General features: G+C 71.4%; 46 protein-coding genes (1 of these 46 running past the window's edge). 23 read left to right on the plus strand and 23 right to left on the minus strand.

Annotation, left to right across the window (positions count from 1 at the left end):
- Positions 1 to 84 precede the first annotated feature (84 nt).
- The 4 genes from BGO15_RS00115 to BGO15_RS00130 form a co-directional block, all read right to left on the minus strand.
- Positions 85 to 1497, minus strand: coding sequence for an FGGY-family carbohydrate kinase (locus BGO15_RS00115; protein ID WP_082483229.1), 1413 nt, complete (start codon positions 1495 to 1497; stop codon positions 85 to 87).
- On the minus strand, positions 1494 to 2540 hold the full coding sequence (locus tag BGO15_RS00120; protein WP_056209854.1) for a class I mannose-6-phosphate isomerase: 1047 nt from the start codon (positions 2538 to 2540) through the stop codon (positions 1494 to 1496). Before BGO15_RS00120 ends, BGO15_RS00115 begins: the two co-directional genes overlap by 4 nt.
- On the minus strand, positions 2537 to 3634 hold the full coding sequence (locus BGO15_RS00125) for a LacI family DNA-binding transcriptional regulator (protein WP_056209852.1): 1098 nt from the start codon (positions 3632 to 3634) through the stop codon (positions 2537 to 2539). The genes BGO15_RS00120 and BGO15_RS00125 overlap by 4 nt, the downstream gene beginning before the upstream one ends.
- A 127-nt stretch (positions 3635 to 3761) precedes the next feature.
- Positions 3762 to 4781, minus strand: a complete 1020-nt coding sequence (locus tag BGO15_RS00130; RefSeq protein ID WP_056209850.1) for an aldose 1-epimerase family protein — start codon at positions 4779 to 4781, stop codon at positions 3762 to 3764.
- Positions 4782 to 4953: 172 nt separating this feature from the next.
- On the opposite strand from BGO15_RS00130, the gene BGO15_RS00135 reads away from it, so the two are divergent.
- The 3 genes from BGO15_RS00135 (at position 4954) to BGO15_RS00145 (ending at position 8051) form a co-directional block, all read left to right on the plus strand.
- Positions 4954 to 5793 carry a class I fructose-bisphosphate aldolase gene (locus BGO15_RS00135; protein ID WP_056209848.1) on the plus strand — a complete coding sequence of 280 codons (840 nt, stop codon included), beginning with the start codon at positions 4954 to 4956 and terminating at the stop codon, positions 5791 to 5793.
- Positions 5790 to 6944 carry a Gfo/Idh/MocA family protein gene (locus tag BGO15_RS00140; RefSeq protein WP_056519730.1) on the plus strand — a complete coding sequence of 385 codons (1155 nt, stop codon included), beginning with the start codon at positions 5790 to 5792 and terminating at the stop codon, positions 6942 to 6944. Before BGO15_RS00135 ends, BGO15_RS00140 begins: the two co-directional genes overlap by 4 nt.
- A gap of 99 nt (positions 6945 to 7043) precedes the next feature.
- Positions 7044 to 8051, plus strand: a complete 1008-nt coding sequence (locus BGO15_RS00145) for a LacI family DNA-binding transcriptional regulator (RefSeq protein WP_200934410.1) — start codon at positions 7044 to 7046, stop codon at positions 8049 to 8051.
- 15 nt (positions 8052 to 8066) lie between these two features.
- On the opposite strand, the gene BGO15_RS00150 is transcribed toward BGO15_RS00145, so the two are convergent.
- On the minus strand, positions 8067 to 9071 hold the full coding sequence (locus BGO15_RS00150; RefSeq protein ID WP_171006198.1) for a LacI family DNA-binding transcriptional regulator: 1005 nt from the start codon (positions 9069 to 9071) through the stop codon (positions 8067 to 8069).
- A 161-nt stretch (positions 9072 to 9232) separates the two neighbouring features.
- Between BGO15_RS00150 and BGO15_RS00155 the strand changes: the two genes are divergently transcribed.
- The 10 genes from BGO15_RS00155 to BGO15_RS00200 all read left to right on the plus strand — a co-directional run bounded on the left by BGO15_RS00155 (position 9233) and on the right by BGO15_RS00200 (position 21146).
- Positions 9233 to 10738 (plus strand): sugar ABC transporter ATP-binding protein, encoded by a 1506-nt coding sequence (locus BGO15_RS00155; RefSeq protein WP_056519733.1) that lies wholly within the window; start codon positions 9233 to 9235, stop codon positions 10736 to 10738.
- Complete coding sequence (locus BGO15_RS00160) at positions 10735 to 11757, plus strand: ABC transporter permease (protein ID WP_056209844.1); 1023 nt, start codon at positions 10735 to 10737, stop codon at positions 11755 to 11757. Before BGO15_RS00155 ends, BGO15_RS00160 begins: the two co-directional genes overlap by 4 nt.
- Positions 11754 to 12806: an ABC transporter permease gene (locus tag BGO15_RS00165; RefSeq protein ID WP_045246459.1), complete on the plus strand. Its 1053-nt coding sequence runs from the start codon at positions 11754 to 11756 to the stop codon at positions 12804 to 12806. The genes BGO15_RS00160 and BGO15_RS00165 overlap by 4 nt, the downstream gene beginning before the upstream one ends.
- 59 nt (positions 12807 to 12865) lie before the next feature.
- Positions 12866 to 13903, plus strand: a complete 1038-nt coding sequence (gene rhaS / locus BGO15_RS00170) for a rhamnose ABC transporter substrate-binding protein (RefSeq protein WP_045246458.1) — start codon at positions 12866 to 12868, stop codon at positions 13901 to 13903.
- A gap of 64 nt (positions 13904 to 13967) precedes the next feature.
- Positions 13968 to 14345, plus strand: coding sequence for an L-rhamnose mutarotase (locus BGO15_RS00175; RefSeq protein ID WP_045246457.1), 378 nt, complete (start codon positions 13968 to 13970; stop codon positions 14343 to 14345).
- Positions 14342 to 15508 carry an L-rhamnose isomerase gene (gene rhaI / locus BGO15_RS00180; RefSeq protein ID WP_045246456.1) on the plus strand — a complete coding sequence of 389 codons (1167 nt, stop codon included), beginning with the start codon at positions 14342 to 14344 and terminating at the stop codon, positions 15506 to 15508. The genes BGO15_RS00175 and rhaI overlap by 4 nt, the downstream gene beginning before the upstream one ends.
- A gap of 82 nt (positions 15509 to 15590) precedes the next feature.
- Complete coding sequence (locus BGO15_RS00185; protein WP_056519736.1) at positions 15591 to 16340, plus strand: DeoR/GlpR family DNA-binding transcription regulator; 750 nt, start codon at positions 15591 to 15593, stop codon at positions 16338 to 16340.
- Positions 16341 to 16393: 53 nt separating this feature from the next.
- Entirely contained in the window at positions 16394 to 18430 is a 2037-nt protein-coding gene (locus BGO15_RS00190; RefSeq protein ID WP_056209838.1) for a bifunctional rhamnulose-1-phosphate aldolase/short-chain dehydrogenase, read from the plus strand.
- Positions 18427 to 19872, plus strand: a complete 1446-nt coding sequence (locus tag BGO15_RS00195) for a rhamnulokinase (protein WP_056209836.1) — start codon at positions 18427 to 18429, stop codon at positions 19870 to 19872. The genes BGO15_RS00190 and BGO15_RS00195 overlap by 4 nt, the downstream gene beginning before the upstream one ends.
- 8 nt (positions 19873 to 19880) lie before the next feature.
- Entirely contained in the window at positions 19881 to 21146 is a 1266-nt protein-coding gene (locus BGO15_RS00200) for an alpha-hydroxy acid oxidase (protein ID WP_056519739.1), read from the plus strand.
- On the opposite strand, the gene BGO15_RS00205 is transcribed toward BGO15_RS00200, so the two are convergent.
- From BGO15_RS00205 to BGO15_RS00215, 3 genes are read right to left on the minus strand one after another with little or no spacing between them, the layout of a single operon-like run.
- The gene (locus tag BGO15_RS00205; protein ID WP_056209833.1) at positions 21130 to 21975 is read right to left on the minus strand and encodes a transglutaminase family protein; all 846 of its coding nucleotides are present in this window, start codon (positions 21973 to 21975) and stop codon (positions 21130 to 21132) included. The genes BGO15_RS00200 and BGO15_RS00205 overlap by 17 nt on opposite strands.
- Complete coding sequence (locus BGO15_RS00210; protein ID WP_045246489.1) at positions 21972 to 22904, minus strand: alpha-E domain-containing protein; 933 nt, start codon at positions 22902 to 22904, stop codon at positions 21972 to 21974. Before BGO15_RS00210 ends, BGO15_RS00205 begins: the two co-directional genes overlap by 4 nt.
- The gene (locus tag BGO15_RS00215) at positions 22898 to 24664 is read right to left on the minus strand and encodes a circularly permuted type 2 ATP-grasp protein (protein WP_056519742.1); all 1767 of its coding nucleotides are present in this window, start codon (positions 24662 to 24664) and stop codon (positions 22898 to 22900) included. Before BGO15_RS00215 ends, BGO15_RS00210 begins: the two co-directional genes overlap by 7 nt.
- A 149-nt stretch (positions 24665 to 24813) precedes the next feature.
- Between BGO15_RS00215 and BGO15_RS00220 the strand changes: the two genes are divergently transcribed.
- Positions 24814 to 26361, plus strand: a complete 1548-nt coding sequence (locus BGO15_RS00220; RefSeq protein ID WP_056209831.1) for a molybdopterin-dependent oxidoreductase — start codon at positions 24814 to 24816, stop codon at positions 26359 to 26361.
- A 242-nt stretch (positions 26362 to 26603) separates the two neighbouring features.
- On the opposite strand, the gene BGO15_RS00225 is transcribed toward BGO15_RS00220, so the two are convergent.
- The 3 genes from BGO15_RS00225 to ddaH form a co-directional block, all read right to left on the minus strand.
- A complete protein-coding gene (locus BGO15_RS00225) occupies positions 26604 to 29459 on the minus strand; it encodes an aminotransferase (RefSeq protein ID WP_056209828.1) in 2856 nt (951 codons plus the stop codon).
- A 185-nt stretch (positions 29460 to 29644) separates the two neighbouring features.
- Positions 29645 to 30865 carry an ornithine--oxo-acid transaminase gene (rocD, locus tag BGO15_RS00230; protein ID WP_045246035.1) on the minus strand — a complete coding sequence of 407 codons (1221 nt, stop codon included), beginning with the start codon at positions 30863 to 30865 and terminating at the stop codon, positions 29645 to 29647.
- Complete coding sequence (gene ddaH, locus BGO15_RS00235) at positions 30862 to 31719, minus strand: dimethylargininase (RefSeq protein ID WP_056209824.1); 858 nt, start codon at positions 31717 to 31719, stop codon at positions 30862 to 30864. Before ddaH ends, rocD begins: the two co-directional genes overlap by 4 nt.
- A 354-nt stretch (positions 31720 to 32073) precedes the next feature.
- Between ddaH and BGO15_RS00240 the strand changes: the two genes are divergently transcribed.
- Entirely contained in the window at positions 32074 to 34179 is a 2106-nt protein-coding gene (locus BGO15_RS00240; protein WP_082483231.1) for an MDR family MFS transporter, read from the plus strand.
- 289 nt (positions 34180 to 34468) lie between these two features.
- On the opposite strand, the gene BGO15_RS00245 is transcribed toward BGO15_RS00240, so the two are convergent.
- Positions 34469 to 38113, minus strand: coding sequence for a proline dehydrogenase family protein (locus BGO15_RS00245; protein WP_056519832.1), 3645 nt, complete (start codon positions 38111 to 38113; stop codon positions 34469 to 34471).
- 129 nt (positions 38114 to 38242) lie between these two features.
- Here BGO15_RS00245 and BGO15_RS00250 point away from each other — a divergent pair, with 129 nt between their 5' ends.
- Positions 38243 to 39166 (plus strand): LysR family transcriptional regulator, encoded by a 924-nt coding sequence (locus BGO15_RS00250; RefSeq protein WP_056519747.1) that lies wholly within the window; start codon positions 38243 to 38245, stop codon positions 39164 to 39166.
- On the opposite strand, the gene BGO15_RS00255 is transcribed toward BGO15_RS00250, so the two are convergent.
- A complete protein-coding gene (locus BGO15_RS00255; protein ID WP_045246038.1) occupies positions 39167 to 39733 on the minus strand; it encodes an acyl-CoA thioesterase in 567 nt (188 codons plus the stop codon).
- A 118-nt stretch (positions 39734 to 39851) separates the two neighbouring features.
- Here BGO15_RS00255 and BGO15_RS00260 point away from each other — a divergent pair, with 118 nt between their 5' ends.
- Both BGO15_RS00260 and cofE read left to right on the plus strand, forming a co-directional pair.
- Positions 39852 to 40358, plus strand: a complete 507-nt coding sequence (locus tag BGO15_RS00260) for a GNAT family N-acetyltransferase (RefSeq protein ID WP_056209822.1) — start codon at positions 39852 to 39854, stop codon at positions 40356 to 40358.
- Positions 40359 to 40364: 6 nt separating this feature from the next.
- Positions 40365 to 41126 (plus strand): coenzyme F420-0:L-glutamate ligase, encoded by a 762-nt coding sequence (cofE, locus tag BGO15_RS00265; RefSeq protein WP_056209819.1) that lies wholly within the window; start codon positions 40365 to 40367, stop codon positions 41124 to 41126.
- Between the two features lie 6 nt (positions 41127 to 41132).
- Here cofE and BGO15_RS00270 read toward each other — a convergent pair whose 3' ends face one another.
- The 4 genes from BGO15_RS00270 to BGO15_RS00285 form a co-directional block, all read right to left on the minus strand.
- Positions 41133 to 42926, minus strand: a complete 1794-nt coding sequence (locus BGO15_RS00270) for a cytochrome b/b6 domain-containing protein (RefSeq protein ID WP_056209816.1) — start codon at positions 42924 to 42926, stop codon at positions 41133 to 41135.
- Positions 42927 to 42928: 2 nt separating this feature from the next.
- Positions 42929 to 43900, minus strand: a complete 972-nt coding sequence (locus BGO15_RS00275) for an electron transfer flavoprotein subunit alpha/FixB family protein (RefSeq protein ID WP_056519750.1) — start codon at positions 43898 to 43900, stop codon at positions 42929 to 42931.
- Between the two features lie 11 nt (positions 43901 to 43911).
- Positions 43912 to 44688 (minus strand): electron transfer flavoprotein subunit beta/FixA family protein, encoded by a 777-nt coding sequence (locus BGO15_RS00280; RefSeq protein WP_056519752.1) that lies wholly within the window; start codon positions 44686 to 44688, stop codon positions 43912 to 43914.
- 61 nt (positions 44689 to 44749) lie between these two features.
- The gene (locus BGO15_RS00285; protein ID WP_056209868.1) at positions 44750 to 45526 is read right to left on the minus strand and encodes an enoyl-CoA hydratase-related protein; all 777 of its coding nucleotides are present in this window, start codon (positions 45524 to 45526) and stop codon (positions 44750 to 44752) included.
- A gap of 257 nt (positions 45527 to 45783) precedes the next feature.
- On the opposite strand from BGO15_RS00285, the gene BGO15_RS00290 reads away from it, so the two are divergent.
- Positions 45784 to 48384 (plus strand): fibronectin type III domain-containing protein, encoded by a 2601-nt coding sequence (locus BGO15_RS00290; protein WP_162237864.1) that lies wholly within the window; start codon positions 45784 to 45786, stop codon positions 48382 to 48384.
- 53 nt (positions 48385 to 48437) lie between these two features.
- Here the strand turns inward: BGO15_RS00290 and BGO15_RS00295 are convergent, their stop codons facing one another.
- From BGO15_RS00295 to BGO15_RS00310, 4 genes are read right to left on the minus strand one after another with little or no spacing between them, the layout of a single operon-like run.
- Positions 48438 to 49610, minus strand: a complete 1173-nt coding sequence (locus tag BGO15_RS00295; RefSeq protein WP_056519757.1) for a bifunctional 2-methylcitrate synthase/citrate synthase — start codon at positions 49608 to 49610, stop codon at positions 48438 to 48440.
- A gap of 19 nt (positions 49611 to 49629) precedes the next feature.
- Positions 49630 to 50529: a methylisocitrate lyase gene (gene prpB, locus BGO15_RS00300; protein ID WP_056209803.1), complete on the minus strand. Its 900-nt coding sequence runs from the start codon at positions 50527 to 50529 to the stop codon at positions 49630 to 49632.
- Positions 50529 to 52055 carry an MmgE/PrpD family protein gene (locus BGO15_RS00305; RefSeq protein WP_056209800.1) on the minus strand — a complete coding sequence of 509 codons (1527 nt, stop codon included), beginning with the start codon at positions 52053 to 52055 and terminating at the stop codon, positions 50529 to 50531. The genes prpB and BGO15_RS00305 overlap by 1 nt, the downstream gene beginning before the upstream one ends.
- On the minus strand, positions 52052 to 52744 hold the full coding sequence (locus tag BGO15_RS00310; RefSeq protein WP_056209797.1) for a GntR family transcriptional regulator: 693 nt from the start codon (positions 52742 to 52744) through the stop codon (positions 52052 to 52054). Before BGO15_RS00310 ends, BGO15_RS00305 begins: the two co-directional genes overlap by 4 nt.
- A gap of 164 nt (positions 52745 to 52908) precedes the next feature.
- Here BGO15_RS00310 and BGO15_RS00315 point away from each other — a divergent pair, with 164 nt between their 5' ends.
- Genes BGO15_RS00315 through BGO15_RS00330 form a run of 4 tightly spaced genes read left to right on the plus strand, consistent with a single transcriptional unit; the run spans position 52909 to position 57144 of the window.
- Entirely contained in the window at positions 52909 to 54105 is a 1197-nt protein-coding gene (locus tag BGO15_RS00315; RefSeq protein WP_056519761.1) for a thiolase family protein, read from the plus strand.
- Between the two features lie 50 nt (positions 54106 to 54155).
- Positions 54156 to 55070: an ABC transporter ATP-binding protein gene (locus BGO15_RS00320; RefSeq protein ID WP_056209794.1), complete on the plus strand. Its 915-nt coding sequence runs from the start codon at positions 54156 to 54158 to the stop codon at positions 55068 to 55070.
- On the plus strand, positions 55067 to 56680 hold the full coding sequence (locus BGO15_RS00325; RefSeq protein WP_056209792.1) for an ABC transporter permease: 1614 nt from the start codon (positions 55067 to 55069) through the stop codon (positions 56678 to 56680). Before BGO15_RS00320 ends, BGO15_RS00325 begins: the two co-directional genes overlap by 4 nt.
- Positions 56677 to 57144: a GbsR/MarR family transcriptional regulator gene (locus BGO15_RS00330; RefSeq protein ID WP_045246089.1), complete on the plus strand. Its 468-nt coding sequence runs from the start codon at positions 56677 to 56679 to the stop codon at positions 57142 to 57144. The genes BGO15_RS00325 and BGO15_RS00330 overlap by 4 nt, the downstream gene beginning before the upstream one ends.
- Before the next feature lie 9 nt (positions 57145 to 57153).
- Here BGO15_RS00330 and BGO15_RS00335 read toward each other — a convergent pair whose 3' ends face one another.
- Both BGO15_RS00335 and BGO15_RS00340 read right to left on the minus strand, forming a co-directional pair.
- Positions 57154 to 57630 (minus strand): NUDIX hydrolase, encoded by a 477-nt coding sequence (locus BGO15_RS00335; protein ID WP_056209788.1) that lies wholly within the window; start codon positions 57628 to 57630, stop codon positions 57154 to 57156.
- Between the two features lie 32 nt (positions 57631 to 57662).
- Positions 57663 to 57671 carry the end of a flavin-containing monooxygenase gene (locus BGO15_RS00340; protein WP_056209787.1) on the minus strand. It continues 1287 nt past the right edge of the window, so only the last 9 of its 1296 coding nucleotides appear in the window; the start codon falls outside the window, past its right edge; the stop codon is at positions 57663 to 57665.

Here is a 57671-nt window from a genome sequence, read left to right on the forward strand (position 1 = left end):
CCTCGAAATCGACCTCGTTCAACGCCCGCACATGACCAAACTGACGAGACAACCCCCGCGCCTCCAACACCGGAACCGCCATGGTCAACTCCTCTCCTTCGTAAGTGAGGCGGGACCGGCATGGCCCGCCAAGAATGCCGCCGCGGCGGCGTCGAAACCGATCGAGTCGTCGCCGGCCGCGTAGGCCGCGAAGAGGGCCGCGCCGTAGGCCGTGCCCTCGTCATGGGACGAGACGGTGAGCGGCGGCAGCACGAGGGCCCGCGCGCGGACGACGCTCTCCATCCGTGACCATCCACCCGTGAGCAGCGTCGAGGTGGGCGCGGGAACCTCGCGATCCATGACCGTCATCAGCTCTGCGCACATGTCGTTGCCGTGCAGCAGCGCCGCGGTGAACAGCTCGGCGGGCGAGAGGCCGTCGCTGTCGGCCACGACCTTCAGCACGCCGTCGTCGTTGCGCGCGCCGTCGACGGTCAGGCCGCCGTGGGAGAGCGTGCCCGCCACGGGAATCGCCATGACCGCCGCATCGAGCTGCGCGCGGCCCCGCTCGTCGGCGATGCCGAGAAGCTGCAGCACCCGGCGCATCAGTAGGCCTGACTTCGTTCCGGCCAGCAGCACGAACTTGCCGGGGAGCACGTGGCGAACCGTGTTGATGCCCGCCCGGGCGAGGCGCTCGCGCGCATCGAACGGCAGGGTGTGGTCGAGCACGCGCACGAGCGCCTCCGCTGTGCCCATCGAGTCGTAGATCTGACCGCTGTCGGTCGCGCCGGCGGCGACGGCCGACACCAGGTGATCGTGTCCGGCGACCGTCAGCAGCGCGCCGCGGAAGCCCTGCGGCATCCGATCGTCCGTGATCGGACCGAGCGCCGTGCCCGCGTCGACCCGTTCGGCGAGGATCGTGTCGTCGGTGCCGAGCACGTCGAGGGCGGCCTGCCACGGCGTGCTGTCGTCCTGGTCGATGAGGCCGGTGCGCGAGACGAGCGAGTGCTCGGCGACGCGGGGGCCGCCGAGGGCCCGCACGATCGACTCGGGCACGTTGAGGAACGTGGTGCCGGCGAGGTCGATCCCCCCCTCGTCGCGCAGGTGCAGCAGCTTCGAGATCGACGCGAGGGGACCGACGGGCAAGCCGGTGCGCCCGAGGAACTCGTCGCGGAACGCGGCGGGCGTGGACAGAATCTGCGCCTCGCCGCGCGGGTCGAACCAGGCCATGATCGGCGCGGCGGGACGGTCCTCGGCATCGAGAAGAGCTCCGGCCTCGGCCATGCCCGAGATGCCGAGGGACAGGATGCGGTACCCGGCGGGCAGCATCGCATCGGCTTCGGCGGCGAGTTCGCGCACCACATCGACGGCGAGCTCGAGGGGCATCTCGGCGCGTCCGCCCTCAAGATTGGTCCACGGCGAACGGCGGCTCACGACGGCGGCCTCGCGCCCGTCGGGAGTGGCGACGAGCAGCTTGATGCTCGTCGAGCCCATGTCGAGCCCCGCGACGTACGCGGTCATCGCACACCGCCCTCGTGGAGGGTGCGCGGCCACCCGGCTCCGGGCGCTCCGACGACGACGGTGACGTCGCCCTCGACGTGCCAGGCGCCGAACGCGTGCGGCAGGGCGTACACCTCACCGCGCTGCAGGGCGACGCGGCCGGTGTCGGAGACGAGTGCTCCGGAGCCCGCGGTGACCAGCACGACCGCGAAGCCCGCCTCACGCGCGTCGGTGCGGTCGCCGTGGGCCGCGGCATCCCAGAGACGGAAGTACGGGTCGGCGGCCGCCGGCAGCAGCGACCGGAATCGGGATGCCGCGGGCTCCGCGCCCGCCAGGCTGATGAGCCCCGAGAGCTCGGCCTCGGTGAGCTGCGCGGTGGAGACCGCGGGCATGACGACGTCGAAGCCGAGATCGAGGTGGGACTCGTCGCGCGTGGCCGTCGTCACCGACCACTCGAGCAGGATCGAGAAGTCGGTGGGTTCCTGCACCTCGGCGACGAAGATGCCGCCGTCGATCGCGTGCACGGTGCCGGACGGCACGAGCACGGCCATGCCCTCCCGCGCCACGACCCGGTTCATGTGCGAGAGCATCCACTCGCTGTCCTGCGCGTCGCGGCGACGATCGAGCTCGTCTCGATCCACCGGTGCGCTCCACCCGACGTAGAACGCGCTGTCGGGTTCGGCGTCGAGCACGTACCAGGCTTCGGTCTTGCCGTAGGGGCAGTCGAGGTGCCTGGCGGCGAAGCCGCGCTCGGGGTGCACGTGAACGGGGAGGCGCTGACGCGCGTCGAGGAGCTTCACGAGGATGCCGACGTCCGCGGCATCCCGTCCCTGCTCGGGTCCGACCCACGAACGCGGGTCCGCCGCGACGAGGTCGCGGAGCACGTGGCCGTCCGCGGTGATCGCGAGGCCGATCGGCTCCTCGCCGAACCGGGACACGGTGGAGGCGAGCCACTCCTCCGGCTGCCGGTCGGTCTCGGGGACGATGCCGCGCAACGCGGCGATGCGGTCACCGCCGCGGTAGAAGTGCTGCACCGGGTTGGGGGGCAGGAGGACGGGGATCATCGATCGGCTCCGGTCGAGTGCTGCGGGGCGGCGGACGGGTCCGCGGCGGCGCGCGGCGGCATCTCGCCGGATCCGCGGTGGATGAGGCGGGTGGGGACGACGATGTGCTCGGGGGCGGCGTCCGGGTGGTCGACGAGCTGCATGAGCCGGCGGAAGGTGGCCTCGCCGATGAGCAGCGGGTCCTGGTCGACGCACGTGATGCCCGGGGTCATGGCCCCGGCGAGCTCGAAGTCGCCGAAGCAGATGAGGGCCGGCATCGACAGCTCGCCCGAGCGGATGCCGCGGATCGTCGCGATCGCGGCGGGGCTCGACGCGCAGAACAGCGCGGTGGGCGCATCGGGGCGCTGCAACAGGGTCTTTGCCGCCGTCGCGCCGCTCTCGCGCGTGCGCTCGTGCTCGGCGACCAGCGTCGGGTCGAACGGGATGCCCGCCTCGTCGAGGGCCGCGCGGAATCCGGCGAAGCGTGCGGCGACGGTCGGGTAGGCGGTGGCCTCGCCGATGAATCCGATACGTCGGTGACCGTGGTCGATGAAGGAGCGGGTGGCCTGGTAGGTCGCGCCGAAGTCGTCGACGACGATCGAGTCGATGCCGTCCCGCGAGCGGTCGACGCAGACGACGGGCACCCGGGTGTGCAGGGCGGCGAGCTCCTCGGAGGACACGGCGACGGGGGCGACGATCAGCCCGCGCAGGCGGTGCCCGGTGAGCCGGGCGAGCTGCTCCCGCTCGCGCGCGGCGTCGTAGCCGGTGCTCGCGAACAGCACGCTCAGGCCCTGGGCGAGGGCGAGCTCCTCGATCACGCTCACGATCGCCGAGACGAACGGGTCGGAGATCGCGTCGATGACGATGCCGATCGTGTCGGTGTCACCGCGCTTGAGCGCACGGGCCCGCACATCGGGAACGAAGCCGAGTTCGCGCACGACCGCGAGCACCCGTTCGCGGGTCTCCGGGAGCACGCCCTTCTCGTCGTTCACGACGCGGGAGACCGTCTTGATGCTCACCCCGGCGCGCTCCGCGACATCGGTGATGCGCGCCCGCGGGCGGGGCGCGGGGCCCTCACCGACCGCACCGGCGGTCTGCAGCTCATCGTGCGTCATCGCAACCTCGACATCGTTGTCATTCGGAACTTTCCGGGCCTTGCGATCCCGGCGGACATCATCTTGGGGCCGCATCGACAACGTTGTCAAGCCCTGTTATCGAAACGACTCCCGAGCGCCCTCGGCGTCAGCCGCCCGAGGGATCGACCGCGATGCTGATGCCGAGGAGCCGTTCCTCGCCCAAGGCGAGCGGCGTCGCGAGCCCCCGGGCGAGGGCGTCGGCACGACCCAGGATCGTCGGCGCCGTCGCGGGTTCGATGCCCAGCACCACCTGGCCCGGCTCCGCCACCCGCCACTGGAAGAGCCCGGGCAGAACGGCCGGATCGAAGCCGACACGCACCCCGATCCCGGACGCCGACTCGACGCGAACCTCGGTGCGCGACCCCGGCTCGGCTACCGCGTCGAGCACGTGCCGGAACACCTGCTCGGGGTACTCGGCCGCCAGCTCAGGGAACACGTCCCAGCTGTCCAGGCCCGCCCGGGCCGCAGCATCCCGCGGCACGATCTCCACCGCCGGCGAGACGATGCGTGTGCCGGCGTCGACCAACGGCCAGCCGAGGTTCACGTGGTAGAGCACCATCGGGAACGCCTCCCGCCGGCCGCGGTTCACGAGCCGATCGTCGACGCGGATCACCCGCTCGCCCACCGGCAGCACGATGCGGCGGTGCAGCTCGAGATCGTCGCCGAACACCGTCGCCTCCCGCACGATGCCCTCGACGACCACGGTGTCGCGCGTCGCCTCGGCCCGGGTCACCGTCGCGCGCAGCGACGAGTACCGGCCGTGCATCGGATGCTGCTCCTCGCCCGACTGCGCCGGTCCGACGTTGAGCAGCCCGCAGGTCGTGAGCAGGCCGCCGCCGAAGCCGCGCAGCCAGCCGCGCCCGTCGGCGTCGCCCGACGACAGCGGCGGGAACCCCGTGCTCGAGAGCCACGCGAGCGGCACCCCGTCGGCCCGCACCTGGGCGAGATCGAGGCCGCGGTCCGGCAGCAGCTCGACCTCGAGCGGCCCGTTCACGAGACGTATGCGGCGGGCACCGGCATCCGGCCCGTCGGTACGCGTCGACGATTCGACGGCGACCGCCTGGGTCAGTGAACCGAGCCGGTCCACGGCCTGATCGAGCGGCCGACCGTACAGCTCCGGAGGCATTCGGATCCTCTTCCTCGCAAGGGCACGGCATCGGCGCCGCGCGCGCAGCGTCACGGTAGCAGGTCGTCGACCCGCTCCCAGCGACCAATTGACAACGTTGTCTCGAAGTCCCCATACTGTCTCCGGACGCACCGATGCGTCCCCCGAACCGACACCTCACGGAGATCACTCGATGTCGACGTATCGCCTCAATCGGCTCTTCAACGCGCGCTCCGGACGCGCCCTCGACGTCGCCGTCGACCACGGCGCCTTCCACGAGCACTCGTTCATCACCGGCATCGAGGACATGGCCGCGACCGTCGCCACCCTCGTCGCCGCCGGTCCCGACGCGATCCAGCTGACGCTCGGCCAGGCCCCGCTGCTGCAGGCCACGCCGGGCAAGCAGAAGCCGGGTCTCGTGCTGCGCACCGACATCGCGAACGTCTACGGCGACCCGCTCGAGTCGCCGCTGCACTCGATCCACGTGCCCGACGCGATCGAGGTCGCCGTGCGGCTCGACGCCGTCGCCGTCTGCGTCAACCTGCTCGACCTGCCCGGGCACCCCGAGGTGCGCGAGCAGTGCATCCGCTCGATCCTGGCGCTGCGCACCGATGCCGCCCGCTACGGCATGCCGCTCATGATCGAGCCGCTGGTCATGCAGACCCGACCCGGCGCCGGTGGATACGCCGTCGACGGCGACACGGCCAAGATCGTCACCCTCGTGCGCCAGGCGCGAGAACTCGGCGCCGATCTCATCAAAGCCGACCCGACCGACGACATCGACGACTACCACAAGGTCATCCAGGCGGCGGGGCCGACCCCGGTGCTCGTCCGCGGCGGCGGGCGCGTCGACGATCGCACGCTGCTCGATCGCACCCGGGCCGTGCTCGCGCAGGGCGCGCGGGGCATCGTCTACGGCCGCAACGTCATCCAGCATGACGACCCCGCGGGCATCACCGCCGCGCTCATGGCCGTCGTGCACGACGACGCCACGACCGACCAGGCCCTCTCCCTCATCGGCGGTGCCGCATGAGCGCCCGCATCGTCAACGTCGGCATCATCGGCGGCGGACTCATGGGCCGCGAGATCGCCGCGGCCCTGCGGCGGTGGCCCGCCCTCGTCGACCACCCCGTCGAGCCGCGGCTCGTCGCGGTGTGCGACATCAACCCGGCCGCGATGGAGTGGTTCGACGGCATCGACACCGTGCGCCTCAAGACGACGGATCACCGCGAGCTGCTCGCCGACCCCGAGATCGACGTCGTCTATATCGCCGTGCGCCACGACCTGCACGAGCAGCTCTACGTCGACACGATCCGCGCGGGCAAGGCCCTGCTCGCCGAGAAGCCGTTCGGCATCGACCGTGCCGCCGCCGACGCGGTCGTGGCGGCGATCGATGAGACCCCCGACTCGTTCGTGCGGGTCTCGAGCGAGATGCCGTTCTTCCCCGGCGCCCAGTGGGCCATCGACTACGTGCGCTCGGGCGCGCTCGGGCGCATCGTCGAAGCGACCTGCGGCTTCCTCCACGCGAGCGACCTCGACGTGAACAAGCCGCTCAACTGGAAGCGGCAGCAGAAGTTCTGCGGTGTCGCGGGCGTGATGAACGACCTCGGCATGCACACGTGGCACGTGCCGCTGCGACTCGGGTGGGCGCCCGAGGGGGTGTTCGGCGTGCTGCAGGACATCGTCACCGAGCGGCCCGGACCGGGCGGCGACCTGGTGCCCTGCGACACCTGGGACAACGCGATCATCCACTCGCGGGCACGTCACGATGGCGCCGAGTTCCCGCTCACGACCGTCACCAAGCGCATCGCTCCGGGCGAGAAGAACACCTGGGAGTTCGAGGCGATCGGGATGTCGGGCGGCGTGCGCTTCAGCACGAAGAACCCCAAGCAGGTCGAGGTGTTCGCGCTGATCGACGTGCCCGGGGTCGGCCGCGAGCAGTCGTGGCAGCGCATCGACGCGGGCAGCCAGTCGGTGTGGCCGACGGTGACGGGGCCGAACTTCGAATCGGGATTCTCCGACGCGATCCTGCAGATGTGGGCGGCGTTCCTCGCCGAGTACGTGGGCGAGCTCGGCGACCGGTTCGGCACCGTGCGACCCGCGGAGGCGGCGCTCACCCACCGCATCTTCGCCGCAGCGATCGCGTCGCACGAGGACGGCCGCCTGACCGCCCCCGCAGACTGAACGAGCGGGGTCCGATAGTCCGAGGCGGCTGAGCGGGCGCGGCAGAATGGATCCCGCTCGCGCCGCGCGCGTCGGTTCGCGGTGAGCAGGAGGAACAGCATGCGCAACCCCCGCGGCGGCGGCCACCCCACGATGGTGGACGTCGCGGCCGACGCGGGGGTCAGCCTGAAGACCGTCTCCCGCGTCGTCAACGGTGCGCCCAACGTCGACCCCGCGATGGCGGAGCGGGTCGCGGCATCCATCGACAGACTCGGGTACCAGCGCAATGCCCTCGCGGCCTCGCTGCGATCGGGGGCACGGGACACCATCGGATTCGTGTCCGCCGACCTCTCCAACACCTTCTACATGCGGGTCGCGGCCGCCGCGGCCGCCGCCGCGCTCGAGCGCGGCATCCGCCTGATCGTCGCATCGAGCGAAGAGGATGCCGCGGCCGAACGCACGCTCACGCTCGACCTCTGCCAGCGCCAGGTGGGCGGACTCCTCGTCGTGCCGACGGCGAGCGATCACCGCTACCTCGCCCCGGAGGCGGCGCGCGGCACGCCCGTGGTGTTCCTGGACCGTCCGGGTCGCGGCATCGTCGCCGACGAGTTCCTCATCGACAACCGAGGGGGCGCACGGGCCGCGGTCGCCGAGTTGCTGGCCGCGGGCCACGAACGAGTCGCCGTGCTCCTGGACGCGCCCACGATCTTCACGATGAGCGAGCGGAGGGCCGGCGCCCTCGACGCGTTCGCCGCGCTCGGCCGTGCGGCGGATCCGCGGCTGATCGTCGAGGACCTGCACACTCCGGCGGCGGCGCGCGCGGCGCTCGAGCGCCTGCTCGACGCCGAACGGCCGCCGACGGCGGTGTTCTGCGCGAACAACCGCTCGACCGTGGGCGCTCTCGAGGCGATCCTCGCGGCGGATGCGCCGGTGGCGCTCACGGGCTTCGACGACTTCGAGCTGTCCGGTCTCGTGCCGCGCCCGATCCGCGTGGTCGACTACGACGTCGCCGAGCTGGGTGCCCGCGCCGCCCGCACCCTGCTCGATCGCATCAGCGGAGCGGATGAGACCGAACCGCGGACCCGTCTGCAGCCGACCCGCCTGGTCGATCGCGGCCTGCGCCGCTGAGGGCGCGAGGCGCGGTCAGGTCGCGGTGGAGGAGCGGACGACGAGCTCAGGCCCGAACACGACCCGCTCCGTGGGTCCGCCGGGCGACTCCGCCGCCGCGAGAAGCAGCTCGACGGCCGTCGTGCCCATGAGGACGGCGGGCTGACGCACCGAGGTGAGCGGGATGACAGCGGCTGCCGCGAAGTCGATGTCGTCGTAGCCGATGAGTGCGATGTCCTCGGGCACGCGCACGCTCGCGGTCATCACGAGGGATTGCAGCAGACCGAGGGCGAGCAGGTCGTTCGCCGCGAAGATCGCGTCCGGCCGCGCGCTGACGGGGCGCGCGAGGATCTGCGCACCGGCCACCCGCCCCTCCTCGACGGTGAGCGCCCGCGTGCCGACGAACTCGAGCGACGCTCCGCCGTGTGCGGCGACGGCGCCCTGAGCGCCCTCGAGACGATCGGCGACCTGACGGATCGAGACCGGTCCGCCCACGAACATCAGTCGACGGCGCCCCACGTCCAGCAGATGGGATGCCGCGAGGGTGCCGCCTGCGAGGTCGTCGACGGCGACGGACGCGAACGAGCCGTCGCGCGATTCGCGGTCGACGAGCACGGTCGGCGTGCCGCGGTCGCGCACGGCACGGAGCTTGGGAACGCTGTCGTACACGGGGGTCACCAGCATGCCGAACACCCGCTGTTCCTCGAACAGCTCGACGTGCCGGTCCTCGCGATCCTGCTTCTCATCGCTGTTGGCCATGAGCACGGTGAGGTCGTCGGTGGATGCGCGCTCCTCCGCACCGCGGGCGACCTCGGTGAAGAACGGGTTGCGCATGTCGAGCACGACCAGGCCGATGCTGCGGCTGCGACCCGCGCGCAGTTGGCGGGCGGCGTCGTTGCGCACGAACCCGAGGAGGTCGATGGCGCGGTGCACGCGGGCCACCGTCTCCGCCGACACCTTGTCGGGGCGGTTGAGCACGTTGGAGACGGTGCCGACGGACACCCCGGCGGCTTCGGCGACGTCGCGCACGCTGACGGCCACAGCTCTCCTCCTCACGTCCTCGGGCGGTGAGAGTGAAACGAATCAATAACGCCGGAAGACTACGGGCAAATTCGCCTTGACACCATCCTGACGAGGCCCTAACGTCGTTCCGGCAGGGATTGAAACGATTCACTCCCTCAATGGAGAGGGTGAGTTATCTCATGACCGACAGCCCCGTGCTGGAACTGCGGGACGTGCAGAAGTCCTTCGGCTCCGTCGTCGCACTGCGCTCCGGGACGATCTCCGTCGACGGCGGATCGATCCACGCCCTCGTGGGTGAGAACGGTGCCGGCAAGTCGACGCTCGTCAAGATCGTCGCCGGCCTCTACCAGCGCGACGCCGGCGTGTTCCGCCTCCGCGGCGAGGCGGTCGACTTCTCGTCGACCGCCCAGTCGAAGGCGGCGGGCGTCGCGGTCATCTACCAGGAGCCCACGCTCTTCCCCGATCTCTCGGTGACCGAGAACATCTTCATGGGGCGCCAGCCGACCAGCCGATTCGGCCGCATCGACCGCAAGGCGATGCGCCACGAGGTGGAGCGCCTCTTCACCCGACTCGGCGTGCTGATCGATCCCGATCGGCCGGCCGAGGGTCTCTCCATCGCCGACCAGCAGGTCATCGAGATCGCCAAGGCCGTCTCCCTCGACGCGTCGCTGCTGATCATGGACGAGCCGACGGCCGCCCTGTCGGGCATCGAGGTCGAGCGCCTGTTCACGATCGCGCGCAGCCTGCGCGACGAGGGGCGCGCGCTCATCTTCATCTCCCACCGATTCGACGAGGTCTTCGCACTCTGCGACACCGTCACCGTCATGCGCGACGGCGCCTACATCGCGACCAGCGCGATCGCCGACACCACCGTCGACGCGATCGTTCGTCAGATGGTGGGACGTGAGATCACCGAGCTGTTCCCCAAGCAGCCCGCCGAGATCGGCGAGCCGCTGCTCGAGGTGGAGCATCTCACCAGCCCCGGCGTCTTCCAGGACATCTCGTTCACAGTGCGCGCCGGCGAGATCGTCGGCCTCGCCGGCCTCGTGGGTGCCGGGCGCAGCGAAGTCGCCCGTGCCGTGTTCGGCGTGGACCCGTACTCCGCCGGCACCGTGAAGCTCAAGGGCAAGATCGTGCCCTCGGGCCGCCCGACGGCGGCCATGCGTGCCGGCCTCGCCCTCGTCCCCGAAGACCGCCGCAAGCAGGGACTCGTCGTCGAGTCGGGCGTCGGACAGAACATCACGCTCGCCATCCGCCGCCGGCTCACGAAGTTCGGACTGCTCACTCAGCGTGCCGAGAACCGTGCCGCACGCGAATGGGCGTCGCGCCTCGAGGTGAAGACCCACGCCCTCGACACCGTCGCCGCGACCTTGTCGGGCGGCAACCAGCAGAAGGTCGTGCTCGCGAAGTGGCTCGCCACCGAGCCCACCGTGCTCATCATCGACGAGCCCACGCGCGGCATCGACGTCGGCACGAAGTCCGAAGTGCACCGCCTTCTCTCCGAGCTCGCCGGCCGCGGCATGGGCATCCTCATGATCTCGTCCGAGCTTCCCGAGGTGCTCGGCATGGCCGACCGCGTGCTTGTCATGCGCGAGGGTCGCCTCACCGCCGACATCGCCCGCGCCGAGGCCACCTCGGAGAACGTCATGCACGCCGCCACCCACGCTCCGGAGCACGCCCGATGACCACCACCAACATCCCCGTCTCGGCCGTGTCGAGGACGATCGGTCGCCTCGGTCGCGCACGTGAGTTCGGCATCCTGCTCGCCATCGTGCTCGTGGTCGCCGCCGGCACGGTGAAGAACCCCAGCTTCCTGTTCAGCTCCGACGGCTGGCGCGACCTGCTCCTCACCCCGTCGATCCTGCTGCTCGTCGCCGTCGGACAGGCGATCGTGATCATCACGCGCAACGTCGACCTCTCGGTGGGCTCCGTGATCGGTCTCACCGCGTATCTCACCGGCCGGCTGTTCAGCGACATCCCCGGAATCCCGATTCCGCTCGTCGTGCTGATCGCCGTCGCGGCGGGCGCGGTTCTCGGACTCGTCAACGGAGCTCTCGTCGCCTTCGGCAAGGTTCCCGCGATGGTGATCACGCTGGGCACGCTCTACGCCTACCGCGGCATCGGCGTCGTCTGGGCGGGCAGCAACCGCGTGAACGCCTCCGACATGCCAAGCTCGTTCCTCGGGCTCGGCACCGGGCAGATCCTCACGATCCCGATCCTCACGATCGTCGCGGTCGTCGTCCTCGGGATCGCCGCGTGGTACCTGCGCAACACCCGGGGCGGGCGCGAGTTCTACGCCATCGGCTCCGACCCCGCAGCCGCGCACCTGTACGGACTCCGGGTGACCCGTCGCATCCTCACCGCCTTCATCCTCTCGGGAGCACTCGCGGGCCTCGCGGGCGTCTTCTACGCCGCGCGCTACGGCACCGTCGACTCCCAGGCCGGCACCGGCTGGGAACTCCAGGCTGTCGGCGCCGCGGTCGTCGGTGGCGTCGCGATCGTCGGCGGTGTCGGCACCGTATGGGGTGCCGCCCTCGGCGCCGTGCTGCTGCTGACCATCAACCGTGCGCTTCCGGTGCTCGGCATCCCCGACTTCTGGCAGCAGGCCGTCGTCGGCGTCCTCATCATCGGCGCGATCGTGCTCGACCGCGTCCTGGCCGTGCGACAGAAACGGCGTCTCATCGAAACGAGGGACCAGGCATGACCGCCCCCACCACCACTGCCACCGTGCGGGTCGTGAAGAACTACGACAAGCCGTTCTGGCGCCGCGTGCTGCTCTCGCGTGAGACGGCGATCGTCGTGCTCCTGATCGCCGTGGCGATCGTGTCGGCCTCGACCGTGCGCGGGTTCAACCAGCCGCTCACCCTCACCTTCCTCCTGCTCGACGTCGCGCCGATCCTTCTGATCGCACTGCCGATGACCCTCATCATGATCACCGGCGAGATCGACCTGTCGGTGGGAAGCATGGTGGGTCTGTCGAGTGTGACGACCGGAGTGCTCGTGCAGGCGGGGGCCCCGTTCGGGGTCGCCGCCCTCGCGGCGCTCCTCGTCGGCGTCATCGGTGGCGCGATCAACGGCTTCCTCGTCACCGTCGTCGGGCTCCCCTCCCTCGCCGTGACGATCGGAACCCTCGCGCTGTTCCGAGGTCTTGCGGTCGGCCTACTGGGCACCACCGCCGTCACGAGCTTCCCCGTCGAGTGGACAGCGCTCGCGAAGGCGAAGATCGCGGGCACCGCGATCCCGTACATCATCGTGCCGTTCCTCGTGCTCCTGGTGATCTTCGCGCTGCTGCTGCACTTCACCCCCTTCGGTCGCGGCGTCTACGCGATCGGCCTCTCGAAGGACGCCGCCCGATTCTCGGGCGTGCACGTGGAGCGCACGAAGTTCGTGCTGTTCGTGCTCGCGGGCGTCGTCTCGGCCTTCGCGGGGATCTTCTACACGCTGCGCTTCGGCAGTGCGCGCGGCGACAACGCCACCGGGCTCGAGCTGCAGGTCATCGCCGCGGTCGTGCTCGGCGGGGTGTCGGTGTTCGGCGGTCGTGGCCAGCTGTACGGCGTCATCGCCGCCGTGCTGCTGATCGGCACGCTCTCCAGCGCCCTGCGCCTCGTGAACGTCACCTCCGACGTCATCAACATCATCACCGGCACGCTGCTCGTGCTCTCGGTGATCGGCGCGAGCGTGCTCGCGTTCCTCCAGTCCCGGCGCCGCCGACCGGCGCCGACACCCACCGTGGCGGCCTCCGCAGCTTCATGAGCCCGCACGACCAGCCGACGACGTCCCGTCGCGGCGCCACCCATGAAAGGAAACGAACAATGACGTTTGCACCCAAGCGCGTCCTGGCCCTCGCGGCTGTGGCCGTGACGGCGGCGCTGGCCCTCACGGCCTGTGCCGACACCGGCTCGTCGTCGCCGACCAGCGGCTCGAGCGGCGGCAGCGGCAACCTGTCGATCACGTTCCTGCCGAAGAACCTCGGCAACCCGTACTTCGACACCTCGGCGAAGGGCGGCCAGGCCGCGGTCGCCGAGTTCGGCGGCACCTTCAACCAGGTCGGCCCCGCGCAGGCCTCGCCCGATGGTCAGGTCAGCTACATCAACACGGCCACGCAGCAGGGCGTGGGAGCGCTCGTCGTCTCGGCGAACGACCCGAAGGCCATCTGCGACTCGCTCAACCAGGCCCGCTCCGCGGGCGTCAAGGTCGTCACCTTCGACTCGGACACCGAGACCTCGTGCCGCGACATCTTCGTCAACCAGGCGACGTCCGACGGCATCGCCAAGGTGCAGGTCGACCTGATCGCGAAGCAGATCGGCGACTCGGGTGAGATCGCGATCCTCTCGGCCGCGGCGAACGCGACCAACCAGAACGCGTGGATCGACAAGATGAAGGCGCTGCTGGCCAGCGACCACCCGAACATCAAGCTCGTCGATGTCGTCTACGGCAACGACGACGACCAGACCTCGTTCGACAAGACCGCCGCTCTGCTCCAGGCCCACCCGAACCTGAAGGGCATCATCTCGCCCACGACGGTCGGTATCGCCGCCGCGGCTCGCTACCTGTCGACGTCCGCCTACAAGGGCAAGGTCGCGCTGACCGGTCTCGGCACCCCGAACCAGATGCGGGCCTACATCAAGGACGGCACCGTCACCTCGTTCGCACTGTGGAACCCCGAGGACCTCGGCTACCTCGCGGCCTACGCCGCCGAGGCGCTCATCAAGGGCGAGATCACGGGCAAGCAGGGCGACACCTTCACCGCCGGCAAGCTCGGCAAGTTCACGGTCGGCGCCGACGGCACCGTGCTGCTGGGCGACCCGTTCGTGTTCGACGCCAGCAACATCGACAACTTCAACTTCTGATCTTGTCTCCCCTCCCGGCCGGCCGCCCCGTGCGGCCGGCCGTGCCACCCGAAAGGACCACCCCATGCCACGCGTGAGCTTCGAGCTGCGGATCGACCCCGCGCGCCTCGACGACTACCTCGCACGGCACTCCCCCGTCTGGCCGGAGATGCTCGCCGAGATCGCGGCATCCGGTCGTCGCAACTACTCGCTCTTCCTCGGTGAGGGCGGCAGGCTCGTCGGCTACTACGAGGTCGACGACGACGTGGCCGCGCAGGCGTACCTCGCGGCATCCGAGATCGCCACCCGCTGGGAAGCGGAGATGGCCCCCTTCTTCCTCGGTCTCGACGGGCGGCCCGACCAGGCCGCGACCGCACTGACCGAGATCTTCCACCTCGAGGACCAGCTCGCCGAGAGCGGCTCCTCGCCCGTCCCTACGACCGCAGAAAGCCGCGCACAGTGAGCATCCTGACTCCCGCCGTCCGCTCCACTCTCGAGAAGCAGGCCATCGAGCTGCCCAGCTGGGCGTTCGGCAACTCGGGCACCCGTTTCAAGGTGTTCACGACGCCGGGCACCCCGCGCGACCCGTTCGAGAAGATCTCGGATGCCGCGCAGGTGAACCGTCTGACCGGCCTCGCCCCCGCCGTCGCCCTGCACATCCCGTGGGACCTCGTCGACGACTGGAGCGCCCTGCGGGAGCACGCGGCATCCGAGGGCGTGACCCTCGGCACCGTCAACTCCAACACCTTCCAGGACGACGACTACAAGTTCGGCGCCCTCACCCACGAGGACGACCGCATCCGCCGGAAGGCGATCGACCACCACCTCACCTGCATCGACGTCATGCACGAGACGGGGTCGCGCGACCTGAAGATCTGGCTCGCAGAGGGCTCGAACTACCCCGGCCAGAACGACATGCGCGCCCGCCAGGACCGCCTGCAGGACTCGCTGCAGCAGATCTACGCCCACCTCGGCGACGAGCAGCGTCTCGTGCTGGAGTACAAGTTCTTCGAGCCGGCGTTCTATCACACGGATGTCCCGGACTGGGGTACCTCCTACGTGCAGGTCGCGGCGCTCGGCGACAAGGCGATGGTCTGCCTCGACACGGGCCACCACGCGCCCGGCACGAACATCGAGTTCATCGTGATGCAGCTGCTGCGCCTCGGGAAGCTGGGGTCGTTCGACTTCAACTCCCGCTTCTACGCCGACGACGACCTGATCGTGGGCGCCGCCGACCCGTTCCAGCTCTACCGGATCCTCAGCGAGGTCATCCGCGGCGGCGGGCTCGACAACCCCGACGTGGTCTTCATGCTCGACCAGTGCCACAACATCGAGAACAAGATCCTGGGTCAGATCCGCTCGGTGCTGAACGTGCAGGAGATGACCGCGCGTGCGCTGCTCGTCGACCGTGAGGCGCTGGCCGCCGCGCAGACCGCGAACGATGTGCTGGCCGCCCAGGCCGTCTACATGGACGCGTTCTACACCGACGTGCGTCCGGCTCTCGCCGAGTGGCGCGAGGGTCGCGGGCTTCCCGCCGACCCGATGGCCGCCTACCTCGCCTCCGGCTACCAGGCCCGCATCGAGGCCGAGCGCGTCGGCGGCGTGCAGGCCGGCTGGGGCGCCTGACCCACCCAGACCCGTCGGGGAGATCGCACCGCCGATCGCGGTCTCCCCGGCGCACCACACCGAACCGATACGCTCAGGCCCCATGGCTGGATTGCTCGGAGAAGAACGACGGGCGCTTCTGCTCGCCATCCTGCATCGCGATGACGTGATCCGTCTGGAGAGCGCCGCTGACGAGCTCGGTGTCTCGGCGATGACCGTACGCCGAGACCTCGCCGACCTCGCCGCCGAGGGCGCCGTGCGCCGGGTGCGCGGCGGTGCGGTGGCGGCGATCACGCCCCGCCCCTTCGAAGAGCGCCGGGCCACGCGCGGCGCTCAGAAGGCCGTGCTGGCCCGCAAGGCCGCCGAGCTCGTCCCCCGCTCGGGGGCGGTGGCGATGGATGCCTCGTCGACGACCGGCGTGCTGCTCGCCCATCTTGCGGAGGCCGACGATCTGCTGGTCGTCAGCAACTCGGTCGAGAACGCCGCCACGGCACGACAGATCGCGGGCGTCAGGTCGATCCTGGTCGGCGGCGAGCGCGAGGACCGCACCGGCAGCTACGTCGGTCCGTTCGCGACGCGCGCCGTGGCCGCGGCGACCTACGCCCGCTTCTTCACCTCGGCGGCGGCGATCGATCTGCGCGGGTCGAGCGAGGTGACGGCCGAGGAGGCCGCCATGAAGTCGGCGTTCGCGGCGGCGGCCGATGAGACGGTGCTGCTGATCGACTCCTCCAAGCTCGGCGATCGTGCGCTGGCGTCCGCGCTCGACTGGTCGCAGATCGATCTGCTCGTGACCGATCTCGCCGCGGACGACACCCGTCTCGATCCGTATCGCCCTCTGGTGCAGATCGTCTGATTTTGTTATCTTTTGTTTGATCTCACAGAAGAGAACACGAACAGGATCACCGAATGTCGAACTCCGCCGCATCCGAGCTCATCGCCCGCAGCAACCGTCTGGGCGCCGACCCCAAGAACACGAACTACGCGGGCGGCAACACGTCCGCCAAAGGCACGGCGACAGACCCCGTCACCGGCGAGCCCGTCGAGCTGCTGTGGGTGAAGGGATCCGGCGGCGATCTCGGCACGCTCACCGAGTCCGGTCTCGCCGTGCTGCGTCTTGACCGCATGCGCGCGCTCACCGAGGTCTACCCGGGCATCGACCGCGAGGACGAGATGGTCGCGGCCTTCGACTACTGCCTGCACGGCAAGGGCGGCGCGGCCCCGTCGATCGACACCGCGATGCACGGCCTCGTCGACGCCCCGCACGTCGACCACCTGCACCCCGACTCGGGCATCGCGATCGCAACGTCCGCCGACGGACCCGCCCTGACCGAGAAGATCTTCGGCGACAAGGTCGTCTGGGTGCCGTGGCGCCGCCCCGGCTTCCAGCTCGGACTCGACATCGCCGCCATCAAGGCCGAGAACCCGCAGGCCATCGGCACGATCCTCGGCGGCCACGGCATCACCGCGTGGGGCGAGACCTCCGACGAGGCCGAGCGCAACTCGCTGTGGATCATCGACACCGCGGCCGCCTACATCGCCGAGCACGGTGCCGCGGAGCCGTTCGGAGCCGTCGTCCCCGGCTACGAGCCGCTGCCGGAGGCCGAGCGCCGCGCGCGCGCCGCCGCCCTCGCCCCGACCATCCGCGGCCTCGCCTCGACCGACCGGGTCGTCGTCGGCCACTTCACCGACAGCGAGCCGGTGCTCGACTTCCTCTCGCGCGAGAAGCTCCTCCCCCTCGCCGGTCTCGGCACGAGCTGCCCCGACCACTTCCTGCGCACGAAGGTCAAGCCGCTCGTGCTTGACCTTCCGGCCACCGCGACGCTCGAGGAGCAGCTGGCCCGCCTCGCCGAGCTGCACGTCGAGTACCGCGCCGACTACCAGGCGTACTACGACGCGCACGCGACATCCGAGTCGCCCGCCATCCGCGGCGCCGACCCGCTCATCGTGCTCGTGCCGGGTGTCGGCATGTTCAGCTACGGAGCGAACAAGCAGACGGCCCGCGTCGCCGGCGAGTTCTACGTCAACGCGATCGGCGTGATGCGCGGCGCCGAGGCCCTCTCGACCTACACCCCCATCTCCGACGCGGAGAAGTTCCGCATCGAATACTGGGCGCTCGAGGAGGCCAAGCTGCAGCGCCTGCCGAAGCCGAAGACCCACCAGGGCCGCATCGCGTTCGTCACGGGAGCGGCGTCGGGCATCGGCAAGGCCATCGCGACCCGTCTCGCCGCCGAGGGCGCCTGCGTCGTGGTCGCGGACCTCGACCTCGAGAAGGCGCAGGCCGCCGCCGCCGAGCTCGGTGGATCGGATGTCGCGATCGGCGTCGCCGCCAACGTCGCCGACGGCGCCGCCGTGCAGGACGCCATCGATGCCGCCGTGCTCGCCTTCGGCGGCATCGACCTCATCGTCAACAACGCCGGCCTGTCGCTCTCGAAGCCGCTGCTGGAGACCACCGAGAAGGACTGGGACCTGCAGCACGACGTGATGGCCAAGGGCTCGTTCCTCGTGTCGAAGGCGGCCGCGAAGGCGCTCATCGACCAGAAGCTCGGCGGCGACATCATCTACATCTCCTCGAAGAACAGCGTGTTCGCCGGTCCGAACAACATCGCCTACTCGGCGACCAAGGCCGACCAGGCCCACCAGGTGCGCCTGCTCGCCGTCGAGCTCGGCGAGCACGGCGTGCGGGTCAACGGCATCAACCCCGACGGCGTCGTGCGCGGCTCCGGCATCTTCGCCTCGGGCTGGGGCGCCAACCGCGCCGCGACCTACGGGGTCAAGGAGGAGGACCTCGGCCAGTTCTACGCGAACCGCACGATCCTCAAGCGCGAGGTCGTGCCCGAGAACGTCGCCGACGCGGTGTACGTGCTCACCGGCCCCGAACTCAGCCGCACCACCGGTCTCCACATCCCCGTCGACTCGGGCGTCGCCGCGGCGTTCCTGCGATGACGTCAGCGGTCTCCGGCGGCCACGTCGCCGCCATCGACCTCGGCGCCACGAGCGGCCGGGTCGTGCTCGCGCACGTGAGCGGGAGCGAGCTGCGGGCCGAGACCGTGGCGCGCTTCCCGAACACCCCGGTGCGCACGCCCGACGGGCTGCACTGGGACGTGCTCGGGCTGTACGGGGCGGCCGTGCGCGGCCTCGGCGATGCGTTCCGGCAGGCGCCGGGCATCGCCTCCATCGGCATCGACTCCTGGGCGGTCGACTACGGTCTGCTGCGCAACGGCGTGCTGCTCGGCAACCCGTACCACTACCGCGACGAGCGCACCGCACGCGGGGTGCTCAGTGTGCACAGCCGGATGCGGCATCCCGATCTCTATCGCCGCAACGGCCTGCAGTTCCTGCCGTTCAACACGCTCTACCAGTTCGCCGCGGAGCGCCGCGACGTGCTCGACCTCGCCGACACCGCGCTGCTCATCCCCGATCTCGTCGCGTACTGGCTGACCGGCCAGGCCCGCACCGAGCTGACGAACGCATCGACCACCGGGCTCCTGCGGGTCGACGACCAGCGTCTCGACGACGACCTGTTCGACCGTCTCGGGCTGCGCCGCTCGCTGCTCGCGCCGCTCATCGCCCCGGGCGAGAGCTACGGCGTGCTGCTGGACGAGGTGCGGGTCGAGATCGGTGCGCCCGGCGCGGTGCCGGTCACGGCGATCGGCTCGCACGACACCGCCTCGGCGGTGGTCGCGGTGCCGATGGCGGATGCCGCGGCATCCGCCTACATCTCGTGCGGCACGTGGGGTCTGGTGGGCCTCGAGCTTCCCTCGCCGGTGGTCACCGACGCCGCCCGGGAGGCCGGCTTCACGAACGAGGGCGGCGTGGACTCCCGCGTGCGGTTCCTGCACAACGTGATGGGCCTGTGGATCCTCAGCGAGACCGTGCGCGGCTGGGAGGCGAAGGAGGGTCATGCGATCGACCTGCCGACGCTGCTCGACTCGGCCGCCGAGGTGCCCGCGGCATCCGTGCCGGTCTTCGACGTCGACGACCCGCGGTTCCTGCGCCCCGGCGACATGCCCGGCCGAATCGACGCGTGGTGCGACGAGCACGGCGTGCGACCGCCGCGCACCCGCGCCGAGTACGCCCGCGCGATCGTCGAGTCGCTCGCCGACGCGTTCGCGCGCAACGTGCACACCGCCGCGCAGCTCGCGGGGGTCGATGTCGCGACGATCCACATCGTCGGCGGCGGCGCCCTGAACACCCTGCTGTGCCAGCGCACGGCGGACCGGTCGGGACTCGTCGTCGAGGCGGGTCCCGTCGAGGCCACCGCGCTCGGTAACGTTCTCGTGCAGGCCCGCGCGGCGGGCTTCGCCGCCGGCTCCCTCGAGGCGCTCCGCGACCTCGTACGGCGCACCCATGCGCCGCTTCGTTACACCCCGACCGCGACCTCCTGAGGAGAGACATGGTTCAGCGTCAGCTTCCCAACCCGGCCGAGCTGCTCGAACTGATGCAGTTCAAGAAGCCGTCCTTCGACCTCAAGAAGCGTCGGCTCGAGTCCGCGCTCACGATCGCGGATCTGCGCACGATCGCGAAGCGCCGCACCCCGAAGGCCGCCTTCGACTACACCGACGGCGCGGCCGAGGGCGAGCTCTCGCTCGCCCGAGCCCGCCAGGCCTTCGAGGACATCGAGTTCCACCCGCGGGTGCTGCGTCCCGCCGAGTCCGTCGACACGTCGGTCGACGTGCTCGGCGGGCCATCCGCCCTGCCGTTCGGCATCGCCCCGACAGGGTTCACGCGCCTGATGCAGACCGAGGGTGAGATCGCCGGCGCCGGAGCGGCCGAGGCCGCCGGCATCCCGTTCACCCTCTCGACCCTCGGCACCACCTCGATCGAGGGAGTGAAGGCGGCGAACCCGACCGGACGCAACTGGTTCCAGCTCTACGTCATGCGCAACCGCGAGATCTCCTACGGCCTCGCCCGACGCGCGGCCGAGGCCGGTTTCGACACCCTCATGTTCACCGTCGACACCCCGGTCGCCGGCGCCCGCCTGCGCGACAAGCGCAACGGGTTCTCGATCCCGCCGCAGCTCACCCTCGGCACGATCGTGAACGCGATCCCGCGCCCGTGGTGGTGGTACGACTTCCTCACGACCCCCAAGCTCGAGTTCGCGTCGCTGTCGACCACGGGCGGCACCGTCGGCGAGCTGCTGAATGCGGCGATGGACCCGACGATCTCGTACGACGACCTGGCGGTCATCCGTGAGATCTGGCCGGGGAAGATCGTCGTGAAGGGCGTGCAGAACGTCGAGGACTCGGTTCGCCTCGTCGACCTCGGCGTCGACGGCATCGTGCTCTCCAACCACGGCGGCCGTCAGCTCGACCGCGCTCCCGTGCCGTTCCACCTGCTGCCGCAGGTCGTGCGCGAGGTCGGCCGCGATGCGACCGTCATGGTCGACACGGGCATCATGAACGGCGCGGACATCGTGGCATCCGTCGCCCTCGGCGCGAGGTTCACGCTCATCGGCCGCGCCTACCTCTACGGCCTCATGGCCGGCGGACGCGCGGGCGTCGACCGCACGATCCAGATCCTGCGCACCGAGATCGAGCGCACCATGAAGCTGCTCGGCGTCTCGACGCTCGCGGAGCTCGAGCCGGCGCACGTCACCCAGCTCCACCGCCTCACCCGCGGTCAGGCGGGCGCGGAGGTGCCGGTCACGCCTCGCGCGTGATCGTCACCTTCACCGACAGCTGCGAGGCGTGGCCGCCCGCGTACACGCCTCGCAGCGGCGGCACGTCGTTGTAGTCGCGCCCCCGGCCGACCAGCACGTGCCGATCGCCGATCTCGATGTTGTTGGTCGGGTCGAAGCCCTGCCAGTCGCCGGCGAACCACTCGACCCAGGCGTGTGACTCGCCGGCGACGGCGACGCCGATCTCGGCGTTGGCTTTGGGGTGCAGGTAGCCCGACACGTACCGCGCGGGAATACCCACCGACCGCAGGGCTCCGATCGCGATGTGGGCCATGTCCTGGCAGACGCCCTTGCGTGCGACCCACGCGTCGGCGGCCGTGGAGTGCACGCCGGTCACGCCGTAGACGTACTCGACGGCGTCGCCGATGGCCGCGGTGATCTCGTGCGCGGCCTCGCCCGGGTCGTCGTGGCGGCCGGCGATGGTGGCCGCGATCTCGGCCACCTCGGGGTGGGGCCGGGTGCGGTCTGTCACGGTGAGCTGCTCGACCGTCTCGATCTGCCGCGACGCCTCGACGTGCAGGCGCTCCCACGTGATGCCCGCGTGCTCGATCGGGCGGGGACGCACCTCGACGAGCGAGCGGGCGGTGACCCGCAGAGACGGATGCCGCGACTGCACGTCGAAGCTCGACACCCGCGTGCCGAAGTAGTCGATGTACGAGTTGATGGATGTCGCGGGGTCGATCTCCAGCGACGAGCTCAGCACGAACTGACTGTCGGTCGTGCCGGGGAGCATGCGGGCCTCGTTGTACGACGCGGCGACCTCGCCGCCGTAGCTGAAGCCGGTGATGTGCTCGATGCGTAGGCGCTTCACGGGGTGTCTCCGATCCAGCTGGGCTCGGCCTGCGTCGGGAAGAAGCGCTGGCGGATCGCGTCGGATGCCTCGCGGGTGACCCGCTGCACTCCCCGCATGTGCTCGGGTAGCTCGGCGAGGATCTCGGCGATGGGGCTGTACTCGAGGTCGTTGCGGATGCGTCCGAGAGCCCGCAGCACGGGGTTCGAGACGCCGACGCGGTCCTCGCGCGGGTCGATCGCGCTGACGCACTCCTCGGCGCGCAGGATCGAGTAGATGATCGATCGCGGGAAGAGCCGGTCGAGCAGCAGGAACTCGGCCGCATTGCGGGCGCTCGGCATGCCGCGGTAGGTGCGCAGGTAGGCCTCGTAGGCGCCGCAGGAGCGCAGGATGGTCGTCCAGGACGGACCCGACGCCTCGGTCAGCGACCGGGTCGCGAGCAGCCGCGCGGTCATGTCGGCGCGTTCGATGCTGCGACCCAGCGTGAAGAACTGCCACGCCTCATCGCGGCTCGTCGAGGAGTCGACGACGCCCACGGCGAGCGCCGAGCGCTCGCGCACCCACTGGAAGAACTCGTGCACCTTCTCGGTCTGCAGCCGCCGCGGCATCCGGGCATTGGTGGTGTTGAGGCACTCCCACAGCTCGGTCGAGACGATCTCGCGTGCGCGTCGGGCGTTCTCGCGCGCCGCGTTGAGCGAATAGACGATGCTCGACGGGTTGGCCCGGTCGACGGCGAGGCGGGCGAGCACGTCCTCGCGGGTGACGGGCGCGGCGGTGTCGGCGGGGAACGAGCCCATCACGGCCAGCAGCGACCGGCAGGCGGTGTCCTCGTCGATCCAGGGATCCTCGAGCAGCAGCTGCAGGTGCACGTCGAGGATGCGCGCGGTGCCGTCGGCGCGTTCGACGTAGCGGCCGATCCAGAACAGGCTCTCGGCGATGCGGCTCAGCAGCATGACGCGCCCCCTTCGGCGCAGGCGCGCGCCTGCTGCTGTTGCTCCTGCTGCTCCTGCGTGGTGCGCGGGCGGTCCTGGGGCGAGTGGGTGACCTCGGGGCCGTTCTCGGGAGCGGATGCCGCGCTGCTCGGTGCGCTCGCCACGCTCACGCTCGGCGCGACGGCGCGACCCGCGGCATCCGTCGGGATCACCGGCAGCGCCTGCGTGACGGTCGACGCCTGATCGGCGACGAGGCCCGCGAGCCCCTGGCCCTGGCCGTACTCGACGTGGGAGGGTGCGGCTCCGCCGACGACCCAGGTGTCCTTCGATCCGCCGCCCTGGCTGGAGTTGACGACGAGCTGGCCTTCGGGCAGCGCCACGCGGGTGAGACCGCCGGGGAGCACCCAGATGTCGTCACCGTCGTTGACGGCGAACGGGCGCAGGTCGGCGTGGCGGGGGCGCATGCCGTCCTCCACGAGCGTCGGGATGGTCGAGAGCATCACGACCGGCTGCGCGATCCAGCCGCGCGGGTCGGCGATGAGGGTCTTGCGCAGCGTCTCGAGCTGGGCCTTCGAGGCATCCGGCCCGACGACGAGCCCCTTGCCGCCGGACCCGTCGACGGGCTTGACCACGAGCTCGTCGAGCCGGTCGAGCACCTCTTCGAGCGCTCCCGCGTCCTCGAGCCGCCACGTGTCGACGATCGGGAGCAGCGGCTCCTCGGACAGGTAGTAGCGGATGAGGTCCGGCGTGTAGGTGTAGAGCAGCTTGTCGTCGGCGACGCCGTTGCCGACCGCGTTCGCGATCGTCACGTTGCCCAGGCGGGCCGCCAGCATGAGGCCGGGTGCGCCCAGCATCGAGTCGGCGCGGAACTGCAGCGGGTCGAGGAAGTCGTCGTCGACGCGGCGGTAGATCACGTCGACCCGACGGGCGCCGCGGGTCGTGCGCATGAACACCTTGCCGCCGATGCACTGCAGGTCACGGCCCTCGACGAGCTCGACTCCCATGAGGCGGGCGAGCAGCGTGTGCTCGAAGTAGGCCGAGTTGTACACACCCGGGGTCAGCACGACCACGTTGGGGTCCTCGATACCGGCGGGCGCCGAGGCGCGCAGTGCCGCCAGCAGCCGGTTCGGGTAGTCGCCCACCGGGCGCACACGCATCGACACGAACAGCTCCGGCAGGGTCTGCGCCATGACCCGACGGTTCGAGATGACGTAGCTGACGCCCGACGGCACCCGCACGTTGTCCTCGAGCACGCGCATCTTGCCGTTCTCGTCGCGGATGAGGTCGATGCCCGAGACCTGGATGCGCACGCCGTTCGCGGCGTGGATGCCATAGGCCTGCCGATAGAAGTACTGGCTCGAGGCGATGAGCTTCGCCGGGATCACCCCGTCGCGCACGCAGTTCTGCCGGCCGTAGGCGTCGTCGAGGAACGCCTCCAGCGCCCGCACGCGCTGCTTCACGCCCGCTTCGATCTCCGACCACTCCGCGTAGTCGATGACCCGCGGCACGGCGTCGAGCGGGAAGGGCCGCTCCTCGCCCGCGAAGTCGAAGGTGACACCCTGCGCGAGGTACGAGTTCGCGAGCGACTCGGTGCGTCCGCGCAGCTCGTCCTGCGTCATGCGCGCCAGTGCCTGGTGCAGCTCCCGGTAGGTCTGCCGCGAAGCCACGGCGTCGCCGGTGTGCTCGGGGTGGCCGAACATCTCGTCGAACGCGGGGAGGCCCTGCGACGTCTTTCGCGGGGCGAGAGTGGAGCCGTAGCCGTCGAACAGGTCGCCCATGCACTCACCCTAGTCGGGGGCATGTTGCGCGAGTGTTACCGATGCACGGCGGTGCCGACACGGGCGGATGCCGCGGCGCAACCTGCGCGTTCCGCCAGCATCCGCGCGATCCGGGCCGTGCACCGTGGCGGCGGTCGTAGGCTCGGCGCGTGAGCGAATCCCCCCACGCGGCACGACGCGGCGAGGCCGCACGGGCGGCGCTCGCGGGGGTCGTCGCGGGAGTGGCGGCATCCGGTGTCGGCGAGCTCGTCGCGGGACTCGCGGCGCCCGGTGCGAGCCCGTTCGCCGCCGTCGGGTCGTTCCTCATCGACATCGCGCCGCCGTGGGCGAAGGACGCCACGATCTCGTTGTTCGGCACCGGCGACAAGGCGGCACTGCTCACGCTCGTCGGCATCGTCGCCGCGATCGTCGCGGCCGCCGCCGGGGTGCTCGAGCTGCGCTGGCGCGGGGTCGGGCAGGCGCTGTTCGGTCTCGCCGGACTCGCCGGCATCGCGGCCGCCATGACGAGAGCGGATGCCGCGACCCTCTCCTTCCTGCCGTCGGCCGTCGCCGGGGCCGTGGGCGTGATCGCCCTGCGGCTGCTGGTCGCGCGGATCCCCCGCGGCATCCCCCCGCTCGAGGGCCCGCTGCCGACGCGTCGCGACTTCCTCGTCTGGAGCGGCGCGACCGCCGTCGTCGGCCTCGCCGCCCTGCTCGGAAGCGTGGCCGTTCAGGCCGGCAGCCGCGCGGTCACCGCCGTGCGGCGGGCGATCACGCTCCCCACACCTGTCTCGACCGTGGCCGTCCCCGCGGGCGCCGAGCTCGGACTGTCGGGCCTGTCCCCCGTCATCACGCCGAACGCCGACTTCTACCGCATCGACACGGCGCTCGTCGTGCCGCAGGTCGATCCGTCGACGTGGCAGCTGCGCATCCACGGACTCGTCGACCAGGAGGTCGTCATCACCTGGGACGAGCTGCTCGCGCTCCCGCTCGCCGAGAGCGTCGCGACCCTCACCTGCGTCTCGAACGAGGTAGGCGGCGACCTCATCGGCAACGCCGTGTGGCTCGGATATCCGATCCGCGAGCTGCTCGCCCGCGCGAAGCCCCAGTCGAGCGCCGACATGGTGCTGTCGATGTCGGTCGACGGCTTCACCGCCTCGACCCCGCTCGAGACGCTCACCGACCCGAACCGCGAGGCGATCCTCGCCGTCGCGATGAACGGCGAACCGTTGCCGATCGAGCACGGGTTCCCGGTGCGGATGGTGGTGCCCGGCCTCTATGGCTACGTGTCGGCGACCAAGTGGGTCACCGACCTCGAGGTCACACGGTTCGCCGACGCCACCGCCTACTGGACCGACCGGGGATGGTCGGACCACGGCCCGGTGAAGCTCGAGTCCCGCATCGACGTGCCCCGCGCGGGCGCGCAGGTGACGGCGGGCGAGACCGTCATCGCGGGGGTGGCCTGGCAGCAGCACGTCGGCGTGAAGGGGGTCGAGGTGCAGGTCGACGACGGACCGTGGACCCCCGCGACCCTCGCCTCGGCGATCAGCGCCGACACGTGGGTGCAGTGGAGCGTGCCGTGGGCCGCGGCATCCGGCTCTCACACGGTGCGCTGCCGCGCGACGAGCGCGACCGGTGAAGTGCAGACCGTCACCGAGGCGCCCCCCGCGCCCGACGGCGCGACCGGCTGGCACACGATCCAGGTGCAGGTGGCGTAGCGCGCCCGTCTCGCCCTTCCCCCCCTTCCCCCTCCCCCTTTCCTCTCCCCCCTCTCCCCCTCCCCCTTCGCCGAATCCACGCCCCGCCGCCGAATCCACGCCCCGCCGACGTCGGGAACGGGGTGACTCGGCGGCGAAGTGTTGATTCGGCGGAAGTGAGGGCGGGAGTGAGGGCGGGGGCGGGGCGGCGGCGAGAGGGCGGGCGCGCGCTACGCGGCGGCGGCGAGCGAGGGCGACGCGCGCTACGCGGCGGCGAGGGCGCGGTCGAGCGCGGCGACCACCCACGCGACCGACTCGGCCGTGATGCACAGCGGCGGCTTGATCTTCAGCACGTTCTTGTGGTCGCCGGTGGGCTGCACGATGCATCCGTCGTCGAGCAGCAGGTCGCACACGCGCCGCGCGAGCTCGGGGGCGGGAGTCAGGTCGGCGTCGACGACGAGTTCGACCCCGAGGTAGAGGCCCATGCCGTGCACCGCACCGATCGACGGATGCCGCGTCCCCAGGGCCCGCAGCGCGTCACCGAACAGCGCGCCGACCCGCTGCGCGTTGCCCTGCAGGTCGTCGTCGCGGAGCGCATCGAGCACGGCGACGCCGACCCGCGCACTCACCGGACTGCCGCCGGCGGAGGAGAAGAAGCTGCCCTCCTGCTCGAACGCCTCGGCGATCGCGGCGGTCGTGATGACAGCCCCGAGCGGCTGGCCGTTGCCCATGGCCTTCGCCACCGCGATCACGTCGGGCACGGCGCCCTGCTGCTCGAAACCCCAGAAGTGCGCGCCGAGCCGCCCGTAGCCCACCTGCACCTCGTCGGAGATGCACACCCCGCCGAGCGCCCGCACCCGTTCGTAGAGGCCCGCGAGGTAGCCGTCGGGCAGCAGCACGCCGCCACCGTTGCCGAAGATCGGCTCGATGACGACCCCGGCGAGCTGTGCGCGTCCGTCGGCGCCGAGCGCGTCGAGGCGGGCGTCGACGTCGGCGAGATAGGCGGCCGCCGATCCTCGCCCGCGATGCGTGCCGCGCACCGGGTTGGGGGCGTCGAGCAGTTCGACCCAGTCGGGTCGCGTCTCGAGGGCGCGCGGGTTGTCGCCGATCGAGGTCGAGACGGCGTCGGAGCCGATCGTCCACCCGTGGTACGCCTCTCGCGCCGCAAGGATGCGTCCGCGCCCGGTGGCGGTGAACGCGAGCCGCAGCGCGAGATCGACCGCTTCGCTGCCGCTGTTGACGAGGAACACCCGGTCGAGCCCGGCGGGCGCGAGGGCGGCGAGACGCTCGGACAGCTCGGCGATCGCCGCGTAGTGGAAGCGCGAGTTCGTGTTCAGCAGCGTCCACTGCCGCGCGGCGGCATCGACGATGCCGGGGTGGGCGTGGCCCGCGATCGTGACGTTGTTGACGACGTCGACGTAGGTCTGCGCCTCGGTGTCGATGAGGTGCTCGCGCCAGCCGCGTTCGATCTGCGGCGGGCGCGAGTAGTAGTGCTCCTGCGCTGCGGCGACGTGAGCGTCGCGGCGGGCGAGAGTGTCGGCGGGCGCGATGACCGGCGCGGATGCCGCCACCCCGAGCACGCGCGACGGGTCGGGGCTGATGCGGCGCCAGAGGTCCGCGAGCCGCGGGGTGACGCACGCGGGCGGACGGCGATCGTCGGCGGGCCCGAGCTGCACGTGCACGACGTCCCCCCGGGATGCGTCGCCGAGCCGGGCACCCGGCGCGACCTCGCCGAGGACGAACGGTGCGACCCCGTCCACCCAGAGGGTGGCGTCGTCGCCGTGCAGCGCCAGCCCGGTGCGGGTCGCGACGACACGTCCCGCGAACGGGGCGGCGAGCGTGCAGCCCTCGGGAGCCACGAGGTCGACACCCAGCGCCCGGGTCGCCGCCCTACCGCGGGGGGCGAGCAGCCGCGTGCGCGTCAGCCGGAACTCGCCCCAGCGCGTGTGCGCGAGCCCACCGGCGGCGCGCAGCACGCGCTCCTCGATTCCCGGTTCGAGCCAGTCCCCCGCTGCCAGCGCGTCGCTCGTGACGGAGAGATCGACGGATGCCGCGGCGATCCCCGCGGGCAGCAGGGTGGCCCTGGCATCCGCTCGGGGATCGTCGAGCCCGCGCGCGACCGCGCGGACGAGGTACGCCATCTCGCCCGCGTCGCGCGCCGCCGCCGCGGCGAACGCGCGCCACTCTGCGCCGCGGCGCTCGTCGGCGTAGTCGTTGTCGCCGTCGAGGGCGACCTGGTGCTCGCCGCTGACCACGAGCACGGCGCAGCGCAGCACGACGAGCGGCCAGAGCGCGTCGAGTTCGGCGTCTGTGAGGGCGACATGGGCGGCGAACCCGCGCACGGTCGCGAGGAACAGCGCGTCGGGATCGTCGCGCATGTAGGCGCAGGCGGATGCCGCGACGAGCTCGGCCACGCGCCACGTGACCATGAGGTCGCCGAAGTCGATGACCCCGACCCGGCCGTCGGAGTCCCGCACGAGGTTGTCGTCGGTGACGTCGGCGTGGATGGGCTGCGGGGGCAGCAGGTCGGCGAGCGCCGCGACGCGGGCGGCGGCGCTGTCGGTCGCCGCGCGCACCAGCGCCCGGCGGCCGGGGTCGGTGACCGCGTCGATCAGGTCGTCGACGACCCGGGCACCCTCGCGGATGTCCCACTGCGACGCGTGCGCCGCCGGCTCGACGTCGAGCGCCGCAAGCGCCGCGGCGACGCGCCCGGCGGTGTCGCCGACGAGAGCGGCCTCGGCCTCGCCGTAGCCGGCCGTCTCGATGAGCGGTTCGCCGTCGACGTACTCGAGCACGCGCACGAGGTGAGGTCCTCCGGCGAAGCCGACGGGCACGATGTGCTCGCCGTCCCGCGCCGCCACCGCGGACGCCACCCGCAGCCCCGCCCGGCGCAGCAGCCGGAGCGCCTCGTGCTGGGCCTCGAGGTCGCGGCGGTCGGTCGCCGCATGCGCGATCTTCACGACGACACGGCCGGATGCGGCATCCACCCGATAGTTGCGATCCTGCTGGCTGCCGAGCTCGCGCACCTCGCCGTCGAGCCCCCACAGCTCGCGGGCGACGGCGGCCGCCTCGGCGGCGGAGACCTCGGGGCGGGCGCCCGCACTCGCATCGACGGTCATGGTGCGATCCTCTCGTCCGTCTTCCGTATACCGGATGCCGCGGCGCGTCGGCAAGGCGCGGGTGCAGCGCGGCGGTGGTCGGGCACGGTGCCGATGCCACGCTGCGGCCGGCGGAGCGCATGACCGCGGCGCCCGGGCGAGGGGCGCCCGGACCGCACGGCCGCCGCCCGCACAGCGGCGAGGGCTCAGCCCGCGAGCACGACCTTCAGCTGTTCGATGGCCCAGTCGAGCTCGGTCGCGCGCACGACGAGCGGTGGCGCGATGCGGATGGTCTGGCCGTGCGTGTCCTTCACGAGCACGCCGCGCGCGAGCAGGCGCTCGGCGATCTCGCGTCCGGTGCCGACGACGGGATCGATGTCGATGCCGGCCCAGAGCCCGGCGCTGCGGACCGCGACGACGCCGTGCCCGATGAGGTCGTCGAGCCGGGCGCGCAGGTGCTCGCCGAGTGCGAGCGCGCGCTGCTGGAACTCTCCCGACGCCAGCATCTCGACGACCCGCAGGCCCACCGCCGCCGCGAGCGGGTTGCCGCCGAAGGTCGAGCCGTGCTCACCGGGGCGGATGACCCCGAGCACGTCACGGTCGGCGACGACGGCGGAGACGGGCAGGATGCCCCCTCCCAGCGCCTTGCCGAGCAGGTACACGTCGGGCACCACGTCCTCGCGATCGCAGGCGAAGGTGGTGCCGACCCGGCCGAGGCCCGACTGGATCTCGTCAGCGATGAACAGCACGCCCCGGCGGGTGCAGATCTCCCGCACCGCCCGCAGGTAGCCCTCGGGCGGGAGGATGACCCCCGCCTCGCCCTGGATCGGCTCGATCAGCACGGCGGCGGTGTTCTCGCCGATCGCCGCATCGATCGCCGCCGCGTCGCCGTACGGCACGCCCACGAAGCCGGGGGTGAACGGCCCGAAGCCATCCCGGGCCGACTCGTCGGTGGAGAACCCGACGATCGTGGTCGTGCGGCCGTGGAAGTTGTCGTGCGCGACGATGATCTCGGCCGCGCCCGCCGGCACGCCCTTCACCCGGTACGCCCAGGCGCGGGCGACCTTGATGCCCGTCTCGACGGCCTCGGCGCCCGTGTTCATCGGCAGCACGAGATCCTTGCCGCACAGCTCGGCGAGGGCCGCGGCGAACGCGCCGAGCTGGTCGTTGTGGAACGCCCGGCTCGTGAGAGCGACCCGTGAGAGCTGCTCGGTGAGGGCGGCGGTGATCGCCGGGTGCAGGTGTCCGAAGTTGACGGCCGAGTAGGCGGAGAGCAGGTCGAGGTAGCGGCGGCCCTCGACATCCGTCACCCAGGAGCCCTCAGCACGGGCGACGACCACCGGCAGCGGGTGGTAGTTGTGGGCGAGGTGCTCGTCCTCGTGGGCGATGTAGCCCGCGGTCAGCGCGTCGGTCGTGAGGTCGCTCATGCGCTCCTCCGGATCTCGAGCGTGCAGCACTTGATGCCGCCGCCGCCGAGCAGCAGCTCGGACAGGTCGACGAGCACCGGGTTGTAGCCGCGCTCGCGCAGCTGCGCCTCGAAGCCGGTCGCCCGCGGAGAGATGAACACGTTGCGACCGTCGGAGGCGGAGTTCAGGCCGAAGACCGCGCCGTCGGCATCCGACACCTCGATCGCCTCGGGGAAGAGGCGCTGCAGGGTCGCACGGGATGCCGCGTCGAACGCGGTGGGCAGGTAGGCGATGTTCGCGCGCTCGACGCCGCCGGGACCCTGCACCGGGTCGAGCACCGAGATCGCCGTGTCGAGGTGGTAGAACCGCGGGTCGGTGAGGGTCAGCGAGACGACCTCGCGGTCGAACACCTCGGCGACCTCGCGGTGGCTGTCACCGGTGGAGCGGAAGCCGGTGCCGGCGAGGATGATGTCTCCCGCCAGCAGGAAGTCGCCCTCGCCCTCGTTCGTCTCGCGCGGCTCGACGACAGTGAGGCCGTTCTCGCGGAACCAGGTCATGAACGGCTGCTCCTCGCCGGCGCGCTCGGCGAAGCGGAACTTCGGGCCGTAGGCGACACCGTCGATCACGAAGCCGCCGTTGGCGGTGTAGACCATGTCGGGCAGTCCCTCGACCGGGTCGATGAGCTGCACCTCGTGACCGAGGTCGAGGTAGGTGTCGTAGAGCGCCTGCCACTGGTCGACGGCGAGCTGCGTGTCGGTGGGGTTGGCGGGCTCCATCCACGGGTTGATGCGGTAGCTCACCGTGAAATGGGTGGGCTTGCACATCAGGTAGGTGCGGTGCTGGGCGATGCGGGTGGAACCGGTCGGGTGCGTCATTGTGCTCCTTGTGAGGGGGCGGCGGACGCTGTCCAGAGGCCCGGCGGAGCAAGAAGCCGACGTTCCGGGCACGCCACCCGCATTGTCTCACGGAGCCGGGCGGTGGCGCAGTATCGGTGCGAGAAGAGCGGATGCCGCGGCATCCAGTCCTTGCGTCGTTCCCCGTGAGTTCGCTATGCCGGTCGTGGAGGTGCGGATGTTACGCGTATTATCGTTGACCTGACACAACGAATCGGGCGCCACTGACGCGCCCGCCCGATCTCTTCGGCCGTTGCACCCCACTTCCCTTCTCTCCCCTGAGGAAACATGACTGACGTCGCTGTGAAGAGCCTGGTCACCAAGAGCAACCCGGTGATGACCCACCGGCAGATCCTCTTCGTGATCTTCGGGCTCATGGCCGGAATGTTCCTGTCCGCTCTCGACCAGACGATCGTGGGAACCGCGATCCGCACGATCGGCGACGACCTGAACGGGCTCAGCCAGCAGGCGTGGGTGACCACCGCCTACCTGATCCTGTCGACGATCGCAACGCCCATCTACGGCAAGCTGTCCGACATCTTCGGCCGCCGGCCGCTGTTCATCTTCGCGATCGTGGTCTTCATCATCGGATCCGTCGCGGCGAGCTTCTCGTCGTCGATGATCGAGCTGGCTGCATTCCGCGCGATCCAGGGACTCGGCGCCGGTGGCCTCATGTCGATGCCGCTCGCGATCATGGGCGACATCCTCGCGCCCCGTGAGCGCGCGAAGTACCAGGGCTACTTCCTCGCCGTCTTCGGCATCTCGTCGGTCATCGGCCCGCTCGTGGGCGGACTGTTCGCCGGGGCATCCGAGATCCTGTTCATCGCCGGATGGCGCTGGGTGTTCCTCATCAACGTGCCGATCGGCATCATCGCCCTCGCGATCGTGATGCGCTTCCTGCACATCCCCCGCCAGCCGCGGCATTCGGTGCGCATCGACTGGTTCGGTGCGGCCACCGTCATCATCGCGCTCGTGCCGCTGCTGCTCGTGGCCGAGCAGGGTCGCGACTGGGGTTGGAGCTCGCCCATCTCGATCGCTTGCTACGTGGTCGGCGGCCTCGGCATCATCGCCTTCATCATCGTGGAGAGCATCATGAAGGATGACGCGCTCATCCCGCTGAAGCTCTTCCGCTCGTCGACCTTCTCGATGGCGACCGTGATCGGCGTCTTCGTCGGCTTCGGCATGTTCGGCGCGATGCTGACCCTGCCGCTCTATCTGCAGCTCGTGCTCGGCTCCTCGCCGACCGAGAGCGGTTTCCAGCTGCTGCCGATGATCCTCGGCCTCATGATCTCCTCGATCGCGAGCGGCCAGATCATCTCCCGCACCGGTCGCTACCGCATCTTCCCGACGATCGGCACGTTCTTCATGGCGGCGGGCTTCTTCACGCTGACGCTCATGAAGTACGACACGTCGTACTGGCAGATCGCGGGATCCATGCTGCTGATCGGCCTCGGCCTCGGCCAGCTGATGCAGACGCTCACGATCGCGTCGCAGAACTCGGTCGGACTGCGCGACATGGGTGTGGCGACGTCGGCGTCGACGTTCTTCCGCCAGATCGGTGGAACCCTCGGCACCGCCGTGCTGCTGTCGCTGCTGTTCACGGTCATGCCGGCGAACCTGCAGACCAACTTCACCGACAAGGCGACGCTGACCGCCGCGCTCGACGCCGCGCTCGACCCGACGGTCGCGCAGGCTCCCGAGAACCAGGGCATCATGACGAAGGTCTACGACCCGATCGTCTCGAAGGTGACCGACGGCGCGCTGACCCAGGCGCAGGACGGCGTGAACCAGGCCAAGGCCGCAGCGGCGTCCGTCGTCGCGCAGCAGGTCGCCGCCGGCGCCATCCCCGCCTCCGCGCAGGCGCAGGCGACCGCCGCCGCCCAGGCGCAGGCGATCACCTCCGCCGCCGCACAGATCCAGCAGGAGCTGCCGGTCGCGAAGGTGGCCTCCGACGGCACCGTGACGCTCGACTTCTCGGACGCCACCGCCCGCCAGTCGTTCGTCGACACGATCGTGCCGACGATCATCGACAACGCCAGCTCGTCGTCGGGATCGTCGTTCGACAACTCGACGATGGACGACACCGCGTTCCTCAACGGCGCCGACCCGCGTCTGTCGAAGCCGCTGCTGACCGCGTTCAACCAGTCGACCGTGCTCGTCTACTGGGTCGCCATGTTCGTGGTGCTCATCGCGTTCGTGCTGACGCTGTTCTTCCGCACGCCGCCGCTGCGCCAGAAGTCGGCGCTGCAGGAGGCCCACGACGAGCAGCGGCATGCCGAGAAGGATGCCGCCTCCCTCGAGGCCGAAGCGGCCCTCGCCGCCGCCGAGGCGGGCGCGCTCGTCGGCCCGACGGCCCGCGACGAGGAGCCGGCCGGCGACGCCGAGGAGGACGTGGAGCCCGGCATGACGCGCCGCGAGTACCGCGAGACGCACCAGGACTGACCCTGACGCCGGTGGGGGCGGATGCCGCGGCATCCGCCCCCACCGGCGTTTCGGGCAGCGCGCGTCGGGCCGCAGGCGACGACGGCAGCGAGCCATCGCCGCCCGCCACCGCCTGCCATCGCACGCAGATGAGAGCCGCCGCCTCCGATAGCCGTACGCCTCGCGCAAGGTCGGAACTCCTGCCCGGCACGCCGCCCGGCAGCGCCCCCACCGGCGTGTCCCCGAAAAGTTCCGACCTTGCGCGCGCGGTCGCACAACCCGAGCGCCGCTCGGCCGACCGGCACCGCGGTCAGATCACCGTCTGCGACCAGTCGTCGGGGTTGCCGAAGCGGTGCGCGGTGATCGCGATGGCCTGCTCGTGCAGGAACGGCAGCAGCTCGAGCCGCCCCGCGGTCGTCACGTCTGCGGCGTAGATCGCGAGATCGGGGTCGCCGCCGACGGCCCGCGCGAGTGCGGTGTGCAGCACCGCGGTCTCAGCACGGGGACCGATCAGGCGCACCCTCGGTGGCCGGGATGCCGCGGCCTCCGGCCCGCCCACGATGCGCGCCGTCCACTCGTCGTCGCTCTCGACGAACACGGTGATGCCCGCCTCCACGAGTCCCCGTCGCACGGCGGGCGGGAGGCCGGCCGCGACCGACAGCACGGTCGCACCCGCGGCCCGGATCGCGGCGATCGAGACGCGGAGCACCTGCTGCAGTTCGGCGCCCGCGGTGGCGCGAAGGCCGACCTCGACCGGCCGGTAGCGCAGCAGGTTTCGCTCGATGCCGAGGTGCGAGACATCCCGAACCTGGCCGAACTCCCGATCCCACTCGATCGCGTCCGACAGAGCGGCACGGCGCAGCCAGTCGAAGCGCGGGTAGTCGAGCGACGGCTGGGACGCCTCGATGAGCGCGGTGATGCGCGAGTCGAGCCCGCGCAGGTGCAGGGTGCCCGACGCGGTGCCGGTCGATGCCCGCCAGCCGCCGAGGCCGACGAGGTGGTTCGGGCCGCCGGCTTTGGCGCCCGCGCCGACCGACGAGCGCTTCCAGCCGCCGAACGGCTGACGCTGCACGATCGCACCCGTCGTGCCGCGGTTCACGTAGAGGTTGCCGGCCTGCACGTGGTCGAGCCAGATGCCGAGCTCCTCGGGACTCTGCGTGTACAGGCCCGCGGTCAGCCCGTAGTCGACGGCGTTCTGCAGGGCGATCGCCTCGCCGAGGGTCGCGGCGTGCATGATGCCGAGCACGGGGCCGAAGAACTCCTCGCGATGGAACCGCGACCCCGGCGCCACACCGGTGCGGATGCCCGGCGACCACAGCCGCCCGGCCAGCTCGGGCACGGCGTCGAGCTCCAGCGGCTCGAGCAGCCAGCGCTGTCCCGGCTCGAGCTCGGTGAGCGCCCACTTCAGCTTGCCCTGCGGCATCTCGACGACGGGGCCGATCTCGGTGCGGGGGTCGGCGGGGGTGCCGACGCGCAGCGAGCGGGCGGCATCGACGATCTGCCGGGCGAAGCGCTCCGACCGGCCCACCGACCCGACGAGGATCGCGAGCGACGCCGCCGAGCACTTCTGACCGGCGTGCCCGAAGGCGCTCTTGACCAGATCGGATGCCGCCAGGTCGAGGTCCGCCGTCGCGGTGACGATCATCGCGTTCTTGCCGCTCGTCTCCGCGAGAAGGGGAAGGTCGGGACGCCACGAGCGGAACAGCGCCGCGGTCTCCCACGAGCCGGTGAGGATGACGCGGTCCACCGCGGGGTGGGTGATGAGGGCCTCGCCCAGCTCACCCTCGTCGATGTCGACGAGGGTGACGAGGCCGTCGGGGAGGCCGATGGTCGCCAGCGCCTCGACGATGACGGCAGCACAGCGCCGCGCCTGAGGGGCGGGCTTGAAGATGACGCCGGACCCGGCGGCGAGCGCGGCGAGCACGCCGCCCGCCGGGATCGCGAGCGGGAAGTTCCACGGCGGGGCGACGACGGTGAGACCGACCGGCTCGAACACCGCACCGGGCACGGCGTCGAGCTCACGGGCGGTGGCGGCGTAGTAGTTCGCGAAGTCGACCGCCTCGCTGACCTCCACGTCGGCCTCGGCGAACACCTTCCCGGTCTCGTCCGCGGCGACTTCGATGAGCTCGGCGCGACGGGCCTCGAGGGCGCGCGCGGCCTGCTGCAGTACGACCGCGCGGTCGGCGGCGGGCACCGAACCCCAGGCGATGCCCGCCTTCCGGGCGCGGGCGATCGCATCCTCGAGGCGTGCGCGGTCGTCGATCCGCGCGGCGCGCAGGGTCACGTCGCCGACGTGCGAGACGCCGATGCGCGCGAAGATCTGCCGCGCCCAGTCGCGGTTCTGCGGCAGCGCGGGGTCGGTGTCGGCCGCGTTACGGAACCCGGGGGCGCCGACCGCATGCTCGCCGCTCTCCTTGAGCGAGAACACCGCGGTCTCGACCAGGTCGGCTCCGCCGAAGCCGCGCACGTCCTCGGCGCCGTCGTGGGCGATGCCCAGCACCGCCTGGGTGAGACCGGCGGAGCCGAGCGGCGGAGCGGGTTCGCGAAGGATCGACGGGTCACCGGATGCGGGCGCGTCGCCGCGCTGCTGGGTGCGCGCGGCACCGGTGCGCAGCGAGGCATCCGACGACCTCTCGAGCGCGGCGAGGAACCTGTCGCGCTCGCGCACCCAGAGGCTCTCGTCGTCGGCGAGCTCGAACGCGGCGGAGAGGAAGTTCTCGCTCGACGCGTTCTCTTCGAGGCGGCGCACGAGGTAGCTGATGGCGACGTCGAACTCGTCGGGGCGCACGACCGGCACGTACAGCAGCACATGACCGACCTCGCGGGTGACCGCCTGCACCTGGCCCTGCGCCATGCCGAGCAGCATCTCGATCTCGATCGCGTCGCGCACGCCGCGTTCGCCGGCGAGCAGCCATGCGTAGGCGACGTCGAAGAGGTTGTGCCCGGCGACACCGAGGCGCACCGCGTCGGCGTGTGCGGGGGTGAGCGCCCAGTCGAGGCAGCGCAGGTAGTTCGCGTCGGTGTCGAGCTTCGTCTCGTAGGGCGCCTGCGGCCAACCGTGCAGCACGGCGTCGACCTTCTCCATGGCCAGGTTCGCGCCCTTCACGAGCCGCACCTTGATGCGCGCGCCACCCGCGGCGACCCGCTCTCCCGCCCACGCGGTCAGCTGCTGCAGCGCGGGCAGCGCGTCGGGCAGGTAGGCCTGCAGCACGATGCCCGCCTCGAGTCCGGCAAGACGTGGATCCTCGAGGATGCGGGTGAACACCGCGATCGTGAGGTCGAGGTCGCGGTACTCCTCCATGTCGAGGTTGATGAACGTGCCGTCGGTGGCGGCGCTGACGTAGAGGGGCAGGAGGCGTTCGACGACGAGGTCGACGGTCTCGTCGAATGCCCACATCGAGATGTGGCTGGCGATCGCGGAGACCTTCACCGACACATAGTCGACGTCGGGGCGGCGGATCAGCTCGTGGATGCCCTCGAGTCGCCGCAGCGCCTCGTGCTCGCCGAGCACGGCCTCACCGAGCAGGTTGAGGTTGAGGCGGGCGCCGTCGGCGCGGAGGGCCGCGAGGGCGGGGCCGAGCTTCTCGGCGCGCGCGTCGACGATGAGGTGGCCGACCATGTCGCGCAGCACGCGCCGCGCGATCGGCACGACGGCAGCGGGCGCCACGGGGGCGAGGGCGCCGCCCGTGCGCACCGCGCTGCGGAGGTACCAGGGCAGGAAGTCGGGCACCAGGGGGGCGATTCGCGACAGATGGGATGCCGCGGCCGCCAGGCTCTCGGGACGCATGACGCCGTCGACGAAGCCGATCGTGAAGGGCAGTCCGTTCGGGTCCCGCAGCACTCCGGCGAGGCGTTCCGCCGCCGGATCGACGTCGGCCGCCGCCGCTTCCCGCACCCACCGGTGCGCGAGCTCGACCGCCTGCCCGCTCAGTTCCGTCCCGACCGCATCCGTCATCTGCCGCACCACGCTTCCGTCCCTTCCACCCTGCCACTCGTGACCCGTGATCCCAGGGTGGCGGCACGCATCCTTCGAGAAAAGCGACTGTTTATGATCAATACACATCGGTCCTATCGAATGGATGCCATGTTCGAACTCCGGCGCCTGCGCATGCTGCACGAGTTCGCGTTGCGCGGCACCCTCGCCGCCGTGGCAGATGCGCTGTCGTACAGCCCGTCGACGATCTCGCAGCAGCTCGACCAGCTTGAGAAGGATGCCGCGGTGCCCCTGTTCGTCGCCGACGGCCGGCGCCTCCGCCTCACCGAGCACGGCGAGCTGCTCGCGGCGTACGCCGAACGAGCCCTCGACGAAGACGAACGCGTGCGCGGCGAACTGGAGGCGCTGCGTCCGGGCGCGGCGCCCGTGCGGGTGGCACTCATGCAGACGGCGGCCCTCGCCCTGCTGCCCGACGCCCTCGCGCTCCTCGCTGCGCGCGAGCCCGACCTGCGCCTCGAGGCGGCCGCCGTGCCGCCCGAGGAGGGCTTGTTCGAGCTGTCCGCCCGACGCTTCGACCTCGTCGTGGCCGAGCAGTACCCCGGTCACACCCGCGCCCACCGCGACGGGCTGACCCGTCGCATCCTCGGTCGCGACCCGATCCGTCTCGCCGTCCCGCGCGGCGACCGGGCACGGGGACTGCGCGACCTCGCCGACCGGCCGTGGGTGCTGGAGCCGGAGGGCACCGCCGCGCGGCAGTGGGCGGTGCAGCAGTGTCGGGCGGCGGGCTTCGAACCGGACGTGCGCTACGCCCTGCCCGACCTCACCGCCCATGTGGGACTCGTCGCCGCGGGCCGTGCGGTCGCCATGCTGCCCGACCTCGTCTGGGCCGGGGCGCGGCCTCCCGTACGCACGATCACCCTTCCCGACGCACCGACGCGCGAGGTGTTCGTCGCCACCCGCGCGGCCTCGGGGACGCGTCGGCGCGTGGGCGCCGTCGTCGATGCGCTCGCCGACGCCCTCACCGCGCGCACCTCCGCGGTCGCGGGCGGCGGGCGGGGCGGGGCATCCGCCTGATCAGCCCCAGACGCTCGGTGCGGGGGCCTTCGTCGGCGGCAGCGCCACGTCGAGCGCCCACTCGCTGAGCCACGCCTCGGGGGCGGGCACGGTCGCCGGGTCGATGCCCATGGCCTCGAACACCTCGGAGGTGGGCAGCACCCCGCCGGCTCGTCGCACGAAGCGGGAGCGCACGAACAGTCGGGCGTAGATCTCGCCGCGCACCACCGCGCGGTGCTCGAGATAGATCGCCTTGTCGTCGGCGGAGATCACCTTCGACTCGATGTCGAAGCGCTGCCACAGGTGCAGCGACTTACGGTGGGTGATCGTCGAGCTCGCCACGACCGGGTACCAGCCGCGAGCGCGCATGAGATCCCACAGACCCGAGCGCATGATGAGGTCGAAGCGGCCGAGGTCGAACAACGACAGGTACCGTCCGTTGTTCATGTGCCCCACGAGGTCGAGGTCGGTGGGGAGGGTCGTGAGCCGCACACGGCCCACGAACGAGGCGTCGGCGATGACGCCGTCACGACGCAGACGACGCCGAGCGACGAACAGCACGAGCAGGGTGCGCCAGATCACGTTCACGACCGTGGATCGTACTGATCGTGGATGTCAGCACGCATTCCGTTGTCGGATGCCTACAGGTTCGTGCGGCATGCACAGCCGATTTCGCGGCCCCGCCGCGGCCGGTTAGAGTCTGGCCATGAACGCCGATCTGCAGATCGATCTGATCGTCCGCCCCGTGCGCGACGTCGATGCCGAAGCCCTGGGACGCGTGCACGCCACCTGCTGGCACGAGACGTACGACCACCTCATCAGCAAAGCCGCTCTCGAGAAGGTCTCCCCCCGCCGCCTTGCCGAACTGTGGACCCACTGGGCCGCGCAGGGGCCCGAGTTCCGCATGAGCGCGGCCCTCGTCGACGGCGAGATCGTGGGCTTCGTCGGCTCCGGCCCGGCACGCGACCGCGACGCCCCTCGTGAGCGCGAGCTCTATTTCATCTACCTGCTGAGCGCATGGCAGGGAACCGGCATCGGCCAGCAGCTGTTCGACGCCGCCGTCGACGAGGGCGAGCCGCTCTACCTCTGGGTGGCCTCCGACAACCCCCGCGCGCACCGCTTCTACGAGCGCAACGGGTTCCACCTCGACGGTGACACCCACACGGAGCCCTTCCTCGGTGAGACGCTCACCGAGGTGCGCTTCGTGCGCTGACCCGACGTGCTGCAGATCTGGGCGCTGCCCGGGCTTCCCGAGATCGGTGCGGGCGACGACCTCGTCGCGCTCATCGGGGCGGCGGCATCCGATCAGCTGCGCGATGGGGACATCCTCGTCGTGACGTCGAAGATCGTGTCGAAGGCCGAGGGACGGTTCGTCCTCGCCGACGACCGCGAGGACGCCATCACCGCGGAGACGGTGCGCCTCGTCGCCAGCCGCACCGCCCCCAGCGGCCACACGACGCGCATCGTCGAGAATCGGCTGGGCATCGTCTCAGCCGCGGCCGGCGTCGACGCGTCGAACACCCCCGAGGGCACGGTGCTGCTGCTGCCGGTTGATCCGGATGCCTCGGCCCGCCGCCTCGCCGCGGGGCTGCGGGCCGCGCTCGGGGTCGAGGTGGGGGTGCTCGTCTCCGACACGCTCGGGCGCGCCTGGCGCGAGGGGCAGACGGACCATGCGATCGGCGCCGGTGGCGTGCAGGTGTTCGAGGATCTCCGCGGCGGCGTCGACGCCGAGGGCCGCCCGCTCGTCGTGACGCAGCCGTGCGTGGCCGACGAGCTGTGCGGCGCCGCCGACCTCGTCAAGGGCAAGGCCACGCGGCTTCCCGTCGCGGTCGTGCGCGGGCGCGCGGATCTCGTCGGTGCGCTCGACCGTCCGGGAGCGCGGTCGATCGTCCGGCCGCCGGAGCGGGACTTCTTCCGGCTGGGAGCGGACGAGGCCTACGCCGACGGATATGCCGCGGGCGCGGCATCCGTCATTTCCTGAGCGCGCTCAGCGCGAGCTGACCGACCCGAACAGCTTCGCGATCGGCGCCAGCACGAGGGGCCGCGCCGCGACCCACGCACCGACGATCACGAGCATCGAGACCGCGAAGATCGAGAAGCCGACCCAGTTGACCTCGTCGCTGCCCGCGTACATGTGGTTCAGGTTGCGCAGCGCCCCGGTCGCGAACACCAGCGTCACGTGCACGACGATGAACAGCACGAAGTAGATCATCACGGGGAAGTGCACCTTGCGGGCCCACTCGACCGGGTAGATCTTGTTCAGTCGCGTCGCGTTCTTCGGCCAGATGCCGCTCATGCGCACGCCCGTGATCGCCGCGAGGGGCGCGGCGAGGAACACGGTCGCGAAGTAGGTCAGCTGCTGGATCGAGTTGTAGTTGACCCAGCCGTCCTCGGTCGGCCAGTCGAGCGAGATGTACTTGAGCACCGCGGTGACGGCGTTCGGGAACACCTCCCAGCTGGTCGGCACGATGCGCAGCCACTGACCGGTGACGAACAGGAGCACGACGAACACGAGTCCGTTGACGAGCCACAGGATGTCCAGCGACTGGTGCAGCCACAGCGCGATGCTGATCTTCCGCTTCGGGTTCCAGCGCGGGCTCCAGAACGCCGGCGGCTTCTTCTGGTGCCGTACCTGCAGCCCCGAGCGGATGATCAGCACCATCAGGAACACGTTGAAGAAGTGCTGCCAGCCGACCCACGCGGGGAAGCCGACCGGTGCGCCCACCGGCAGGTGGTATTCGCCGGGGTAGGTGGCGACCCAGTCGCGCAGTGCGTCGAGGCTCAGCAGCCAGCGCACCGCGAACACGACCATCGCGCCCGCGAACAGCAGACCCACGACCGTGACGATCGCCGCGCCGACCCACTGACCGGCGGTGAACGGACCGATGCGACGCGGCTCCGGCTTCGGCGCGGGACGCTCGAACGCGTAGCGCCCCGGGAACACCGTGGGGGTGAAGGGCAGCGGACCGGCGGCGACGCGCGCGGCGATCGAGTCGGGGGCGGTGGGGGCTTCCGGGGCGAGGGCTGCGGGGGCGAGGGCCGCGGTGTGCGCGATCTCCGGAGAATCGACCGCCGCGGGGCCTGCGGACGACGCCACAGCCTCAATCTCCGGAGTTGCGGTCGGGTCGGATGCCGCGGCGACCGGTGCACCCGGGGCGAAGCCCGCGGGCGGCCACGGGTCTCCGCCGGCGACGCGCGGGAGTCCGCGGCGCAGAGGCACGTCGCTCGCAGCGGCGGCGCGGGTGGTGGCGGTGCTCGGGGATGCGGCGGTGTAACCGGTCGGCGCGACGGCGGCCACCGGCGCGGGAACCGTCACGTCACCGACCGAAGGCGGTGCCGCGACAGGGACCTCGGCGGCATCGGTCGTCGCCGCGGCGATCGGGGCCGCGCCCGCAGGAGGCCACGGCTCCCCGCCCGGCGTGCGCGGCAGGCCGCGGCGCAGGGCGCGAGCCGGGCCGGCCGCGGCGGGCGCCGATGCGGCAGCCGACGCCGCGGGGGCAGCACCGGCGGCGGGGACGGCGGCAGCCGGGGCACCGTGCTCGATCTCCGGAGAAATCGGGTCGGAGGCGGTCGGCAGCCCAGCAGACGGCGAATTCTCCGGAGTTACGGCTCGCGCCTCCGCGGTCGGGGCCGCGACACCCGCGACCGCCGCGACCGAGGGGGCCGCGGCATCCGTCACCGCGACGGCCGCGTCGATCGGGGCCTCGCCCGCGGGCGGCCAGGGGTCGCCACCGGGCGTGCGCGGCAGCCCGCGGCGCACCGTGCGCGCGTAGGTCGCCACGCTCAGGCCTTCCGCGCCTCGAGGGCGCTGATCAGCTGGGGCACGACCGTGAACACGTCGCCGACGATACCGAAATCGGCGATGTCGAAGATCGGGGCGTCGCCGTCCTTATTGATCGCGACGATCGTCTTGGCGGTCTGCATACCGGCCTTGTGCTGGATCGCCCCGGAGATGCCGAGCGCGATGTACAGCTGCGGCGAGACCGACACCCCGGTCTGGCCGACCTGGTACGACTGGGGCACGTAGCCGGCGTCGACGGCCGCGCGGGAGGCGCCGACCGCGGCGCCCAGCACATCGGCGAGCTGGTCGACGAGCGCGAAGTTCTCGCCCGATCCGATGCCCCGGCCGCCCGAGACGACCTTGGCGGCGCCGCGCAGCTCGGGCCGGCTCGACGTGGCCTGCGCCGGCTCGACGGCGGTGACGGATGCCGCGGCCCTACCCGATGCGGCGACCTCGAGGGCGACGCTCTGGACGGTCTGCGCCTCGGCGCGCGCGTCGATCGCCCCCTGACGCACCGTGATGACCGGCGCGCCGAACGTGGCGGCCGAGTCGACGTTGTATGCGCCGCCGTAGACGGAGTGGTGGGCGACGACGCCCTCGGCGTCGCGCGAGACGCCGACCGCGTCGACGGCGAGCGCCGAGCGGGTGCGGGCGGCGAAGCGGGCGGCGGCGTCGCGGCCGTCGAGGGAGTGGGACACGAGCACGGCGTCGGGCTGCACGAGCGCCGCGGCGGCGGCGAGCGCGTCGGTCACCTGCACCCCGACGGTGTCGGGGGTGGTCGGCACGATGAGCACGGCGGTCGCCCCGAGAGCCGCGGCATCCGCTGCCAGTTCGGCGTTCTCGTGCACGACGAGCGCGACGGGGGTGCCCACCTGGGCGGCGGCGCCGAGGAGTCCGGCGGACGAGCTGGCGAGCTCCCCCGACGGGGTCACGTCGAGCAGCACGAGGATGGTGTCGGGCGCGAAGTCGGTCATCGTCGTCTTCCTCAGGCCAGTCGGTTCGAGATCAGGTATTCGGCGAGCTTGGTGCCGGCGTCGCCCTCGTCGACGATCCTGGTCCCGGCCGCGCGGGCCGGCTTCTCCGAGATCGCGATGACGATCGATCGGGATGCCGCGGCATCCGTCGCGTCGACGTCGAGGTCCGCGAGGCTCCAGGTCTCGTACGGCTTCTTCTTGGCCGCCATGATGCCCTTGAAGTTCGGGAAACGGGCGTCGGGCAGGCGCTCGGTGATGGAGATGACGGCGGGCAGGGTCGCCGAGACCGTGGTGGTCGCGCCGTCGATCGCCCGCTCGCCGGTGACGACGCCGTCGCCGATCTCGACCGTGCTGAGGCTGGTGGCCGCCGGCACGTCGAGCAGCTCGCCGAGCATCGAGGCGATGACACCGCCCGAGCCGTCGGTCGACTGGTTTCCGGCGATGACGAGGTCGAAGCCCGCCTTGCGCACGGCGGCGGCGAGCACCTCGGCGGTGAGACCGAGGTCTGCGCCGAGCAGGGCCTCATCGACGACCTGCACGGCCGACGCCGCCCCCATCGCGAGGGCCTTGCGCACCGACGCGGTGGCCGACTCGGGGGTGACCGAGAGCACGACGACCTCGGTGCCCGGGTTCTTGTCGGCGTAGCTCAGCGCGACCTCGAGGGCACGCTCACCGATCTCGTCGATGACCGCATCGCTCGCGGCGCGATCCGCGAGCCCGGTCTCGAGAGACAGCTTGCGGTCACCGTAGGTGTCGGGGACTTCTTTGACCAGCACGACGATCTTCACGGGGCACTCCTTACGCCATCGCAGAGTCTAACGGAATCACGGCGAACGATGACACTGAGTCTCACCGATGATGGAACTCGGGCGCACGCTTCTCACGGAAGGCGGTCATGCCCTCCTTCTGGTCCTCAAGCCCGAACAGCGAGACGAACACCCGGCGCTCGAACCGCAGTCCCTCGGTCAAGGTCGACTCGCGCGCGACGCGCAGCGCCTCCTTCGCCGCGTAGACGACCGGCAGCGACTTCGCCGCGATCTCGTCGGCGACCGTCTGAGCCACCTCGAGCAGCTCGGCGGCGGGAACGACCCGGGAGGCGAGGCCCGCACGTTCCGCCTCGACCGCGTCGATCGTGCGCGCCGTGAGCACGAGATCGGCCGCCTTGTACGCGCCGACCGCGCGCGGCAGCCGCTGCGTGCCGCCGAGCCCCGGAATCACGCCCAGGTTGATCTCAGGCTGCCCGAAGCGGGCGGTGTCGGCCGCGAGGATGATGTCGCACGTCATCGCGAGCTCGCACCCGCCGCCGAGGGCGAAGCCCGCGACCGCCGCGACGAGCGGCGTGCGCAGCTGCGAGAGGCGCTCGAGTCCCGCGAAGGGGTTCCCCTGCTCCATCTCCAGCGGCGTCTTGTCGGCCATCTCCTTGATGTCGGCGCCGGCGGCGAAGGCCCGCTCGGAGCCGGTGATGACGATGCATCCGATCTGGTCATCGGCGTCGAAATCGGATGCCGCCGCCCCCAGCTCGCTCGCGAGCTGGGCGTTCAGCGCGTTGAGCGCGTGCGGGCGGTTCAGGGTGATCCACCCGACGCGCCCTCGGCGCTCGACCAGGATCGTCTCGTACTCGGCCATGGGTCCTCCCGTCTGCGGGGCACCCTCATCGGTGCGCACATCTTCGATCCTGCCGCGCCGAACGTGGGATGGCGAGCGCCGATGAGCCATCGATGAGATGGTGCGGAATCGGGCCTGCGAAACCTGTGAACGAACTGATAGCGCAAGCCCCTATGATCAGCGGCGATCGCGTGGGGCGATTGTTGGGCATCAGCTTGTCCGTTCGCGACGGGGGTCGCGAGAGAACGCGGCGGGGGCCGCACAAAGGGGTGGAACTCATGACTCGCAAGAGTGTCATGGGCTCGGTCGTCGCGCTCGGCGCGCTGCTGGGCTCTCTGATCGCGGCGGCGCCCATCGTGGCCGCGCCCGCACTGGCGCAGAACGCGGCGCCCTATCGGGATTGCACGGCGTTGCCGCCCAATCTCGTCGACAACTGCGGTTTCGAACAGGCGCCCGTCGGCGACGAGATCGTGCCGGGATGGGGAGTCACCTTCGGCGACGGATCGGAGTCGGCGCTCACGCTCGGCCCGACGACCGAGCTCCCGCATTCGGGCAGCGGGGTGCTCGTCTTCCAACCGGCGGGCGGGAACGACCCCGACACGGTCACGCAGTCGCTGCCCCACCTGCAGCCGTCGAGCACCTACCAGTTCGGCGTCTGGTGGTACGGCGGTGTTGTGACTCCGGAGTCCATCCCGGACAGTTCCGGCACCTTCGACGCCTACGTCGACGGGGTCGTCGGAGGCACGCAGTACGCGGTCAAGAAGACGAGCGAGGACACCTACGCTTCCGGGTGGAGCTTCAGCATGGTCAACTTCACGACCGCCGCCAGCGGCACGCCGCGCATTGTGCTGTCCGCCTCGGGGGCATCGACCTACGTGCGCGTCGACGACGTCGCAGTCGCCCAGGTGCCGTCGGCGCCTGTGGCCCCGACGAACGTCAGCGCGACAGCCGGCGACGCGTCCGCGACTGTCTCCTTCCACGCGCCCGCGAACACGGGCGGGCTTCCGATCACGGCGTACACAGTGACGTCCTCGCCCGGAGGATTGACGAGTGTCGGATGCTCCAGCTCCCCCTGCACGGTGAGCGGGCTGACCAACGGCACACCGTACACGTTCACCGTCACTGCCTCGAACCTCGCAGGCACGAGTCCCGCCTCGAGCGCCTCGTCGTCGGTCACCCCGGCGGCTGAGCAGTCGATCACTTTCGCGCAGCCGGAGACCCAGACCTACGGCACCCCGTTCACGGCGGTGGCCACGTCGGACTCCGATCTGCCGGTGAGCTTCTCCAGCACCACGGACGCCGTCTGCACCGTCACCCCCTCGGGCGTCACGACGTTCCACGCGAACGGCACGTGCACGATCGACGCGGACCAGGCCGGTAACGACGCGTTCCTTCCGGCGACGACGGTCGAGCGCAGCTTCCAGGTCGACCCGGGCACGCCGGGCGCCCCGACCATCACCTCGGTGACCACGGCGTCGGGGTCCGTCACGGTGTCGTTCACTCCGCCGACCGAGACCGGCCGCAGCCCGATCGTCGGATACCTCGTCTCCGCGGGCCAGCGCTCCCAGGAATGCGATGCGTCCCCGTGCACCGTCAGCGGGCTCGTGAACGGATCTGCCTACGAGGTCTCGGTCGCCGCCCAGAACGAGCTGAACACCGGCCCCGCGGCGCAATACGAAGGAACCGTGACTCCGCTCGCCACGCAGACGATCGAGTTCGCGAACCCGGGGAGCCTTCCCTTCACGATGACGGCCAATCTCATGGCTCGAGCCACCTCGGACCTTCCGGTGACGTTCACGACACTCACCCCGGACGTGTGCACGGTGACCCGTGCGGGCGGACTGACTCCCGTGAGCGCGGGCGACTGCACCATCGCCGCGCACCAGGACGGCGATGACGCGACGGCGCCTGCTCCCGAGGTGGATCAGACGTTCTCGATCACGGCCGTCGCCTCCGACGCCGTGCGGTTGAGCGAGGGCTGGTCCGGCGACACGACCGTGAGCATCGCGTTCGCTCCTCCGGTGAACACCGGTGGCGCGCCGATCCTGTCGTACTCGGTGACCGCTCGCGGCGGCACGGCACCCGTCACGATCAGCTGCGCAGGGTCGCCGTGCACGATCACGGGCCTCGTCAACGGCACGGCCTACACCGTCGCCGTCGTTCCGGTGACGTCGGCGGGCAACGGAGCGTCCGTGTTCTACCGCGGGCGGCTCACGCCGCACGGCTCGCAGACGATCTCGGTCGTCGGCGCACCGGAGTCGGGGTACACCGGGACGACCGTGACCCTCGCGGCCACCGCCACCTCGGGTCTCCCGGTCACGGCAGAGCTGGGCGACGCCGGCGACCCCGGAGCGTGCTCCGTCAGCGGACTCACCATCAGCCTCCTCACTCCGGGCACCTGTGTGGTCGGGCTGATCCAAGCGGGTGACGCGGCCTACAGCCACGCGGTCCCCGTGGTGGTGTCGATCGTCGTCACCACCGCACCGGCGTCGGCGCTCACCGTCCCCTCGGGCCCGGTGACGACGGGCAGCGACCAGACCTTCACCGCGTCCGGGCTGCTGCCCGGAACCGATGCGACGTTCGTGCTGCACTCGAACCCCATCGTGCTCGGTACCGTCACGGTCTCGTCCACCGGTGTCGCGACGCTCACGACCGCGCTCCCCTCGGGCGTGACGGGGTCGCACACGGTGATCGTGACGGGAACCTCGGCCGACGGCACCGCGGTGACGCTGTCCCAGGGCATCACCATCGCCGACCCGGCCGCGACGCTCCCGCGCACCGGCGCTCCGGACCTCTCGGGGCTGCTCGTCCTCGCCGGGGCAGCGCTGCTCGGCGGCGCCGTGCTGCTGTTGATGACGCGCCGGCGACGAGCGCACTGATGACATGACGAGGGGGTGGATGCCGCGGCATCCACCCCCTCGTCATGTCCACGTCAGTCGGCGGACTCCGCCTCGCGGCTCGCCGCCGCACGGTCGGCCGCCGAGGCGACGTACCCGTCGATGTGCCGCTCGTCGGGACCGTTGTAGGCCGACAGCGGACGGATGAGCGCGTTGGCGGCGGTCTGCTCGATGATGTGAGCCGTCCAGCCCACGATGCGCGCCGCGACGAACAGCGGCGTGAAGGTGAGGGTGTCGAATCCGATGAGGTGGTAGGCCGGACCCGACGGGTAGTCGAGGTTCGGGTAGATGCCCTTGCGGGCCACGAACTCGCTCTCGAGGGTGTCGTAGAGCGCGGCGAGGTCACGGGCGTCGTAGTACTCCACGAGGTCGTCGAGGGCGGCCTTCATGGTCGGCACGCGCGAGTCGCCCTTCTTGTAGACCCGGTGCCCGAAGCCCATGATCTTGCGCTTCGCGGCGAGGGCCTCGTCGAGCCACGGGCCGACGTTGTCTGCCGTGCCGACCTCGTCGAAGATGTGCATGACGGCCTCATTGGCCCCGCCGTGCAGGGCGCCCTTGAGCGCACCGATCGCACCGACGACCGCAGAGTAGAGGTCGGAGGTGGTCGACGTGATCACCCGTGAGGTGAACGTCGAGGCGTTGAACGAGTGCTCCGCGTACAGGATCATCGACACGTTGAACGCGTCGACGACGATGTCGGCCGGCTCTTCGCCGAACGTCATCCACAGGAAGTTCGCCGCGTAGCCGAGGTCGTCCCGCGGCGGCACCGGCTGCTGACCGCGGCGGCGGCGCTGGTCGTAGGCGACGATCGCGGGGATCTTCGCGAACAGCAGCTGCGCCTTGGCGAGGTCGGCGGCGGGCGAGTTGTCGGATGCCGCGGCATCCTGCGCGCCGAGGACCGACACCGCTGTGCGCACGACGTCCATCGGGTGCGACTCGAGCGGCAGCAGGTCGATCACCGTCTTCACGTCGGCGTCGAGCCCGCGGTGCGTGCGCTCGAACCCCTCGAATGCGGCGAGGGCCGCGGCATCCGGCAGATCGCCGTTCCACAGCAGCAGGGCGACGGACTCGAACGACTGGGTCGCCGCGAGCTCCTGCACCGGGTAGCCGCGGTACAGCAGGCTGTTGGTGTCGGGGTTGACCTTGCTGATCGCGGTGTAGTCGACCGTGACCCCGGCGAGGCCCTTCTTGATCTCGATCTCGGACATGTCTGCTCCTTCGCGGACGTCAGCGGGTGATCTGGAAGTTGAACACCGAGGTGTCGAAGTGGTTGTAGTCCTCGTAGTCCACCAGGTCGTAGAGGTCGGCGCGATGCTGCATCTCGCCGAGCTTCGACGTGAGGTGGCCGTCGTCGACGAGGGTGTCGAGCGCACGGCCCGCGGCACCCATGGCGATGCGCAGCAGCGACACCGGCCAGATGACGATGTTCACTCCCACGTCCCGCAGCTGGTCGACGCTGAACAGGTCGCTCTTGCCGAACTCGGTCATGTTGGCGAGGATCGGCACGTCGACGGCGTTGCGCACCGCCTCGAACTCGCCGAGGTCGCGCATCGCCTCGGGGAAGATCGCGTCGGCCCCGGCGTCGACGAGCGCCTTGGCGCGGTCGATCGCGGCATCGAGCCCCTCGACGGCACGGATGTCGGTGCGCGCCATGATGAGGAAGTTCGGGTCACGACGGGCATCGGATGCCGCGCGGATGCGCTTGATCGCGGTGTCCTGGTCGACGACCGCCTTGCCGTCGAGGTGACCGCACCGCTTGGGGTTGATCTGGTCCTCGATGTGGGTGCCGGCGATGCCGGCGTCCTCGAGGGTCTGGATCGTGCGGGCCACGTTCATGGGCTCGCCGAAGCCGGTGTCGGCGTCGATGATCGCCGGCAGCTCGGTCATGCGGGCGATCTGCTGGCCGCGGCCGGCGACCTCGGTGAGGGTCGTGAGGCCGATGTCGGGCAGCCCGAGGTCGGCGGAGAGCACCGCACCCGAGATGTAGACGCCCTCGAAGCCCTTGCGCTCGATGAGCCGGGCCGAGAGCGGGTTGAACGCGCCCGGGAACCGCAGCAGCTCGCCGGTGGCGAGCCGCTCGCGGAACAGGCGCCGCTTCTCGGCGGCGGGGGTCTGGCTGTACAGCATCAGAAGAGTCCCTTCGGGGCGGGGGCGGAGGCGAGCACGCCGGGGGCCGCGACGATCGACAGCTCGCGCACTTCGGCCGGGGTCAGCTCGGGCAGGCGCTCGGCGAGGTCGAGGAAGCGCTCGATCTCGTCGGCGGTGAGCACGGGCTCGGCGAGCAGCCGGAACTTCGCGACGTAGTCGGGGCGGGTGAAGGGGCGGGCGCCGAGCGGGTGGGCATCGGCCACGGCGATCTCGTCGACGATGGTCTCGCCGTTCGCGAGGCGGATCTCCACGCGGCCGCCGAACGCCTTCTCGTCGGGGTCCTCCGAGTGGTAGCGGCGGGTCCACTCGGCGTCCTCAGCGGTGGTGACCTTGTGCCACAGCGCCACCGTGTCAGGGCGGGCCGCGCGCGCGGGCAGGTAGGAGTCGACGTGGTGCCACGCGGCATCCTGCAGGGCGACCGTGAAGATGTAGGGGATCGAGTGGTCGAGGGTCTCGCGGGAGGCCGCAGGGTCGTACTTCTGCGGGTCGTTCGCGCCCGAGCCGATCACGTAGTGCGTGTGGTGGCTGGTGTGCAGCACGATCGCCTCGATGTTCTCGGGGTCGCGCAGCTCGGGCCGCGCGGTGCCGAGCTTGCGGGCGAGGTCGATCCACGCCTGCGCCTGGTACTCGGCGGAGTGCTCCTTCGTGTACGAGTCGAGGATGGCCCGCTTCGCCTCGCCGCGGTCGGGGAGCGGCACGTCGTAGGCGGCATCCTTCCCGTCGAGGAGCCATGCGATCACGCCGTCCTCGCCCTCGTAGATCGGCGCCGGGCTGGTCTCGCCGCGCATCGCGCGGTCGACCGCCTCGACGGCCATCTTGCCGGCGAAGGCGGGGGCGTGGGCCTTCCACGTGGAGATCTCGCCCTTGCGGGACTGCCGGGTCGCGGTGGTGGTGTGCAGCGCCTGGCCGACGGCCTGGTAGATCGTCTCGACCGGCAGGCCGAGAAGGCTGCCGATGCCTGCCGCAGCGGAGGGGCCGAGATGGGCGACGTGGTCGATCTTGTGCTTGTGCAGCGAGATGGCGCGCACGAGGTCGATCTGGATCTCGTACCCGGTGGCGATGCCGCGCAGCAGCTGTGCGCCGGTCGCGCCGACGTGCTGGGCGACGGCGAGGATCGGCGGGATGTTGTCGCCGGGGTGCGAGTACTCGGCGGCGAGGAAGGTGTCGTGGTAGTCGAGCTCGCGCACCGCGACCCCGTTGGCCCAGGCCGCCCACTCGGGGCTCGTCGTGCGCTCGAGGGCGCAGCCGAAGACCGTGGAACCCGGGCCCGACACGGACACCGGGTGATCGAGCGCCTGCTGGCGGGCCGCACTCACCGGCCCGCGGGTGAGGGATGCCGCGGCCACCGCGGCGTTGTCGATGATGCGGTTGATGATCATGTCGGCCACCTCGTCGGTGACAGCGACCGGGTCGGCGGCGACCTCGGCGATCTTCCAGGCGAGCTGGTCGGTGCGGGGAAGCTCTTCGTCGCTGCGGTAGACGCGGACGTGGTGGGTGACGGTCATGCTGCTCCTTGATCGGCGGGGTGGGCGGGCTCGGCGACGGATGCGTCGGCGGATGCGGCGTCGGCGGCGAGCGAGGCGAGGATGCTGGTGAGCGCGTTGTGCAGGTGCACGTGCGTGGCGTGGGCGGCGAGGTCGGCGTCGCGCCGGGCGATCGCGTCGGCGATGACGCGGTGCTCGGCGACCGAGGCGGCGAGGCGTTCGGGCTTGTCGCGGGCGAGCCGGCGCACGCGCACGAGGTGGGTGCGCACGGTGCGCAGGGCCGCCACCAGGTAGTCGTTGCCGACGGCGGCGTCGAGCGCGGCGTCGAACCGGGCGATGAGCGCGTAGTAGGCGTCCCGCCCCTCGCCGCCCTCGAGGCGGGCGTGGTCGAAGTCGGCGGCGAACGCCGCGAACACGGCCGCGTCGGCGCGCTCGGCGGCGAGGCGCGCCTGGGTCTCCTCCAGCGCTCGGCGGATCTCGAAGAGCGCACGGATGTCGGCGGCATCCACCCCCGTGACGACGGTCACGCGCGGCGAGGCCTGCGTGACGAGGCCGTCGGCGGCGAGGCGCGCGAGCGCCGCGCGCAGCGGAGTGCGGCTCACCCCGAGGCGGGCGGACTGGGCGGGCTCGGCGAGCACCGTGCCGGGGGCGAGGGCTCCGGACTGGATTTCATCGAGGAGGGTCGTGTAGGTGTGATCGCTGGCGCGCATGCCGCTCCTCCCTCGTCGCTGGCCATCGTTAGTGTATACACTCAGCCCCTGATTCCGCCAGCAGGTTCGAGCAGGTCGCGCTCTGCGTATACGCAGGGGACCCGCGCCGCCGGCGCCGCCCGGGCGTAGGCTGGCGGCATCCGCCCTGCCGCGAAGGAGCTCCCATGGCCGAAGCCGTCATCGTCGACGTCGTGCGCACCGGATCGGGTCGGGGAAAGCCCGGCGGAGCGCTCTCGGGCACGCACCCCGTCGACCTGCTCGCGACCGTGCTCACCGCGCTCGTCGACCGCACCGGCATCGACCCGGCCCTCGTCGACGATGTGATCGGCGGCTGCGTCGCGCAGGTCGGCGAGCAGTCCTCCAACGTCACCCGCAACGCCCTGCTCGCGGCGGGTTTCCCCGAGCACGTGCCCGGCACCACGATCGACCGCCAGTGCGGGTCGAGCCAGCAGGCGGCGACGTTCGCGGCGCAGGCGATCATCTCCGGCAGCCAGGACATCGTGATCTCCTGCGGCGTCGAGTCGATGAGCCGCCTCCCGCTCGGCACCTCCGCGATCGGCCGCGACGTGCTCGGACCGCGCCTGCGGGAGCGCTACCCCGACGGCCTCGTGCACCAGGGCATCTCGGCCGAGCTCATCGCGGCGCAGTGGAACCTCTCGCGCGCGCAGCTCGACGACGTCGCCGCGCTCTCCCACGCGCGCGCCGCGGCGGCCGCGGCATCCGGTCTGTTCGACGACGAGATCGTGCCGGTGACGGTGACGGATGCCGCGGGCTCCCCCGTCGTGCACCGCACCGACGAGACCGTGCGGGCGGCGACCACCGCCGGCGGGCTCGCGGGTCTGCCGGCGTCGTTCGTCGACGAGGCGATCGCGGCGCGGTTCCCGCAGATCGGCTGGCGGGTGACCGCGGGCAACTCGTCGCCGCTCACCGACGGCGCCTCGGCCGCGCTCATCATGTCGCGCGAGGCCGCACAGCGCCTGGGGCTGCGACCCCGCGCCCGCTTCGTCGGCTTCTCGGTCGTCGGCGACGACCCGATCATGATGCTGACGGGACCGATCCCGGCGACCGCGAAGGTGCTGCAGCGCACGGGTCTGTCGATCGACGACATCGACGCGTTCGAGGTCAACGAGGCGTTCGCGTCCGTGCCGCTCGCCTGGCTCGCCGAGACCGGCGCCGACCCCGCGCGGCTCAACCCTCGGGGCGGCGCGATCGCCCTCGGACACGCCCTCGGCTCCTCGGGCACGCGGTTGCTCACGACCCTCGTCGGCGAGCTGGAGGCGACGGGCGGCCGGTTCGGCCTGCAGACGATGTGCGAAGGCGCGGGCATGGCGAATGCGACGGTCATCGAGCGACTGGATTGACACGGTCCGCACTCTTCACAGTTTTGTGAAATCGGCGTAGCTTCAGCGCCATGAGCGATGTCATCCGCACCACCGGACTCGTGAAGCGCTACGGGCGCCAGAACGCCCTCGACGGCCTCGACCTCGCGGTCGGCGCCGGCGATATCCACGGCTTCCTCGGACCCAACGGGGCCGGCAAGTCGACCACCATCCGCATCCTCCTGGGGCTTGCCCGCGCGAGCGGCGGCACCGCGGCGGTCTTCGGCCGCGACCCGTGGCGCGACGCGGTGGCACTGCACCGGCGACTCGCGTATGTGCCGGGCGACGTGAACGTGTGGCCGAACCTCTCCGGCGGCGAGTCGATCGACGTACTCGCCCGCCTGCGCGGCGCCGACACCCGCTCGGCCGCCTACCGCACCGAGCGCGAGCGCCTCGAGCACGTGTTCGCGTTCGACCCGCGCAAGAAGGGCCGCGCGTACTCGAAGGGGAACCGGCAGAAGGTGGCGCTCATCGCGGCCTTCAGCGTGCCCGCCGAGCTCTACATCCTCGACGAGCCGACGAGCGGCCTCGACCCGCTCATGGAGGTCGTGTTCCGACGCGAGGTGACCCGGGTGAAGGATGCCGGCGCCACCGTGCTGCTCTCGAGCCACATCCTCTCCGAGGTCGAGCAGCTGTGCGACCGGGTGAGCATCATCCGCGCCGGGAAGGTCGTGGAGGCCGGCACGCTCGCGGACCTCCGGCACCTGACCCGCACCGAGGTGTCGTTCGACGCGGCGGGCACGACCGCCGACGGCATCGCCGAGGCCCACGACGTGAGCGTCGCCGACGGCCGGGTGCGGTTCACCGTCGACAGCGACGCCGTGGCATCCGTGCTGCCCGAGCTCGCGACCCGTCGGGTGACGGGCCTGCGCATCGAGCCGCCCTCGCTCGAGGAGCTCTTCCTGCGGCACTACGGTGACGACCTCACTGCCGGGTCGACGCGATGATCACCCTGCTGCGCCAGCGGCTGCGGCGCGACCTCTGGCAGTTCGTCATCTGGATCGGCGGCACCGCCGTGCTCGCGGCGTTCACGGTCTCGGCCGTGAACGGGTCGTACGGCACCGAGACGGACCGCGTGAACCTGCTCGCCACCGCGGCCGCGAACCCCGTCATCATGCTGTTCCGCGGGCTGCCGTCGGGCGCGGACCTCGGCGCGTTCACGGGGTTCCTGATCCTCCCGTTCCTCGCGATGATGGCCGCGTTCATGAGCTCCTTCATGGCCGTGCGCCACACCCGCGCCGACGAGGACGCCGGCCGCACCGAGCTCGTGGCCGCGACCCCCGCCGGGCGCGTCGCCCCGCTGGTCGCGACGATCGTGCACGGCCTCATCGCCAACGCGCTGCTCGCCATGCTCGTCGCCGTCGCGTTCCTCGCGTGCGGGCTGCCCGCCACCGGCAGCCTCGTCGCCGGTCTCGGCAGCGGAGCGCTCGGGTTCTTCGCCTACGGGGTCGGACTGATCGGCGCGCAGGTCTTCGCGTCGGGCCGCAGCGCCAACGCGTTCGGCGTGTGGGTGATGCTCGTCGCCTACCTGGTGGCGGGGCTCGGCAACGCGCTCGGCACACCCTCCGCCGACCTCCAGCGCATCCAGAGCGCCCCGCTCGCCTGGTTCTCGCCGTACGGGTGGATCGAGAACGCGCGACCCTGGGCCGACGACAACCTGTGGCCGGTCGCGCTCTGCGCACTCGTCGCGGCCGGGCTGGCCGCGGCATCCGTCGCCCTGCAGTCGGTGCGCGACCTTGGCGAGAGCCTGCTGCCCGAACGGCGGGCGCGCGCGACGGCCGGCGCGGCACTGTCGAGCTCGACCGGGCTCGTATGGGCGCTCACGTGGCCGGCGATCCTCGGCTGGGCGATCGGGGGCTTCGTGTCGGGGCTACTCGCGACGAGCCTGTCGTCGGTGCTGTCCCAGGCGGCGACCCAGCTGCCGTCCGTCGAGCAACTGCTCGCCGCGCTGACGCAGGGCGGCTCGCTCGCGGTCGGCGCGATCGTCATCTTCTTCACGCTCGTGGGTGTGCTCGCTGCCTGCTGCGGCGTGCAGATCGTCGGGCGCGCTCGCCAGGAGGAGGCGCACGGCACGGTCGAGGCTCTGCTCGCGACCCCGGTCGGGCGGGTGCGCTGGCTGGCCGACTACGTCGCGATCGCCACGATCGGCGCGGCGGCGACCGTCGGCGGCGCGATCGTCGGGGCGGCGGCGGGCCTGGCCGGACAGAGCGCGCCCGACTGGTCGCTGTTCGGTGACGCGGTGGTCGTCGGCGCCGGGCAGTTCGTCGCCGCGCTGGTGTTCATCGTGGTCACGGCGCTCGTGCTCACGGTGCTGCCCCGGGCGACGCTCGCCGTCGGCTGGACGCTCGTCGGGCTGGCCACGGTCGTCGGCCTCTTCGGCCCGCTCTACCGGCTGCCCGACTGGATCGTGCACCTTGCGCCGATCGCCGCGGCGCCCACCGTCACCGGCTCGGGAACCGACGTGCAAGGGCTGTGGTGGCTGGTGGCCGCGGTCCTCATCGGAGGTGCGGCATCCCTGGCCCTCATGCGGCGCCGCGAACTGGCCGGTGACGGATGACGCTCCCCGCCCATCGCGCCCTTGAGCCCGCCGAGCAAGCCGCGGCCATGATGACCGCGGCCGGCATGGCACGGATGCCGGCCCGCGTGATGATGGCGCTCGTCGCGGCCCCGGCCACGGGGTACACGGCGGCCGAGCTCGCCGACCGCCTCGGAGTGAGCCCCGCGGCGGTGTCGGGGGCGGTGCGCTACCTGGTGACACTGCGTTTCGTGCACCGACGCTCTGTTCCCGGCGACCGCCGCGATCGCTACGAGATCGTGCAGGACGGCTTCTACAGCTCCGTCGCCCTCAACGCGCCCGTGTACGCGCGCCTCGCGACCGCCATCGACGAGATCGGCGACGCCCAGGACGACACCGACGCCGACGCGGTCGCCCGGGCACGCGATCTCGCGGAGTTCTTCCGCTTCCTCGCCGAGCGCATGCCCGCGCTCATCGACGAATGGCGGGCGCGCGGCGGCGCATAGCGCGGTTCCTCAGGCGCCGCCCAGACGGGCGCGCAGCGCGACGAGCGCGGGACGCTGAGCGGCGACGAGCAGGCGCTCCGCGTCGGCCGGTGCCGCCCACGCGATCCGGTCGACCTCGGGGAAGCGCGCGACGCGCCCCGAGCGCGGCGGCCACTCCATCTCGAACTCGCCGAAGACGAGATCGGATGCCTCCCACTCCCCCGCGGCGACGGCGAACACCGTCACGCGCTTGCCGCTGCCGTACCGGAACTCCCCCAGCAGCACACGATCGCCCGCGGGCGGGTCGACGCCCAGTTCCTCGCGGAACTCGCGGACCGCGGCATCCGCCGGCGTCTCGGCGTCGGGATCGAACTCGCCCTTCGGAAGCGACCACGCCCCCTCGTCGCGGCGCGACCAGAACGGGCCACCCATGTGCGCGATGAGCACCTCGAGCCCGGCCGCACCGCGGCGGTGCACGAGCAGACCGGCGGAGACGGCAGGGGGCACGGGGTCAGGCTAGACCCCGCACCCCGGCACGGTCATGCCGT

The sequence above is a fragment of the Microbacterium sp. 71-23 genome (genome assembly GCF_001897265.1).
In the GTDB taxonomy this organism is placed as follows: domain Bacteria; phylum Actinomycetota; class Actinomycetes; order Actinomycetales; family Microbacteriaceae; genus Microbacterium; species Microbacterium ginsengisoli.

Bases quoted from the DNA above. Each gene is read 5' to 3' on its own strand.
- BGO15_RS00115 (WP_082483229.1), bottom strand. From the start codon at position 1,497: ATGACCGCGTACGTCGCGGGGCTCGACATGGGCTCGACGAGCATCAAG.
- BGO15_RS00120 (WP_056209854.1), bottom strand. From the start codon at position 2,540: ATGATCCCCGTCCTCCTGCCCCCCAACCCGGTGCAGCACTTCTACCGC.
- BGO15_RS00125 (WP_056209852.1), bottom strand. From the start codon at position 3,634: ATGACGCACGATGAGCTGCAGACCGCCGGTGCGGTCGGTGAGGGCCCC.
- BGO15_RS00130 (WP_056209850.1), bottom strand. From the start codon at position 4,781: ATGCCTCCGGAGCTGTACGGTCGGCCGCTCGATCAGGCCGTGGACCGG.
- BGO15_RS00135 (WP_056209848.1), top strand. From the start codon at position 4,954: ATGTCGACGTATCGCCTCAATCGGCTCTTCAACGCGCGCTCCGGACGC.
- BGO15_RS00140 (WP_056519730.1), top strand. From the start codon at position 5,790: ATGAGCGCCCGCATCGTCAACGTCGGCATCATCGGCGGCGGACTCATG.
- BGO15_RS00145 (WP_200934410.1), top strand. From the start codon at position 7,044: ATGCGCAACCCCCGCGGCGGCGGCCACCCCACGATGGTGGACGTCGCG.
- BGO15_RS00155 (WP_056519733.1), top strand. From the start codon at position 9,233: ATGACCGACAGCCCCGTGCTGGAACTGCGGGACGTGCAGAAGTCCTTC.
- BGO15_RS00160 (WP_056209844.1), top strand. From the start codon at position 10,735: ATGACCACCACCAACATCCCCGTCTCGGCCGTGTCGAGGACGATCGGT.
- BGO15_RS00165 (WP_045246459.1), top strand. From the start codon at position 11,754: ATGACCGCCCCCACCACCACTGCCACCGTGCGGGTCGTGAAGAACTAC.
- rhaS (WP_045246458.1), top strand. From the start codon at position 12,866: ATGACGTTTGCACCCAAGCGCGTCCTGGCCCTCGCGGCTGTGGCCGTG.
- BGO15_RS00175 (WP_045246457.1), top strand. From the start codon at position 13,968: ATGCCACGCGTGAGCTTCGAGCTGCGGATCGACCCCGCGCGCCTCGAC.
- BGO15_RS00185 (WP_056519736.1), top strand. From the start codon at position 15,591: ATGGCTGGATTGCTCGGAGAAGAACGACGGGCGCTTCTGCTCGCCATC.
- BGO15_RS00190 (WP_056209838.1), top strand. From the start codon at position 16,394: ATGTCGAACTCCGCCGCATCCGAGCTCATCGCCCGCAGCAACCGTCTG.
- BGO15_RS00195 (WP_056209836.1), top strand. From the start codon at position 18,427: ATGACGTCAGCGGTCTCCGGCGGCCACGTCGCCGCCATCGACCTCGGC.
- BGO15_RS00200 (WP_056519739.1), top strand. From the start codon at position 19,881: ATGGTTCAGCGTCAGCTTCCCAACCCGGCCGAGCTGCTCGAACTGATG.
- BGO15_RS00215 (WP_056519742.1), bottom strand. From the start codon at position 24,664: ATGGGCGACCTGTTCGACGGCTACGGCTCCACTCTCGCCCCGCGAAAG.
- BGO15_RS00225 (WP_056209828.1), bottom strand. From the start codon at position 29,459: ATGACCGTCGATGCGAGTGCGGGCGCCCGCCCCGAGGTCTCCGCCGCC.
- rocD (WP_045246035.1), bottom strand. From the start codon at position 30,865: ATGAGCGACCTCACGACCGACGCGCTGACCGCGGGCTACATCGCCCAC.
- ddaH (WP_056209824.1), bottom strand. From the start codon at position 31,719: ATGACGCACCCGACCGGTTCCACCCGCATCGCCCAGCACCGCACCTAC.
- BGO15_RS00240 (WP_082483231.1), top strand. From the start codon at position 32,074: ATGACCCACCGGCAGATCCTCTTCGTGATCTTCGGGCTCATGGCCGGA.
- BGO15_RS00245 (WP_056519832.1), bottom strand. From the start codon at position 38,113: ATGACGGATGCGGTCGGGACGGAACTGAGCGGGCAGGCGGTCGAGCTC.
- BGO15_RS00250 (WP_056519747.1), top strand. From the start codon at position 38,243: ATGTTCGAACTCCGGCGCCTGCGCATGCTGCACGAGTTCGCGTTGCGC.
- BGO15_RS00260 (WP_056209822.1), top strand. From the start codon at position 39,852: ATGAACGCCGATCTGCAGATCGATCTGATCGTCCGCCCCGTGCGCGAC.
- BGO15_RS00275 (WP_056519750.1), bottom strand. From the start codon at position 43,900: ATGACCGACTTCGCGCCCGACACCATCCTCGTGCTGCTCGACGTGACC.
- BGO15_RS00285 (WP_056209868.1), bottom strand. From the start codon at position 45,526: ATGGCCGAGTACGAGACGATCCTGGTCGAGCGCCGAGGGCGCGTCGGG.
- BGO15_RS00290 (WP_162237864.1), top strand. From the start codon at position 45,784: ATGACTCGCAAGAGTGTCATGGGCTCGGTCGTCGCGCTCGGCGCGCTG.
- BGO15_RS00295 (WP_056519757.1), bottom strand. From the start codon at position 49,610: ATGTCCGAGATCGAGATCAAGAAGGGCCTCGCCGGGGTCACGGTCGAC.
- prpB (WP_056209803.1), bottom strand. From the start codon at position 50,529: ATGCTGTACAGCCAGACCCCCGCCGCCGAGAAGCGGCGCCTGTTCCGC.
- BGO15_RS00305 (WP_056209800.1), bottom strand. From the start codon at position 52,055: ATGACCGTCACCCACCACGTCCGCGTCTACCGCAGCGACGAAGAGCTT.
- BGO15_RS00310 (WP_056209797.1), bottom strand. From the start codon at position 52,744: ATGCGCGCCAGCGATCACACCTACACGACCCTCCTCGATGAAATCCAG.
- BGO15_RS00315 (WP_056519761.1), top strand. From the start codon at position 52,909: ATGGCCGAAGCCGTCATCGTCGACGTCGTGCGCACCGGATCGGGTCGG.
- BGO15_RS00320 (WP_056209794.1), top strand. From the start codon at position 54,156: ATGAGCGATGTCATCCGCACCACCGGACTCGTGAAGCGCTACGGGCGC.
- BGO15_RS00325 (WP_056209792.1), top strand. From the start codon at position 55,067: ATGATCACCCTGCTGCGCCAGCGGCTGCGGCGCGACCTCTGGCAGTTC.
- BGO15_RS00330 (WP_045246089.1), top strand. From the start codon at position 56,677: ATGACGCTCCCCGCCCATCGCGCCCTTGAGCCCGCCGAGCAAGCCGCG.